43 protein-coding genes and 2 tRNA genes (1 of these 45 running past the window's edge) are annotated in these 57,671 nt (G+C 70.2%); 9 read left to right on the top strand and 36 right to left on the bottom strand.

Going from position 1 to position 57,671, the window contains the following annotated elements:
- Nucleotides 1–630 carry the 3' portion of an MBL fold metallo-hydrolase gene (locus tag PV734_RS43240; protein ID WP_319294796.1) on the top strand. 165 nt of this gene lie to the left of the window's left edge, so 630 of the gene's 795 nt are visible here — the last part of the coding sequence; the start codon falls outside the window, past its left edge; its stop codon occupies nt 628–630.
- Nucleotides 631–661: 31 nt separating this feature from the next.
- Nucleotides 662–1,483 carry a DUF3097 domain-containing protein gene (locus PV734_RS43235; RefSeq protein ID WP_319093431.1) on the top strand — a complete coding sequence of 274 codons (822 nt, stop codon included), beginning with the start codon at nt 662–664 and terminating at the stop codon, nt 1,481–1,483.
- 196 nt (nt 1,484–1,679) lie between these two features.
- On the opposite strand, the gene hemW is transcribed toward PV734_RS43235, so the two are convergent.
- The 4 genes from hemW to lepA all read right to left on the bottom strand — a co-directional run bounded on the left by hemW (nt 1,680) and on the right by lepA (nt 9,901).
- Complete coding sequence (gene hemW / locus PV734_RS43230) at nt 1,680–2,912, bottom strand: radical SAM family heme chaperone HemW (RefSeq protein WP_319294794.1); 1,233 nt, start codon at nt 2,910–2,912, stop codon at nt 1,680–1,682.
- Between the two features lie 141 nt (nt 2,913–3,053).
- Nucleotides 3,054–5,207 carry a SpoIIE family protein phosphatase gene (locus tag PV734_RS43225; protein ID WP_319294792.1) on the bottom strand — a complete coding sequence of 718 codons (2,154 nt, stop codon included), beginning with the start codon at nt 5,205–5,207 and terminating at the stop codon, nt 3,054–3,056.
- Nucleotides 5,208–5,800: 593 nt separating this feature from the next.
- Nucleotides 5,801–7,675 (bottom strand): AMP-dependent synthetase/ligase, encoded by a 1,875-nt coding sequence (locus PV734_RS43220; RefSeq protein WP_319294790.1) that lies wholly within the window; start codon nt 7,673–7,675, stop codon nt 5,801–5,803.
- A 345-nt stretch (nt 7,676–8,020) separates the two neighbouring features.
- Nucleotides 8,021–9,901 carry a translation elongation factor 4 gene (lepA, locus tag PV734_RS43215; protein WP_319093438.1) on the bottom strand — a complete coding sequence of 627 codons (1,881 nt, stop codon included), beginning with the start codon at nt 9,899–9,901 and terminating at the stop codon, nt 8,021–8,023.
- 276 nt (nt 9,902–10,177) lie between these two features.
- Here lepA and rpsT point away from each other — a divergent pair, with 276 nt between their 5' ends.
- On the top strand, nt 10,178–10,444 hold the full coding sequence (rpsT, locus tag PV734_RS43210; RefSeq protein ID WP_006377997.1) for a 30S ribosomal protein S20: 267 nt from the start codon (nt 10,178–10,180) through the stop codon (nt 10,442–10,444).
- A 474-nt stretch (nt 10,445–10,918) separates the two neighbouring features.
- Here the strand turns inward: rpsT and holA are convergent, their stop codons facing one another.
- From holA to leuS, 8 genes are all read right to left on the bottom strand, one after another.
- Nucleotides 10,919–11,911, bottom strand: a complete 993-nt coding sequence (holA, locus tag PV734_RS43205) for a DNA polymerase III subunit delta (RefSeq protein WP_319093439.1) — start codon at nt 11,909–11,911, stop codon at nt 10,919–10,921.
- 92 nt (nt 11,912–12,003) lie between these two features.
- A complete protein-coding gene (locus PV734_RS43200) occupies nt 12,004–12,249 on the bottom strand; it encodes a hypothetical protein (protein ID WP_319093440.1) in 246 nt (81 codons plus the stop codon).
- A gap of 69 nt (nt 12,250–12,318) precedes the next feature.
- Entirely contained in the window at nt 12,319–13,179 is an 861-nt protein-coding gene (locus PV734_RS43195; protein ID WP_319093441.1) for an arylamine N-acetyltransferase, read from the bottom strand.
- 4 nt (nt 13,180–13,183) lie between these two features.
- Nucleotides 13,184–15,883 carry a ComEC/Rec2 family competence protein gene (locus PV734_RS43190; protein WP_415924369.1) on the bottom strand — a complete coding sequence of 900 codons (2,700 nt, stop codon included), beginning with the start codon at nt 15,881–15,883 and terminating at the stop codon, nt 13,184–13,186.
- Nucleotides 15,880–17,133 carry a helix-hairpin-helix domain-containing protein gene (locus PV734_RS45985; RefSeq protein ID WP_415924368.1) on the bottom strand — a complete coding sequence of 418 codons (1,254 nt, stop codon included), beginning with the start codon at nt 17,131–17,133 and terminating at the stop codon, nt 15,880–15,882. Before PV734_RS45985 ends, PV734_RS43190 begins: the two co-directional genes overlap by 4 nt.
- 140 nt (nt 17,134–17,273) lie before the next feature.
- Complete coding sequence (locus PV734_RS43180) at nt 17,274–18,119, bottom strand: DegV family protein (protein ID WP_319093443.1); 846 nt, start codon at nt 18,117–18,119, stop codon at nt 17,274–17,276.
- 81 nt (nt 18,120–18,200) lie between these two features.
- Nucleotides 18,201–18,971: a hypothetical protein gene (locus tag PV734_RS43175; RefSeq protein ID WP_319294788.1), complete on the bottom strand. Its 771-nt coding sequence runs from the start codon at nt 18,969–18,971 to the stop codon at nt 18,201–18,203.
- Between the two features lie 203 nt (nt 18,972–19,174).
- A complete protein-coding gene (gene leuS / locus PV734_RS43170; protein ID WP_319294787.1) occupies nt 19,175–22,054 on the bottom strand; it encodes a leucine--tRNA ligase in 2,880 nt (959 codons plus the stop codon).
- Nucleotides 22,055–22,533: 479 nt separating this feature from the next.
- On the opposite strand from leuS, the gene PV734_RS43165 reads away from it, so the two are divergent.
- Nucleotides 22,534–23,832 carry a ferric reductase-like transmembrane domain-containing protein gene (locus PV734_RS43165; protein WP_319093446.1) on the top strand — a complete coding sequence of 433 codons (1,299 nt, stop codon included), beginning with the start codon at nt 22,534–22,536 and terminating at the stop codon, nt 23,830–23,832.
- Nucleotides 23,829–25,448 (top strand): NADH-ubiquinone oxidoreductase-F iron-sulfur binding region domain-containing protein, encoded by a 1,620-nt coding sequence (locus PV734_RS43160; protein ID WP_319093447.1) that lies wholly within the window; start codon nt 23,829–23,831, stop codon nt 25,446–25,448. Before PV734_RS43165 ends, PV734_RS43160 begins: the two co-directional genes overlap by 4 nt.
- 143 nt (nt 25,449–25,591) lie before the next feature.
- On the opposite strand, the gene PV734_RS43155 is transcribed toward PV734_RS43160, so the two are convergent.
- The 9 genes from PV734_RS43155 to PV734_RS43115 form a co-directional block, all read right to left on the bottom strand.
- Nucleotides 25,592–25,664 (bottom strand) — tRNA-Ala (locus PV734_RS43155).
- A 102-nt stretch (nt 25,665–25,766) separates the two neighbouring features.
- On the bottom strand, nt 25,767–26,000 hold the full coding sequence (locus PV734_RS43150; RefSeq protein ID WP_044472114.1) for a hypothetical protein: 234 nt from the start codon (nt 25,998–26,000) through the stop codon (nt 25,767–25,769).
- A 433-nt stretch (nt 26,001–26,433) separates the two neighbouring features.
- Nucleotides 26,434–26,506, bottom strand: a tRNA-Ala gene (locus tag PV734_RS43145).
- 73 nt (nt 26,507–26,579) lie between these two features.
- Nucleotides 26,580–27,242 carry a histidine phosphatase family protein gene (locus PV734_RS43140; RefSeq protein WP_319093483.1) on the bottom strand — a complete coding sequence of 221 codons (663 nt, stop codon included), beginning with the start codon at nt 27,240–27,242 and terminating at the stop codon, nt 26,580–26,582.
- A gap of 8 nt (nt 27,243–27,250) precedes the next feature.
- Complete coding sequence (gene rsfS, locus PV734_RS43135) at nt 27,251–27,694, bottom strand: ribosome silencing factor (protein WP_006376171.1); 444 nt, start codon at nt 27,692–27,694, stop codon at nt 27,251–27,253.
- 128 nt (nt 27,695–27,822) lie between these two features.
- A complete protein-coding gene (locus tag PV734_RS43130; protein WP_319294786.1) occupies nt 27,823–29,568 on the bottom strand; it encodes a LytR C-terminal domain-containing protein in 1,746 nt (581 codons plus the stop codon).
- 16 nt (nt 29,569–29,584) lie between these two features.
- On the bottom strand, nt 29,585–30,289 hold the full coding sequence (gene nadD / locus PV734_RS43125; protein ID WP_319093449.1) for a nicotinate-nucleotide adenylyltransferase: 705 nt from the start codon (nt 30,287–30,289) through the stop codon (nt 29,585–29,587).
- Between the two features lie 66 nt (nt 30,290–30,355).
- Nucleotides 30,356–30,520 (bottom strand): hypothetical protein, encoded by a 165-nt coding sequence (locus PV734_RS43120; protein WP_003990192.1) that lies wholly within the window; start codon nt 30,518–30,520, stop codon nt 30,356–30,358.
- Nucleotides 30,521–30,651: 131 nt separating this feature from the next.
- The gene (locus PV734_RS43115) at nt 30,652–30,813 is read right to left on the bottom strand and encodes a hypothetical protein (RefSeq protein ID WP_006376179.1); all 162 of its coding nucleotides are present in this window, start codon (nt 30,811–30,813) and stop codon (nt 30,652–30,654) included.
- A gap of 101 nt (nt 30,814–30,914) precedes the next feature.
- On the opposite strand from PV734_RS43115, the gene PV734_RS43110 reads away from it, so the two are divergent.
- A complete protein-coding gene (locus PV734_RS43110) occupies nt 30,915–32,000 on the top strand; it encodes a M48 family metallopeptidase (protein ID WP_319093450.1) in 1,086 nt (361 codons plus the stop codon).
- Between the two features lie 68 nt (nt 32,001–32,068).
- On the opposite strand, the gene PV734_RS43105 is transcribed toward PV734_RS43110, so the two are convergent.
- The 14 genes from PV734_RS43105 to PV734_RS43040 all read right to left on the bottom strand — a co-directional run bounded on the left by PV734_RS43105 (nt 32,069) and on the right by PV734_RS43040 (nt 52,138).
- Nucleotides 32,069–33,139 (bottom strand): hypothetical protein, encoded by a 1,071-nt coding sequence (locus PV734_RS43105; protein ID WP_319093451.1) that lies wholly within the window; start codon nt 33,137–33,139, stop codon nt 32,069–32,071.
- Between the two features lie 100 nt (nt 33,140–33,239).
- Nucleotides 33,240–33,857, bottom strand: a complete 618-nt coding sequence (locus tag PV734_RS43100; RefSeq protein WP_319294785.1) for a hypothetical protein — start codon at nt 33,855–33,857, stop codon at nt 33,240–33,242.
- A gap of 162 nt (nt 33,858–34,019) precedes the next feature.
- Entirely contained in the window at nt 34,020–35,306 is a 1,287-nt protein-coding gene (locus tag PV734_RS43095; protein ID WP_319294784.1) for a glutamate-5-semialdehyde dehydrogenase, read from the bottom strand.
- A gap of 93 nt (nt 35,307–35,399) precedes the next feature.
- Complete coding sequence (locus tag PV734_RS43090) at nt 35,400–35,864, bottom strand: hypothetical protein (RefSeq protein ID WP_319098854.1); 465 nt, start codon at nt 35,862–35,864, stop codon at nt 35,400–35,402.
- Between the two features lie 195 nt (nt 35,865–36,059).
- Nucleotides 36,060–37,187 (bottom strand): glutamate 5-kinase, encoded by a 1,128-nt coding sequence (gene proB / locus PV734_RS43085; RefSeq protein WP_319294783.1) that lies wholly within the window; start codon nt 37,185–37,187, stop codon nt 36,060–36,062.
- Between the two features lie 252 nt (nt 37,188–37,439).
- On the bottom strand, nt 37,440–39,473 hold the full coding sequence (locus PV734_RS43080) for a hypothetical protein (RefSeq protein WP_319294782.1): 2,034 nt from the start codon (nt 39,471–39,473) through the stop codon (nt 37,440–37,442).
- Nucleotides 39,474–39,582: 109 nt separating this feature from the next.
- Nucleotides 39,583–41,085, bottom strand: a complete 1,503-nt coding sequence (locus PV734_RS43075; protein ID WP_319098850.1) for a bifunctional cytidylyltransferase/SDR family oxidoreductase — start codon at nt 41,083–41,085, stop codon at nt 39,583–39,585.
- A 180-nt stretch (nt 41,086–41,265) separates the two neighbouring features.
- Nucleotides 41,266–42,816 (bottom strand): alkaline phosphatase D family protein, encoded by a 1,551-nt coding sequence (locus tag PV734_RS43070; RefSeq protein WP_319098851.1) that lies wholly within the window; start codon nt 42,814–42,816, stop codon nt 41,266–41,268.
- Between the two features lie 288 nt (nt 42,817–43,104).
- On the bottom strand, nt 43,105–44,541 hold the full coding sequence (gene obgE, locus PV734_RS43065) for a GTPase ObgE (protein ID WP_319098852.1): 1,437 nt from the start codon (nt 44,539–44,541) through the stop codon (nt 43,105–43,107).
- A 120-nt stretch (nt 44,542–44,661) separates the two neighbouring features.
- Nucleotides 44,662–44,916 carry a 50S ribosomal protein L27 gene (gene rpmA / locus PV734_RS43060; protein WP_006374707.1) on the bottom strand — a complete coding sequence of 85 codons (255 nt, stop codon included), beginning with the start codon at nt 44,914–44,916 and terminating at the stop codon, nt 44,662–44,664.
- Between the two features lie 16 nt (nt 44,917–44,932).
- The gene (rplU, locus tag PV734_RS43055) at nt 44,933–45,253 is read right to left on the bottom strand and encodes a 50S ribosomal protein L21 (protein WP_006374708.1); all 321 of its coding nucleotides are present in this window, start codon (nt 45,251–45,253) and stop codon (nt 44,933–44,935) included.
- A gap of 670 nt (nt 45,254–45,923) precedes the next feature.
- On the bottom strand, nt 45,924–49,799 hold the full coding sequence (locus PV734_RS43050; RefSeq protein ID WP_319294781.1) for an Rne/Rng family ribonuclease: 3,876 nt from the start codon (nt 49,797–49,799) through the stop codon (nt 45,924–45,926).
- 263 nt (nt 49,800–50,062) lie between these two features.
- Nucleotides 50,063–50,875, bottom strand: coding sequence for a TIGR03936 family radical SAM-associated protein (locus tag PV734_RS43045; RefSeq protein ID WP_319098855.1), 813 nt, complete (start codon nt 50,873–50,875; stop codon nt 50,063–50,065).
- 48 nt (nt 50,876–50,923) lie between these two features.
- Nucleotides 50,924–52,138: a hypothetical protein gene (locus PV734_RS43040; protein ID WP_319090667.1), complete on the bottom strand. Its 1,215-nt coding sequence runs from the start codon at nt 52,136–52,138 to the stop codon at nt 50,924–50,926.
- Nucleotides 52,139–52,248: 110 nt separating this feature from the next.
- On the opposite strand from PV734_RS43040, the gene PV734_RS43035 reads away from it, so the two are divergent.
- Nucleotides 52,249–53,658: a serine hydrolase domain-containing protein gene (locus PV734_RS43035; protein WP_319089958.1), complete on the top strand. Its 1,410-nt coding sequence runs from the start codon at nt 52,249–52,251 to the stop codon at nt 53,656–53,658.
- A 243-nt stretch (nt 53,659–53,901) separates the two neighbouring features.
- Nucleotides 53,902–54,747: a hypothetical protein gene (locus tag PV734_RS43030; protein WP_319089959.1), complete on the top strand. Its 846-nt coding sequence runs from the start codon at nt 53,902–53,904 to the stop codon at nt 54,745–54,747.
- A 58-nt stretch (nt 54,748–54,805) separates the two neighbouring features.
- Here PV734_RS43030 and PV734_RS43025 read toward each other — a convergent pair whose 3' ends face one another.
- A complete protein-coding gene (locus PV734_RS43025) occupies nt 54,806–56,170 on the bottom strand; it encodes a glycosyltransferase family 39 protein (protein ID WP_319294780.1) in 1,365 nt (454 codons plus the stop codon).
- Nucleotides 56,171–56,392: 222 nt separating this feature from the next.
- Between PV734_RS43025 and PV734_RS43020 the strand changes: the two genes are divergently transcribed.
- Complete coding sequence (locus PV734_RS43020; RefSeq protein WP_319294779.1) at nt 56,393–57,523, top strand: glycosyltransferase; 1,131 nt, start codon at nt 56,393–56,395, stop codon at nt 57,521–57,523.
- Nucleotides 57,524–57,671 lie beyond the last annotated feature (148 nt).

Genomic DNA, 57,671 nt, shown 5'->3' with positions numbered 1-57,671 from the left:
GCGAGGCTGCGCCTGGAAGCCCAGTCGCTGGCCGGGCGCCGAGTGGACTTTCTCGCACTCACGCACCCCCATTTCGATCATGTTTTCGGGGCGGCGGCGTTCGCGGGTGCGCATGTCCTGACGGCCGGGGGTGCGGACGGCTCAGGAAGCGAATTCGGGCAACTGGGGCGCGAGGCGTTGTGCGCGGACGCGGTACGCAACGGCCTGGACGTCCGCGCGGCCGAGGAGGCGGCGGACACACTGATCGTCCCGCATCAGGAGATCCGCAGAAGCCTCACCGTCGAACTGGGCGCCGGCAGGGAAGCCACCCTCTGGAACGTGGGCCCGGGCCACACCCGCAACGACCTGGCGGTAGTAGTACGCACCAAGGCCGCCACCGCCACCCCCACCAGCAACAACTCAACCACCGTCTTCTGCGGCGACCTGGTCGAGGAGTCGGGCGAACCCCAGGCGGGCCCCGACGCCGTACCGTCGCACTGGCCGGCGGCCCTCGACCGCCTCCTCGCCCTGGGCGGCGAGGACGCACTGTACGTACCCGGCCACGGCGCGGTGGTGGACGCGGCGTTCGTACGGGCCCAACGGGACGCCCTGGCACGGCGTTTCGGCGTGTCGCGGGAGCCGGTGACCTGACGGCACGACCGCTTCTCCTATCGTCATCCGAATGCGCCAGTACTCTCCGGACCTGACCCCACCGTGGAAGAAGCCCAAGCCCGTGCCGCAGGTCCCGGCGGACCCCGGCCTGGTGGTCGAGGAGCCGGGTACGGGCTTCTGCGGCGCGGTGATCCGCTGCGAGGCGGGCACGGTCACCCTGGAGGACCGCTTCGGCAGACACCGGGTGTTCCCGCTGGAGCCGAGCGGCTTCCTGCTGGAGGGCAAGGTGGTGACCCTGGTCCGCCCGACCGGGTCACCGGCCGCGTCTTCGGTACGTCCGTCCCGTACCGCTTCCGGTTCGATGGCGGTTCCCGGTGCCCGCGCACGGGTGGCCCGGGCGGGGCGGATCTACGTGGAGGGCCGGCACGACGCCGAACTGGTCGAGAAGGTGTGGGGAGACGACCTGCGGGTCGAGGGCGTGGTCGTCGAGTACCTGGAGGGCATCAACGACCTCCCCGCGATCGTGTCCGAGTTCGCCCCCGGCCCGGACGCCCGCCTGGGCATTCTGGTGGACCACCTGGTCCCGGGCACCAAGGAGTTCCGGATCGCGCGGTCGGTGACGAGCGAACACGCGCTGGTGGTCGGGCACCCGTACATCGACGTGTGGGAGGCGGTGAAGCCCACGTCACTGGGCATCCCCGGCTGGCCCCGCATCCCACACGGACAGGACTGGAAGACGGGCGTGTGCCGGGAACTGGGCTGGCCGCAGAACACGGGTGCGGTGTGGCAGGCGATCCTGGCGAGGGTGAGTTCCTACAGGGACCTGGAACCGGAGCTCCTGGGCCGCGTGGAGGAACTGATCGACTTCGTGACAGCACCACCAGAAGCGTGACTGCGCGAAGCGCGAGCTCCCTTCCCACCCACCCACACCCCCCAGCCCCGGCCCGCATTTCCAGCTCCGGCCCGCATTTCCAGCCCGTCCGGCGTTTGAGGACAAGGCCCGTTCAGGGCCGGAGCGGGGGTCTGGGGGCGCAGCCCCCAGGAACGGGATGGGACGGGTAGGGGCGGCGGGGGCGAATCCCAGCCCGTCAGTCCACCAGGTCCCGAACCACCGCGTCCGCCAACAACCGCCCCCGCAACGTCAACACCGCCCGCCCCTCCCCATAGGGCCCCGCCTCCAGCAACCCCTCCCGCAACGCCCGCCCCGCAGCCCCCAGCCCCGCCTCCCGCAACAGCGCCAACGGCACCCCCTCCCGCAACCTCAGCTCAAGCAGAATCCGCTCGACCCGCCGGTCCTCCTCCGACAGCACCTCACGCCCCGCCCCGGGCGACCGCCCCGCCGCCAGCGCCCCCGCGTACGCCCCCGGATGCTTCACGTTCCACCACCGCACGCCCCCCACATGGCTGTGCGCCCCGGGCCCCGCGCCCCACCAGTCGGCGCCACGCCAGTACAGCTCGTTGTGCAGGCACCGGGCAGCCTCCGAGGTCGCCCAGTTGGACACCTCGTACCAGTCGTAGCCCGCAGCCCCCAGCACCTCGTCGGCGATCAGATACCGGTCGGCGTGCACATCGTCGTCGGTCATCGGAACCTCGCCCCGGCGGATACGCCGAGCCAGCTGCGTACCCTCCTCCACGATCAGCGCGTAGGCGCTCACGTGATCGGGCCCCGCACCGAGCACGGCCTCCAGCGAGGCCCGCCAGTCGTCGTCCGACTCGCCGGGCGTGCCGTAGATCAGATCGAGGTTCACATGGTCGAACCCCACCGCCCGCGCCTCCGCGACACACGCCTCGGGCCGCCCGGGCGTGTGCGTACGGTCCAGCACCTTCAGCACGTGCTGCTTCGCGCTCTGCATCCCGAAGGAGATCCGGTTGAAGCCGCCCTCGCGCAGGGTGGCCAGATACCGCTCGTCCACGGACTCCGGGTTCGCCTCCGTCGTCACCTCCGCGTCCGCCGCGAGGCCGAACTCGTCGCGGATCGAGCGCAGCATCCGTACGAGATCCTCGGCGGCCAGGAGTGTGGGCGTACCGCCTCCCACGAAGACCGTGCGAACCTCGCGGGGGTCGTCGCCCAGCACCTTCCGCGCGAGCCGGACCTCGTCGATGAGCGTGTCGGCGTAGTTGTCGCGGGAGGCGAGGACACCGCCCGTGCCGCGCAGCTCGGTCGCCGTGTAGGTGTTGAAGTCGCAGTAGCCGCAGCGGGTCGCGCAGTACGGGACGTGGAGGTAGAACCCGAGGGGACGGTCCGCGGCCCCGGCGAGTGCGGGGGCGGGCAGAGCGCCGTCGTCGGGGACGGGTTCGCCGTCGGGGAGTGCGGAGGGCATGCCTTCCATTGTCCAGCACCGCCGCGACGACCCGCCCCACCAGATGGCCTGGGCATCACCGGGACGCGATCCGGGCGTCAGGGCACGCGCCATCCGGACGCGTAAGTCGCACACATCCGCCGGACACATCAGCCGGACGCGTCAGCCGGTCTGCAGCACCAGCAGCGCCAGATCGTCCTCGGGCGGCTTCTCCCCGAACTCGTGGACGAGTCGGCGGATACGTTCCGCGATCAGCTGCGCGTCCAGCCCGGCGCAGCCGGCGAGGGCGCTCGCCAGCCCGTCGCCGTCGTCGAACTGACGGGGCCCGCAGCGCCGCTCGGTGACCCCGTCGGTGACGCACAGCAGGCTGTCGCCCGGCCACAGCTCGAAACTTCCGCTCGTGTACGTCTCGTCCTCGACGACCCCGAGCAGGGTCTGCGGTTCGGCGGCCGTAAGGACCTCACCGCTCGCCCGGAGCACCAGCGGCAGCGGATGCCCGGCCGAGGCGAGAGTGCAGCGCACGCCTCCGTCGAAGGGTACGAGCTCGCCGTAGAGGAGGGATAGGAACCGGGTCTGCGGCCCCTCGCCCTGCCGTCCCACGGCCTGCGCGGTGGGATCGGCGAAGCCCACCGATCCCACCGAGCCCCCTGATCCCACCGGTGGCGCGGGCCGCCCGTCCGCCGCGACCAGCGCGCGGGCCGCCGCGTCCGCCGTCTCGGTGGCGTCGTCGAGGAGCAGCTGGTTGAGCCGGTCGAGGACATCGGCGACCCGGTACCCCTCACGGGCGAGCAGCCGCAGCCACGGCCGTGCCAGCCCGATCACCACGGCCGCCTCCGGCCCCTTCCCCTGGACGTCGCCGACGGCGAAGCACCAGCGGCCGTCGCCGGCCGGGAAGAGGTCGTAGAAGTCGCCGCTGGGGCCACCCTTGTCGCAGGGTTCGTAGACGAGGGCGCTGCTGACGCCGGGGATCTCGGCGACGGCGCCGGGCAGCAGTCCGCGCTGGAGGATACGGCTGATGGTGGCCTGGCGGGCGTACTGTCGGGCGGCGCCGATGGCGAGGGCCACGCGGCGGCTGAGATCCTCGACCAGGCCGGTGACCTCGTCGAGGAAGCGGATCGTCCCGGCCCGCCCGATGACCAGCGTGCCCAGCGGCCGACCGCCCGCGACCAGCCGGTAGGCGAGCGCGGAGCCGGTGTCCCCGTGCCCGCCGAGCACCTCGCCGGGCCACGGCACCGTGACCGGCCCGGTTCTGGTGGTGTCGGGCGGGCGCGGCGGGTCCTTCTCCAGGGCGCGGCGCAGTTCCTCGACAGAGTCCTCGCTGCCGTGCCAGACCCCGACGAGCCGTGGCCCGGGCCCGGTGTACCCACCGTCCCCGTCGCCGCCTCCGCCTCCGCCTCCGTCGCCCCAGCTCCCGCGCCCCATGGACTCGTCCTCCAGCCACACCGCGCACCAGTCGGCGAGGCGCGGCACGAGGAGCTGTCCGGCGAGCGCGGCGACGAGGTCCTCGTCGAGCTGCCCGGCGAGCAGGTCGGAGGCCTCGGCGAGGAAGGAGAGGGCCCCGTGGTTGAGCCACTCCTGGTCGTGCGCGTCGCGCGGGTCGCGCTGCGGCTCGGGGGCGAGGATCCCGGCGACCCGTAACCCCTGGCCGAGTGTCTGGGTCCCGGCGCACGGGTCGAGGTCGTCGTCGATCATCATGCCGTCGGCGGGGATACGCGCCCAGACGGTCTTGATGCCGGTTCGGTAGGTGACCCCCCATGCCTCGGAAAGCACGGAGACGAGACGCAGTCCACGCCCGTACTCCGGTATGTCGTACGGCAGTTCGGCACCGCCGTCCCGAGGTGCGCGGGAGGGATGGTGATCGGACACCTCGACGACAAGCGCGACGCCGTCCACCCCCTCCCCTTCCCTCTCCCCTTCTTCGCACCCGTCACCCTCCGACTGACCCAGCCCACCCAGCCCACCCAGCTCACCCGGTTCCTCCCACTCTCCCGGGGTCTCCAGGCGGCACTGCAGTTCCACGTCAGTCCCCGCGTGGACGACGGCGTTGGTGACGAGTTCGCTGACGACCACCATGGCGTCGTCGATGAGCCGGTCGGGCAGTGACGCGGCGCCTGGCAGGCCGAGTTGAGCCCATTCGGCCAGAGCGGCGCGGACGAGCCCACGTGCGGCGCCGGGCGCGAGAGGACTGCCGCCGAGCGTGGCATGGGCCACCGCACGCCGGTCCGCGCGCTGATCCGCACCCCGGTACGCGGGCGCGCCCGGCGCACGAGACGGCGCACGGGGGACGGTCTCCCGTTGCGTCGGAATGGCCCCCATCAGCGGCTCCCCGGGCAGATCGTACGAATACACCTCAGTGGACGCGGACAGAGTGACAGACCGACCACGCCCATAAGCGCCGAGTTACCGAAGTGAGCAACCATGGGTGCGAACAGTGCTACGCAAGTGCTCAAAGTCAGACAGCTTCGGGCATCCGATCTACGTCTGTCCGAACTGCCTCTGTCCGAACTACGTCCGCTGCTCGCCACGATGACAGCGGCCCGGGACGGTGACTTCGCGAAGGTTCCGGAGGCCGGCCATGGCCTCGGGGCCGAGCTGAACGGGCTATACCTTCCGCGGACACGCCAAGGACAGCCAGGTCGGCGTCCAACTGGCAGAGCCGGCCGAGCCGGCAGATCAGTTGTCAGGCGGCGAAAGCCCTCCGCGCGCCGAGGGGCTGCTGAGGCGTAACCGAGGACTTCGCCAAACCGCTGATGAACAAGGGCCGCGAGTTCTGACGGAGGAGCGCGGGGACCGTGTCCATCTGCGGCTCCTCCGCGCGGGCGCACGACAAGCCACAACGCACCCGCACCCGCACCGGTATCCGCACCGGTATCCGCCGTCAGTCCCCCGCGGCCCCCTCCGCTCCCGCGCTACGCCTCCCGGGACCCCGCGTACATCTCGTCGATCAAGTGCTTGTACTCCCGCTCGACAACCGGCCGCTTCAACTTCAGACTCGGCGTGATCTCCCCGTGCTCAACATCGAGATCCCGCGGCAGCAGGCGGAACTTCTTGATGGTCTGCCACCGCTGAAGCCCCCCGTTGAGCTCCTTGACGTACCCCTCGATGAGAGCCACCGTCGCCGGCGCGGCCACCACCTCCGCGTACGACTTCCCGTCGAGCCCGTTGTCCTTCGCCCAGCCCAGGATCGACGGTTCGTCGAGCGCGATGAGGGCCGTGCAGAAGTTCCGGTCGGCGCCGTGCACCAGGATGTTGGAGACGTACGGGCAGACCGCCTTGAACTGTCCCTCGACCTCGGCGGGCGCGATGTACTTGCCGCCGGACGTCTTGATGAGGTCCTTCTTGCGGTCGGTGATGCGCAGATACCCGTCGGGCGACAGCTCACCGATGTCGCCGGTGTGGAACCAGCCGTCGGACTCCAGCACCTCGGCGGTCTTCTCGGGCAGCCCGTGGTACCCCTCCATGATCCCGGGGCCGCGCAGCAGGATCTCGCCGTCGTCCGCGATACGCACCTCCGTGCCGGGCAGCGGCTTGCCGACCGTGCCGGTGCGGTAGGCCTCGCCGGGGTTGACGAAGGAGGCGGCGGAGGACTCGGTGAGGCCGTAGCCCTCCAGGATGTGGATGCCGACGCCGGAGAAGAAGAAGCCGATCTCGGGGGCGAGGGCGGCCGATCCGGAGACACAGGCGCGCAGGTTGCCGCCGAAGGCCTCGCGGATCTTCGAGAAGACGAGCGCGTCGGCGACCTTGTGCTTCGCGGCGAGACCGAAGGGCACGGAGGCGGTACCGGTGCGCCGGAAGTTGTCCTGGCTGACCTTGGCGTACTCGCGGGCGACCTCGGAGGCCCACTGGAAGATCTTGTACTTGGCTCCGCCACCGGCCCGCGCCTTGGCCGCGACCCCGTTGTAGACCTTCTCGAAGATGCGCGGCACGGCGGCCATGTACGTCGGCTCGACGACCGGCAGATTCTCGATGATCTTGTCGACCCGGCCGTCGACGGCTGTGACGTGCCCGACCTCGATCTGGCCGGAGGTGAGCACCTTGCCGAAGACATGGGCGAGCGGCAGCCACAGGTACTGGACGTCGTCGGCGCTGATCAGCCCGGTCGCGGCGGTCGCCTTCGCCATGTACGCCCAGTTGTCGTGCGGCAGTCGGACCCCCTTGGGGCGGCCCGTCGTACCGGACGTGTAGATGAGGGTCGCGAGCTGGTCCTTCGTGATGGCCCCGACCCGCTCCTTGATCAGGTTCGGGTGCTCCTCCAGGTACGCGGCACCGCGCCGCTCCAGCTCGGCGAAGGTGAGCACCCCCTCGCCGCTCTCGACGCCGGCCGGGTCGATGACCACGACATGGGTGAGTTCGGGGAGGTCGGCGCGCTTCTCCTGCACCTTGGCGAGCTGGGTCGCGTCCTCGGCGATCAGCACCTTGCTGGCGGAGTCGGCGAGGATGAAGGCCGACTCGTCGGCGTTGGTCTGCGGGTACACCGTGGTCGTGGCGGCGCCGGCGCACATGATGCCCAGGTCACCGAGGATCCACTCGACGCGGGTGGCGGAGGCGAGCGCGACGCGCTGCTCCGGCTGTACGCCCAGTTCGATGAGGCCGGCCGCGATGGCGTAGACCCGCTCGGCGGCCTGTGCCCAGGTCAGTGACTTCCAGTCGTCGGGGCCCTCACCGGCAGCCGGGGGCACCGGGTAGCGGTAGGCCTCCGCGTCCGGCGTGGCGGCCACGCGATCCAGGAACAGACCGGCGACGGACGGCGGACGGTTCTCGATCAAGGTCTGTGTGTCGCTCACGACATCCTCCGGGGCCCGCGGCAGTGCGGCGGCTGGCTCATTTGCGGCTGTTGTTACTTGCGTCTTCCCGGGGGACGGCCCCCGGACCCCCAGCAGACAAGCTGGTCAGCAGGGTGTGACCGGCCTGCACATCACGAGGCGAAACCTGAGTGACTCGCGAGTAACTACCGAGCAGAGATCAGAGTAAGGCGCGACCGCCCGGCGCGTAAGGGGCGACGGCCTGTCACTTCCCGTGGAGAGCGACTGTTCGCTTCCTACAGGCCCGACGGTACACACGCGAAGGGGGCCCACCGCGTTCTTACGCGACGAGCCCCCGTTCTCCCGATTTCCACGGGTCGATGTCGGCTACTTCTTGCCCTTGCCCGACCCCGCGTTGTCGTCGCTCGACAAGACGGCGATGAAGGCCTCCTGCGGAACCTCCACAGAGCCCACCATCTTCATCCGCTTCTTGCCCTCCTTCTGCTTCTCCAGCAGCTTCCGCTTACGCGAGATGTCACCGCCGTAGCACTTGGCGAGAACGTCCTTGCGAATCGCGCGGATGGTCTCGCGGGCGATGACCCGCGACCCGATGGCGGCCTGGATGGGGATCTCGAAGGCCTGGCGCGGGATCAGCTCACGCAGCTTGGCGACGAGCCGTACGCCGTACGCGTAGGCCGCGTCCTTGTGGGTGACGGCGGAGAAGGCGTCGACGCGGTCGCCGTGCAGCAGGATGTCGACCTTGACCAGCTGGGCGTCCTGCTCTCCGGTGGGCTCGTAGTCCAGGGAGGCGTAGCCGCGGGTCTTGGACTTCAGGTTGTCGAAGAAGTCGAAGACGATCTCGGCGAGGGGAAGCGTGTAACGGATCTCCACACGGTCCTCGGAGAGGTAGTCCATGCCGAGAAGGGTGCCGCGGCGGGTCTGGCAGAGCTCCATGATCGAGCCGATGAACTCGCTGGGAGCGAGGATCGTGGCCCGGACGACCGGCTCGAAGACCTTGTCGATCTTGCCCTCGGGGAACTCGCTCGGGTTGGTGACCGTGTGCTCCTTCCCGTCCTCCATGATCACGCGGTAGACCACGTTGGGCGCGGTGGCGATGAGTTCGAGGTTGAACTCGCGCTCCAGGCGCTCACGGATGACGTCGAGGTGCAGCAGGCCCAGGAAGCCGACACGGAAGCCGAAACCGAGGGCCGCGGAGGTCTCCGGCTCGTAGACCAGGGCGGCATCGTTGAGCTGGAGCTTGTCCAGTGCCTCGCGGAGGTCGGGGTAGTCCGATCCGTCCAGGGGGTAGAGGCCGGAGAAGACCATCGGCTTGGGGTCCTTGTACCCGCCGAGGGCCTCGGTGGCGCCCTTCTCCTTGCTGGTGATGGTGTCACCGACCTTGGACTGACGGACGTCCTTCACGCCGGTGATGATGTATCCCACCTCACCGACGCCGATGCCGTCGGCCGGTGTCATCTCAGGAGAGGAGACGCCGATCTCAAGGAGCTCGTGGGTGGCGCCGGTCGACATCATCTTGATGCGCTCGCGCTTGTTGAGCTGGCCGTCGATGACACGGACGTACGTGACCACGCCCCGGTAGGAGTCGTAGACCGAGTCGAAGATCATCGCGCGGGCGGGGGCGTCCTTGACGCCGACCGGGGCCGGAACGTCGCGGACGACCCGGTCCAGGAGCGCGTCCACACCGACGCCGGTCTTCGCCGAGACCTTGAGCACGTCCTCGGGCTGGCAGCCGATGAGGTTGGCGAGTTCCTCGGAGAACTTCTCCGGCTGTGCGGCCGGCAGGTCGATCTTGTTCAGCACCGGGACGATGGTCAGCTCGTTCTCCATCGCCAGGTACAGGTTGGCGAGGGTCTGGGCCTCGATGCCCTGGGCGGCGTCGACGAGGAGGACGGTCCCCTCACAGGCCGCGAGCGACCGCGAGACCTCGTACGTGAAGTCGACGTGTCCCGGGGTGTCGATCATGTTCAGGATGTGAGTCCTGGCCTGACCGCTCCCGTCACCGTCGGTCGGGGCCCAGGGCAGACGCACCGCCTGGGACTTGATCGTGATGCCGCGCTCGCGCTCGATGTCCATGCGGTCGAGGTACTGGGCGCGCATCTGCCGCTGGTCGACCACTCCGGTCAGCTGGAGCATCCGGTCGGCGAGCGTGGACTTGCCGTGGTCGATGTGCGCGATGATGCAGAAGTTGCGGATCAGAGCCGGGTCGGTACGGCTCGGCTCGGGCACATGGCTAGGGATCGCGGGCACGCAGGGTCCTGATTCTTGAGGCGTCCGCAGTGTCTGCGGTCTCGGGTCGGATCGATACGTAGGCTTCATGGTCCCACGGGCGGGAAGCGGGGACCGGTTTGGGCGGGTTCGTCGGACCCCGGCCACCGGATTGGGCTGTCCTGAGGGTGACTGGTAGCCTGGGCCGTTGTGTCTCATGCCCTCTCAGCAGGAGACACGCGTGCAGTGAAAACCAAGAAGCAATCAAACGGCGCGTGAGGCATGCCCTCGTGCGCCTGAACCTGAAAAGGCTCATTCGTGGCGAACATCAAGTCCCAGATCAAGCGGATCAAGACCAACGAGAAGGCCCGGCTGCGCAACAAGGCCGTCAAGTCCTCCCTGAAGACCGCGATCCGCAAGGCCCGCGAGGCAGCTGCCGCGGGTGACGTCGCGAAGGCGACCGAGGCTCAGCGCGCTGCCGCGCGCCAGCTCGACAAGGCCGTCTCGAAGGGCGTCATCCACAAGAACCAGGCCGCCAACAAGAAGTCGGCGCTTGCTTCCAAGGTCGCCACCCTCAAGGGCTGAACCTCTCTTTCCTTGATCTGATCCAACCGCCGGAGGACCAGAGCGGGCCCTCTCTCCCGCTCCCACCCGGCACCCCGGCCCCACGCACGATCTGCGTTCGCCACGCGGGCGTGAGGCCACCAGCAACACCAGAAGACTCTCGACCCGAAGGCCCCGTTCACCGCCCTCCCCAGGACAGCGACCGGGGCCTTCGGCATGAACGAAGACGCTTCAACAGCGCGGTCGGTACCTGTCCACTGCGAGCGGACGCACTTCCAGCGCGGTCGGTACCTCTCCAGCGCTGGCAGCCACCCCTCCGGCCCGGTCGGCACCTCTCCACCGCGAGCGGTCACCTCTCCAGCCCCGGCCCGCTTTTCCAGCCCGTCCGGCGATTGAGGACAAGGCCCGTTCAGGGCCGAAAGCGGGGGTCTGGGGCGCAGCCCCCAGGAACGGGATGGGACGGGTAGGGGCGGCGGGGGCGAAAACCCCCACCCCCTACCCCCGCCCCCGAGACCGAGCAGCCCGAGCAATCACCACAACCGCCTTCTCCAACGCATACTCGGGATCATCCCCACCCCCCTTCACCCCCGCATCAGCCTCAGCCACCGCCCGCAACGCCTCAGCGACCCCATCCGGAGTCCACCCCCGCATCTGCTGCCGAACCCGGTCGATCTTCCACGGCGGCATTCCCAGCTCCCGCGCGAGATCCGCCGACCGACCCCCACCCCGCGCGGAGGACAGCTTCCCGATCGCCCGCACCCCCTGCGCCAACGCACTGGTGATCAGCACCGGCGCCACCCCGGTGGACAACGACCACCGCAACGCCTCCAGCGCCTCGGCCGCCCGCCCCTCCACGGCCCGGTCGGCGACCTCGAAGCTCGACGCCTCGGCCCGCCCCGTGTAGTACCGCCCGACCACCGCCCCGTCGATCGTCCCCTCGACATCCGCGACGAGCTGAGTCACCGCGGACGCCAGCTCCCGCAGATCACTGCCGATCGAGTCGACGAGCGCCTGACACGCCTCCGGTGTGGCCGATCTCCCCGTCACCCGGAACTCCGACCGCACGAACGCCAGCCGATCCGCCGGCTTCGTCATCTTGGGACACGCCACCTCCCGCGCCCCCGCCTTGCGCGCCGCGTCGAGCAGCCCCTTGCCCTTGACTCCCCCCGCGTGCAGCAGCACGAGGGTGATCTCCTCCGCGGGCGCCCCGAAGTACGCCTTCACGTCCTTGACCGTGTCGGCCGACAGATCCTGCGCGTTGCGTACGACCACGACCTTGCGCTCGGAGAAGAGCGACGGACTGGTCAGCTCAGCCAGCGTGCCCGGCTGCAACTGGTCCGAGGTCAGGTCTCGTACGTCCGTGTCGGCGTCGGCGGCCCGAGCTGCGGCCACCACCTCCTGCACGGCACGGTCGAGCAGGAGGTCCTCCTGGCCCACGGCAAGCGTGACGGGGGCGAGAGGGTCGTCATGTGCGGTCTTCTTGGCCATCGGGGAAAGCATCCCACGAGCCACTGACAACGCGGCCCGACCACAGCCCTGCCCACCACCTCGACCACGGCCCCGCCCGCCCGCTCACCCGGCTACGGCTCCTCCCGCCACCCCTCCCACTCCCCCACGAACTCGTCCAGCTCCTGCGGATCCAGCCGCCCCGCCTCGTCCCGCAACACCACGAGCCACTGCGCGTCCTCGGCGTCGTCCTCACCGGCCAGGGCATCCCGTACGAGCTGGGGCTCCTCACGGATACCGAACCGGTCACGCAGCGCCTCCACCACGTCCTCGGCGGCATCACGGTCGGGCAGCACCAGCACATGTCTCACATCGTCCACGGAAACATTTTCCGCCACCCCGCCGCCCCGATCCCCTCGCTCCACCCCGGCCGCCCCGGTCACCTCCAGTCACCCAGCTCCCCCGGTGGCCTCAGCCGCCCCACCGGTTCCCCGTACCGTCGGCACGCCCGTCACCTCGATCCCGAACCGCTCCCGGTACACGGAGAGCACCTCGCTGTCCGCCTCCAGCTCCCTCACCTCCCGTTCCCCGCCCGGCGCCGTCACCGTGAGACTCCGGCCGCTGAGCGTGATCCTCCCTCCGTCCTCCGTGACCCGCGAACAGACCAGGGACCGCGTGAAATGCGACTCCGGCGAGGTGCTGTGCCACCAGGCCCCGGCGACGAAGTCCCCGAGCACACGGGGCCGCAGCTCCAGCCGGTACTGGCGCACACCGTCCCGGACCACGTCCAGGTCACCCGGGCCGTCGTCCGCCCCGTCACCTCGTGCTCCCGCCGCGTCCGGCCCCGCCTCGACGACCCGGAACGTACCGCCCGGATCCTCCTGCTCCTGGCGCTGCCCTATCGCCACCGGCCGGTGACTGTGCGCCCCGAAGCCCACGTCGACCAGCCAGTCCCCGTCGTCGGCCGTCCGCACCCGGAGCGCGAGATGGTCGTAGGGAATGCCGAGCCGGTCCTCGTCGCCGTACACCCGCGCCGCGAGCAATGTGACATCGAAGCCCAGTGCCGTGAGCAACGCTCCGAAGACACCGTTGAGTTCGTAGCAGAACCCGCCCCGACGGGCGTTCACCACCTTGTCGAACAGCCGGTCCTCGTCCAGCACGATGTCCTCGCCCAGATGGATCGAGAGGTTCTCGAAGGGCACCGACACCAGGTGCCGCAGTTGCAGCTCGCGCAACACGTCGAAGCTGGGCGACGCGGGACGCTCGGCACCCAACCGGCGCAGGTAGGCATCAGCCTGTTCGGAGTTCATGGTCTCAGTTTCCCGCCACCCGCAGATCCCGGCCCGCCCCGACGACCGCCAGGGCCCCGTCCTCGTCCGTCCGCAGCACCACAGCACCCCCGTCCCTGAGCGCCGCCACCGTGCTGGGAGCCGGATGCCCGTACGTGTTGTCCGCGCCGCACGAGATGAGCGCCAGCCGCGGAGCAGCCGCCCGTATGAGGTCCGGGTCCTGGTAGGCCGACCCGTGATGGGCCACCTTGAGGACGTCCACGCCACGCACCTGAGCGGCGGCCGGTGAACTCAACAGCGCGCGCTGCGCCGGAGGTTCGAGGTCCCCGAGGAGCAGCAGGCGCAGCCCGGCCGACCGTACGAGCAGGGTGACACTGGCGTCGTTGGCGCCCTCCGGTTCAGGGGCCGGCGCCGGTCTCGGCCACAGCACCTCCCAGTCGAGGTCACCCGTCCGCCGCCGCTCACCGGCGACGGCACGCGTCACCGGGACGCCCCGGGCCGCCGCCTCTCTGAGCACGAACTCGGCCTGGTCCTCGGGCTCTTCGAACCCTGTCGTCTCGATCGCGCCCACCGAGCGCCCGCGCAGTACGCCGGGCAGCCCCGCGACATGGTCCGCGTGGAAGTGGGTGAGGATGACGAGGGGCACCTTGGTGATGCCGAGTTCGCGCAGACAGTGGTCGACCAGGGCTGGGTCGGGGCCGGCGTCCACGACCACACCGGTGCCCTCCCCCGCCGCGAGCACGGTCGCGTCGCCCTGTCCCACGTCGCACATGACGAACCGCCACCCCGGCGGCGGCCACCCCGTGATCACCCTGGTCAGCGGCGCCGGCCGGACCACGACCAGGAGCAACAGCACACCGCAGGCCGCGCACCACCAGGGATGCCTGAGCAGTCGCGCGCCGGCGAACACCACGAGCACCATGCACAGCCCCAGCAGCAGCGCGCCCGTCCAGCTCCCCGGCCAGTCCACTCCCCCGCCGGGCAGGGCCGCTCCCGTACGGGCGATGTCCACGATCCATCCCGCGGGCCAACTCGCGACCCAGGCCAGCATCCTGGCCACCGGCATCGCCACCTGCGCCGAGGCCAGTGCCGCGAACCCCAGCACGGTGGCCGGGGCAACGGCGAACTCCGCGAGCAGGTTGCACGGCACCGCCACCAGGCTCACCCTTGCCGACAGCACAGCCACGACCGGCGCGCACACGGCCTGTGCCGCACCGGCCGCGGCCAGCGCCTCCGCCAGCCGCGGCGGCACCCCACGCCTGCGCAACGCCGGGCTCCAGCGGGGCGCGAGGGTGAGGAGCGCGCCGGTGGCCAGGACGGAGAGCAGGAAGCCGTAACTCCGCGCCAGCCAGGGGTCGTACAGCACCAGGAGCAGAACCGCCGTCGCCAGCGCCGGGATCAGTGACCGGCGTCGCCCGGTCGCGAGGGCGAGCAGTGCGACAGATCCGCAGGCCGCGGCCCGCAGCACACTCGGGTCGGGTCGGCACACGACGACGAACCCCAGGGTGAGCGCGCCACCGACCAGTGCGGTCGTCCGGAGGGAGAGGCCCAGGCGCGGTGCGAGACCCCGCCGTTCGACCTGCTGGGCAAGGGCGGGCGGGCCGATGAGCAGGGCGAGCAGAATCGTGAAGTTCGCCCCGCTTACAGCCAAAAGATGAGTGAGGTCGGTCTCCTTGAACGCCTGGTCCAGCTCGGGTGTGACGCGGGAGGTGTCTCCGACCACCAGCCCGGGCAGCAGCGCCCGCGCGTCCCCCGGCAGGTCCTCGGTGGCGTCCCGCAGCCCCGCACGCAGCCGCCCCGCGAACCGCTGCGCCGCCGAGGGCTGCCCCACCACCTCCGGAGCGGCACTGTCCCGTACCCGCAGCACGGCCGCGACCCGGTCGCCGCCCGTCAACGCGGGCACGAGCCGCCCGGTCACCCGCAACCGTGTGGACGGCAACAGCCCGAGCCAGGGCGAACTCTCAGGCCCGTCCGCCGACATACCCGCGTCCACCGAATCCGCCGCGTTCGACGCCCGGTGGAACGGTCCGGTCTTCCTCGGCTTCACGCCCATGTCGACGGTCACCAGCACCGGCGTGCGCGTCGCCATCACACTCCCGTCCGCCTTCTCGACTCGCCGGACATCGGCCTCGATCAGTACGGCGGTCGGCAGGGCATGGGCGCCCTGGACACGGGGCCGGGTGAGTCGCGGATCCGAGGTGACCTCCAACTCGGCCGTCACCCGCGCATACCGCTGAGCCAATTCCGGCACCGGTCCCCGCCGCAGATCGGCCCCGTGCAATCCGGCGGAGACCGCGGCGGCGGCGACACAGAGCAGCACGGCGGCCACGGAAACCCGCGACCAGCTTCCCCGCCGGGACTGTCCGGCCGACGCGAGACCGGGCTCCCCGGAAGTTCGTCGGGCCAGCAGGAGCAGCCCCGCCACGCCCGCACACACGACCGCACCGCCGGTGGCCCAGCCGGGCGGGACGTCCAGCGCCAGTGCCGCCGTCGCCCAGGCCGCCAGTGCGGGCGGCACCAACCGCAAATCCGTCGGCCCTTCCTGCCGGGGATTGGCTGCCCCCAGGCGTTTTCCCGAGGCAGCGTGCACGGACCCGCGTGCGCGGGGCACTCGCTGAGCGGGGGCGACCTGGTCATCGTGTGTGCCGGGCTCCTCGTGCGCGGCCCCGGCCACCACACGACCGGGTGGCCCCTCGGGCTCCGAGGCGGGCGGTACCCGGTTCATGGCCGCACGAGATTTCGCAGGTCGGCGAAGCGCCGGTCACCGATGCCGTTCACCTCGCGCAGTTCGTCCACCGACCGGTATCCGCCGTGCTGGGTGCGGTAGTCGATGATGTGCTGGGCCAGCACAGGACCGACCCCCGGCAAGGTGTCGAGCTGATCCACCGTGGCCGTGTTCAACGGTACGGGCGCCATCGGTCCAGCCGCCGGACCGCCCATGGAGCCGCCCGTTCCCCCGCCACCCGAGCCGCCCGTACCGCTCAGGACGGCGCCCGGTGCGGGCACGGCCCCGCCGACCACCACCTGTTCGCCGTCCACCAGGAAGCGCGCGCGGTTGAGTCCGTCCGTCTTCGTACCTGGACGCACCCCACCTGCGGCTCGCAGGGCGTCGGTGACCCTGGACCCGGCCGGCAGACGATGCACTCCCGGTGCACGCACCTTGCCGCTGACGTCCACCACGATCTGGGCCCCGGCCGCTCCCGCGACACCCCGGGGGACGGCCGCACCATCCGCACGCGCCGCCCCCACCGGCGCCGCCGCCCGCACGACCTCCGGCGCCCGAACGGACTGGGCACGCCCCGTCCAGAAGTGCTGTGTGGCGAGCAACGCGGCAGCGACCAGCACCACCGTGAGCGCCAGCACGCTCCGCCGCTCCAGACCGCACCGCACCTGCAACCAGACAGGCATCCGCTCCCGCACCGCGAACCCGGCCCGCTCCTGCCAAGCTCCAGCAACCCGACCGCCCACAGCACGGGCACCGACACCGGCACCACTGCCCACCGCCACCGGAATTTCCACGGCTTCCACAGTCTCCGCGGACTCCACGGACTCCGGCACTTGCGCCACACGAGGCGCGTCTCTGCTGACGCCCGCCCATCCACGAAGAAGCGCGACCGGGACATCAACCGCCGAAACTGCGACCGGAACATCACCTGAGGCGTGAACCGGGGTATCGAGACGCACCGTCGGAGTGACGACCCGCGTCCCCTCCCCGCAGTCCCCCGTCTCCCCGTGGTCCCCCGCCTCCGCGTCCCGCTCACCACCCGGCGGCCCGTTCCCCGACTCCCTTCGTCGCAGCGCCTGTTCGCCGAAGAGCGTCTCCGCCCGGCGGCGGATCTCGTCGGCAGACGCCTGTCGCTGTCGGGCCCGGCCGTGCGGGCGTCGATGGCTGTGCCGGACGCGGCCGTCGGACATCGGGCCGCGGCCCGGGCCACTGGTCGGAGTGGTTGCGTGTGAACGTGATCGAAGTGCCATGCGCCGAGGATGGAGGAATCCTCCAGCTCGCGATGATCTTGCTCAATTCCGGTGGATTACCCGCCGGTTGTGGATAACTCCGTCACCCACACGAGTCACGCGCCCAGGCGAAACCCTGCCGTCAGAGCCTGCGGCACCCCTCACCGAGGCGAGACGACGACTCCCAGCAGCCCGGGCCCCGTGTGCGCCCCGATCACCGCCCCGACCTCGCTCACATGCAACTCGGCCAGCCCCGGCACCCGTAGCCGCAGTCGGTCCGCGAGGGCGGCTGCCCGGTCGGGGGCGGCCAGATGGTGAACGGCGATGTCGACCTGCGCGCCACCCGCCTGATCGGCGACGATCTCCTCCAGACGGGCGATCGCCTTGGACGCCGTCCGTACCTTCTCCCGCAGCTCGATCCGGCCCCCGTCCAGCTGCAGCAGCGGCTTCACGGCGAGGGCGGAGCCGAGGAGCGCCTGCGCGGCGCCTATCCGACCGCCGCGACGCAGATAGTCGAGCGTGTCGACGTAGAAGTACGCGGACGTGCCGGCGGCCCGCTTCTCCGCGGCGGTGACCGCCTCGTCCACCGTGCCGCCCGCTTCCGCCGCCTCGGCCGCCGAAAGGGCGCAGAACCCGAGGGCCATCGCGACCACGCCGGTGTCCACCACCCGCACGGGCACCGGCGCCTCACGGGCCGCCAGCACCGCGGCGTCGTACGTGCCCGAGAACTCGGCGGAGAGATGCAGCGAGACGATGCCGGTGGCGCCGGACTCGGCGAGCTTGCGATAGGTCTCCGCGAAGAGCTGGGGGCTCGGGCGGGAGGTGGTGACGGGCCGGCGCTTCTGGAGTGCCTGGGCCAGGGAACGGGCCGAGATCTCGGTGCCCTCTTCGAGTGCCTGGTCACCGAGGACCACGGTCAGCGGCACCGCGATGATGCCGTGGCGCTCCATCATCAGCGGCGGCAGGTAGGCCGTTGAATCGGTGACGATCGCGACATGGCGGGACATGATCTGGAGATTACCTGCCGTAGGTGGTGGGCGGCAGCCCGCCCCTTTCACCCGCGGCGGGGCCGGAGTCGTGCCGCGGGATCAAGTCGTGCTCTCGGGACGGGGTTTCTTCTGCCAGGGGTAGACGGGCTGCTGGACAGGCGGGGTGATCGCCGGCCGGGTCGGCTCGGCGGCCCGGCGCGCGTCGGGGTTGTCCGGCCAGGTCTGCTGCGCCGTCGCGCCGTCGGGGGCCGGGGCCTCGGGCCACGGCGCCGGAGCGGAGGCAGGGGTGGGGGTCTGCACAGGGGTCGCGGCAGGCGTGGGCTCCGCGGTCGTCCAGTGCCGCAGGGCGCCCGCCTCGACGTCTATCTGGGTCCTCAGGGCGTCCAGGTCGTCGTCCGCGAAACGCGTCGCCCGGTCCCGGGCCGCCCAGCGCAGCGAGTCGGCCGCGTGCGTGATCTGACCGGTGCGCTCGCGCAGGGCGGGCAGCCGCGCGACGAGCGTCGCCCGGTCGGGCTCGGACTCCAGCCTCTTGAGTTCCGCGTCCAGCTCGTGGCCGTGCGAGCTGAGCCGCTCGAAGAGGCCGAGCGACTCCTTGAGGGACTCGTCCTCGCCGACTCCGGCGTGCAGCGCGTCCTGCGTGGCCCGCATCGATGTGCGCAGCTTGAGCCTGAGCTGGGCCAGCTCGCCGGCCGGGCCGGGCTGGGCGTAGGTCTTGGCGCGCAGCGTGGTGTCCTCGACCGTGCGGCGAGCCTGCGAGATCGTCCGGTCCACGCCTCTCTTGGCCGCGCCGACCACCTTCACGGTCGCGTACACGCCCAGCACCACGAACAGCAGGAAGAGCAGGGCGACAACTGCGACAGCGGCTTCCACGACGCTCCTCCTCCTACCGGTCGCGGCCTTCGAGCCGCTCTTCAACGGTAAACGCAAAGAGCAGGCCCGGAGTTCCAAAAGAACCCCGAACCTGCCCGTAGGGGACTACCCGGAGCAGCCGGACGAGCCACCCACGCTCACGCCCGTGTCAGCGTCCGCATCCGCATCCGCGTCGATGCCCGCGCCGACACCCGCGCCTACGCCTACGCCGTGACGATGTTGACCAGCTTCGGCGCCCGCACGATCACCTTGCGGATCTCCGCTCCGGCCAGCGCCTCCACGACCTTGTCGTCGCTCAGCGCCACCTTCTCCAGCTCGTCGTCGGAGATCGACGGCGAGACCTCCAGGCGGGCCCTGACCTTGCCCTTGATCTGCACGACGCAGGTCACGCTCTCGTCCACGACGTACGCGGGGTCCGCGACCGGGAAGTCCTGGTGGACGACCGAGTCGTGGTGGCCCAGCCTGCGCCACAGTTCCTCGGCGATGTGCGGGGCCAGCGGCGCGACCAGCAGCACCAGGGCCTCGGCGACGGGGCGCGCGACCGGACCGCCCACCTTGGTCAGGTGGTTGTTCAGCTCGGTGACCTTGGCGATCGCGGTGTTGAACCGCAGGCCCTCCAGGTCCTGGCGGACGCCGTCGATCGCCTTGTGCAGGGCACGCAGGGTCGTCTCGTCGGCCTCGGTGTCGACGACGGTGACCTCGCCGCTCTCCTCGTCGACGACGTTGCGCCACAGCCGCTGCAGCAGCCGGTACTGGCCCACCACCGCGCGCGTGTCCCACGGCCGCGACACGTCCAGGGGACCCATCGCCATCTCGTACAGGCGCAGCGTGTCGGCCCCGTACTCGGCGCTGACCTCGTCCGGAGTGACGGCGTTCTTCAGGGACTTGCCCATCTTGCCCAGCAGCCGGGAGACCTTCTCGCCGTTGTGGAAGAAGGCGCCGTCGCGCTCCTCCACCTCGGCGGCCGGGACGGCGATGCCGCGGCTGTCGCGGTACACGAAGGCCTGGATCATGCCCTGGTTGAACAGCCGGTGGAACGGCTCGACCGAGGAGACGTGGCCCAGGTCGAACAGGACCTTGGACCAGAAGCGCGCGTACAGCAGATGCAGCACGGCGTGCTCGGCGCCGCCGACATACAGGTCGACGCCGCCGTGGGGCTGCCCTTCGCGGGGGCCCATCCAGTACTGCTCGATGGCCGGGTCGACCAGCTTCTCGCTGTTGTGCGGATCCAGGTAACGCAGCTCGTACCAGCAGGAACCGGCCCAGTTGGGCATGGTGTTGGTCTCGCGGCGGTACTTCTGCGGGCCGCGCCCGTCACCCAGGTCCAGGGTGACGTTGACCCAGTCCGCGTTGCGGGACAGCGGGGTCTCCGGGGAGGTGTTCGCGTCGTCCGCGTCGAAGGTGCGCGGCGAGTAGTCCTCGACCTCGGGCAGCTCCAGGGGCAGCATCGCCTCGGGCAGCGAGTGGGCGACGCCGTCCTCGTCGTAGACGATGGGGAAAGGCTCGCCCCAGTAGCGCTGGCGGCTGAACAGCCAGTCGCGCAGCCGGAAGTTGACGGTCCCGCGGCCGATGCCCTTGCCCTCCAGCCACTCGGTGATGCGCGCCTTGGCGTCGGCGACGGCCAGTCCGTCCAGCGAGATGTCGTCGTTGGCCGAGTTGATGATCTTCGCGTCGTACGCCCCGAAGGCGTTGTCCCACGTCGAGGTGTCGGTGCCGCGTCCGTCGGTCGGTTCGACGATGCAGGGGATGGGCAGCTCGAAGGCGCGTGCGAACTCGAAGTCGCGCTGGTCGCCCGCCGGGACGGCCATGATCGCGCCGGTGCCGTACCCCATCAGGACGTAGTCGGCGATGAAGACGGGGACCTTCTCGCCGTTGACCGGGTTGGTCGCGTACGAGCCGATGAAGACACCGGTCTTGTCCTTGGCCTCGGCCTGTCGCTCGACGTCCGACTTCGAGGCGGCCTGGGCGCGGTAGGCGGCGACGGCCTCGGCGGGCGTGGCGTGGCCGCCCGTCCAGACGTCGTGGGTGCCCTCCGGCCAGGCGGCCGGGGTCAGCTTCTCGACCAGCGGGTGCTCGGGCGCCAGGACCATGTAGCTGGCGCCGAACAGGGTGTCCGGGCGGGTGGTGAAGACCGTGATGGCCTCGCCGCCCGCGGGGAAGTCGACGCGGGCGCCCTCGGAGCGGCCGATCCAGTTGCGCTGCTGCAGCTTGATGGCCTCGGGCCAGTCCAGCGCGTCCAGGTCGTTCAGCAGCCGGTCGGCGTAGGCGGTGATGCGCATGTTCCACTGGCGCAGCTTGGCCTTGAAGACGGGGAAGTTGCCGCGCTCGGAACGGCCGTCGGCGGTGACCTCCTCGTTCGCCAGTACGGTGCCCAGTCCCGGACACCAGTTGACGGGGGCCTCCGAGGCGTACGCCAGGCGGTACTCGCTCAGGACGTCGGCGCGCTCGGCTGCGGTCAGGTCGTTCCACGCGCGCGCGTGGTCACCCGGTACGGCGCGCTCGCCGCTCTCGAACTGGGCGATCAGGGTGGCGATCGGGCGAGCCTTGTCCGCCTCCTCGTCATACCAGGAGTTGAAGATCTGCAGGAAGATCCACTGGGTCCACTTGTAGTAGTCCGGGTCGATCGTGGCGAAGGACCGGCGCTTGTCGTGGCCCAGACCCAGCCGGCGCAGCTGGACCTTCATGTTCTCGATGTTGGCCTCGGTGGACACCCGGGGGTGCGTGCCGGTCTGTACGGCGTACTGCTCGGCGGGCAGGCCGAAGGCGTCGAAGCCCAGGGTGTGCAGGACGTTGTGGCCGGTCATGCGCTGGAAGCGGGCGTACACGTCGGTCGCGATGTAGCCCAGCGGATGGCCGACGTGCAGACCCGCACCGGAGGGGTACGGGAACATGTCCATGATGAACTTCTTGGGCCTGGCGGCCAGCTCCGGGTCGTCCGCCAGATCGCCGCTCGGGTTCGGGGCGGAGTACGTACCCTCGGCGTCCCAGAAGTCCTGCCAGCGTGCCTCGATGTCGGCCGCCATGGCAGCCGTGTAGCGGTGCGGCGCTGCGACCTCGGCGGCAGCGGGGTTCGTCTCGCTCATGGTCCTCAAAGCTCCATCGATCGTCTCTGCCAGCGGCTGGAAATGAAAAATCCCCTCGCACAGGAGGGGACGCCGCGCCGATGCCGACCACGATTCCTCAGTGGTCGGGACTGATCAGCGCGGCTCACTAAGCAGAAGGCGTACGGCACGCATGGCGTCAGGGTACCGCAGCCGTCACGCGTGCCGCGACGGAGTTCACCGGGCGCGTGGCACCGGGTGCCATGCCCGGAACGAGTCCCGAAAGTCCCCACAGGACCCCCACACCTCACCCGCGCACCTCAGTGGGAAACGTGAATCGCCACACAGCAAAACCTGAACCAGGTTCAAAAATTACTTCGCGTAACAACCCCTATGGGACATCACAACGGCCTCGCAGCCCTTTGGTAACAGCGCAATAACTCAAACCTCGTACTCCTCGGTATGTCTCGACTTAGAGTTCGACGCGGGACCGCCTTCCCGAACCGCTCGGAGTTGCCCCCATGAACCCTCGTAGTAACAGTTCGCTTCCCGGTACCGGCCGTTCGGCCTCCGGGATGGCGACGGCTGCCATGCTGCTGCTCATACCGGTGATCGTGCTGGTCGGCGGTGACTCGGTCCAGGACTTCCTGAACTTCGGTGCCGGCGTCCTGTCACTGGTCGCCCTCTCCTGCTCGGTGATCTGGGGCCTGGTCGCGACCGACCGGGTCTTTTTGAACACCCGTCAGCGACTGATCGCACAGGCCGTGCACCGGACGACCGCCGTCTCCTCGGTCGCCTTCCTGCTGCTGCACGTCTCGGTCAAGCTGGCACTCGACCACGTCGACCTGATCGCCGCGCTGATCCCCTTCAGCCTCGGCGTGACCGGCACCTCGGGTCTCATCGGCATGGGCTCCATGGCCGGCCTGCTCATGATCTTCACGGCCGTCACCGGTGCCCTGCGCAGCCGGTTCGCCTCCCCGGCGCCGGTCGCGGCACGCTGGCGCGCGATGCACATGCTGGCCTACCCGGCCTGGTGCTTCGCGCTGGTCCACGGGCTGTACGCGGGACGCCAGGCGAAGCCGATCTTCACGATCCTCTACGGCCTGTGCCTGCTGGCGGTCATCGCGGCCCTGGGACTGCGCTCGGCACCCCGCCCGTTCAAGCGCAGGGTGGCCGCCCAGATCATGGCGGTCCTGGGTTCCCAGGAGCGACCGGGCCGCGAGGGCCTGGACGCGAGCCGGGCGCGCCTCGGGGAGTCCACCCTGCCGGGCTACGAGAGCCAGTCCGCGGGCAGGCCCGCGCGTGGGGACTCGGGGGTGCCCTCGCAGCGTGGCGGGCCCGCCCCGTCGCCGCTCTACGACGCTCCGGCCAGCCGAACCATGACCCCCGAACCGTCGAACGACGGCTTCGCGGCCGCCTACCGGGCCGTGACGCCCCCGGGCGCGCAGGCCCCGTACATGGACCAGACCGCGCGCATGGACATCCAGGCCACCGAGGCGATGCCGCGGATGGACGGCAGCACGTCGGGCAGTTGGCCGATCCCGTCCCCGCCGCCCGTCGGCGAGGCTCCCGTGTCGGCGTACGACCCCATGGCCGACACCGGATACAACATCCCGACCTATGGCAATCCGGGCACGGCCGCGTACGGCACGAGTGATATGTACAACACCGGTGAGTCGAATGCCGCCTATGGCACGTACAACGCGAACGACACGTACAACAGCGGTCCCGCCACTGATACAAACCCCGGTGCTCCGTACGACTTCGACGCACCGGGTTCGGGCGAACCTTGGAACGCGCCTTCCGGAGGCTTTAAGTGAACGAGGCTCTGCCCGACGTCCCCGAGGTCCGCGTAGTCGGGCTTCCCCAGCTCACGTCGGGTTTCGACCTTGTCGAACGACTGGATCTGCCCATGCACCTCAAGGTGCACGGGCCGCTCGAACCGATGGGCGGCGAGCAGCTCGCACAGCTCGCCGAACGTATCTCCCTGAAGGGCCGCGGCGGCGCGGGTTTCCCCTTCCACAAGAAGCTGCGGTCGGTCGCCGAGACGGCGATCCGCCGCGGTGTGCGGCCGGTCGTCGTCGTCAACGCGAGCGAGGACGAGCCCGCCTGCCGCAAGGACACGGTGCTGGTCAACCGTGCCCCGCACCTGATCCTGGACGGCGCCCTGCTGTGCGCGGAGGCCATGGGCGCCCGCACCCTCGTCATCGGGGTGACACGTGAATCCACCCAGCGTTCCATGGAGGCCGCGCTCGCCGAGCGCGGCCTCAACAACGGCCGCAGATCGGCCCTCCGCGCGCGCGTGCAGCGCAATCCGATCCGGATGGTCACCGGCGCCGCCGCCTCACTGATCCGTTCCATCGACGGCGGCCCGGCGATCCCGCCCGGCCGCAAGATCAGCGCCTCGCAGAGCGGCGTCGGCGGCGCACCCACCCTGCTGTCCAACGCCGAGACGTACGCCCAGCTGGCGATCGCCGCCCGCATCGGGGCCGAGCGCTACTGCAACACCGGCCTGTACGACGAGCCGGGCACGGTCATGCTCACGGTCTCCGGAGCGGTCGCCCGCCCCATGGTGATCGAGGTACCGACGGGCGTCCCGCTGCGCTACGTCCTCCAGCTCGCCGGCGCCCCGCCGGTCCCGCAGGGGGTGCTGACCGGCGGCTACCACGGCAAGTGGATCGACGCGGCGACGGTCAACGAGGCGATCGTCTCGCGCAACTCCCTGGACGCGGTGGGCGGCGCGCTCGGCGCCGGCGCGATCCTGCCGATCAGCCAGGACACCTGCCCGCTGGGCGAGTCGCTGCGCGTGGCCCAGTGGCTGGCCGAGGAGAGCGCCGGTCAGTGCGGCCCCTGCTACCTCGGTCTGCCCGCCGCGGCGCGCGGTATGGCGGACATCCTCAACGGCGGCGGGCCGGCCGCCCTGGAGGCCGTCAAGCAGGTCGCCAAGTCCGTGAAGCGGCGCGGCGCGTGCTCGCATCCGGACGGCTCGGCGATGTTCCTGGAATCGACCATCAAGGCGTTCACGGACGACCTCGCCGCCCATGTCCTCGGAAACGGCTGCGGAAGGCCCGTAGAAGGCGTTCTGCCGCTCTTCGAGGGCGGTCAGACACCCACGGGCATCCCGGGCGGCCAGGCGGAGGAGGAGAGCGGCCCCAGCCGTCAGAAGATCTACGTCGACTGGACCCTCTGCCGGGGCCACGGCCTGTGCGCCGACATCCTCCCGGAGGTCTTCGAACTGGGCGCCGACGGCTTCCCGACCGTCGCGCAGGCGAAGGTGCCCCGGTACGCGGAGGCGAAGGCGCTGCGCGCGGTGCGCCGCTGCCCGGCGCTGGCGCTGCGTCTCGAGGAGGACACCAGGGCCTCCGCCCCCGACCGTCTGCCGGTCCTGTCCCAGCGCGGCGGCCGAGGCCGCCGCGCCCTCGGCAGCGGTCGCTGAGACACCCGAAAGCAACCACGGCGGGCCACTCGGATCGGTCGAGTCGCCCGCCGTTCGCGTTCCTCCCGCACCCCCGTGCGCCCCGCGCACGCACAACGACGAAGGCGGGTCATCCTGTTCGGATGACCCGCCTTCAACTTCTGTGGAGCTAAGGAGAATTGAACTCCTGACCTCCTGCATGCCATGCAGGCGCTCTACCAACTGAGCTATAGCCCCTTGCGGCGTTCCAGCGGGTTTCCCCGGCTGCGACGCCAACATTACCGGTCCCCCGGTGCAGCACCAAATCGTTTCCACGGCCCCCGGCAGGGGTACCGGGGCTCAGGCCGTGACGAACGAGTAGAACCGTTTGAGGGTGCAGTGCTCCTCAAGGAGCCGCCCGTAGATCGGCTCGCCCTCCAGCTCACGGTAGGTCTCGATCGGGTCGCCTTTTATGATCAGCGCCCGCGCGCATTCCTCGCACCAGTACTGGTAGTCGTGGTTCACCGGCTCCATGTCACGGACGATGGGCGTACCACTGCCGCACCAGTCGCATTTCCTCCTGTGTGCACCCATCGATCAGCTCCAGCTGTGGCCGCAGGCCGTGCACACGTAGGAAACGCCACCGTTGTCACCGAGCACCTGGGCGACATGGCCGGAACCGCAGGAAGGACAGCTGAGACGGGTTCTTCTGCCTCGTATGACCGCCGCTTCAGGGAGGTGACCGACCTCCCTGAGGATGCTCGCAGGCATCGCAACTCCCTCCCGTCGGGCCGCGCCCCCTTCCGGCCGTTTGATTCTGCCACGGCCGGGCCAATACGGTCAGCGACGCCTTCGTACCAGTCCGGACACGGCACCCACCGAGGCCGTCGGAGCCGGCGCGAACGCGCGCTCAAGCAGAGCTTCCGGAGAGGTATACGCCTCCGGGCCCCCAAGTGACTCAAGCAGGGCGAACGAAAAATCCCGCCCCCCGGAGGGGGCGGGACCTTGATCAACCGAACATCTACTGTGGAGCTAAGGAGAATTGAACTCCTGACCTCCTGCATGCCATGCAGGCGCTCTACCAACTGAGCTATAGCCCCGTCTGTTCTTCCCGCCCGGCGGGGCGAACAAGAAGAACTTTAGCCTGCGGCCTGCCGGAAAGTGAAATCCGGGTCAGTCGTCGTCGCCGAGCACCGGCTCGGGCAGTGTGCCGGCGTTGTGCTCGAGCAGGCGCCAGCCTCGGGCGCCCTCGCCGAGGACGGACCAGCAGCAGTTGGAGAGACCGCCGAGGCTCTCCCAATGGCGGGATTCCAGGCCGAGCAGGCGCCCAATGGTGGTCCGGATGGTGCCACCGTGACTGACGACCACAAGGGTGCCGTTTTCGGGGAGCTTCTCGGCGTGCCTCAGCACCACGGGGGCGGCACGGTCGGCGACCTCGGTCTCCAGTTCACCGCCGCCTCGGCGGATGGGCTCACCGCGCTTCCAGGCGGCGTACTCGTCGCCGTGGCGGCCGATGATCTCCTCGTGCGTCAGCCCCTGCCAGACGCCCGCGTACGTCTCCCGCAGGCCCTCGTCGTGCGTCACCGTGAGGTCGGTGAGCTCGGCGAGTTCGCGCGCCGTGTGCGCCGCGCGCCGGAGGTCCGAGGCGACGATCGCGTCGGGCTTCAGGGACGCGAGCAACCGGGCGGCGCGACGGGCCTGACCGATGCCGGTCTCGGTGAGCTCGACGTCGGTGGTGCCCTGGAAACGCCGCTCCAGGTTCCACGACGTCTGGCCGTGGCGCCACAGGATGAGGCGGCGGCCCTGGCCCGGCTCGCGGCCGGTTTCGGCGGACAAGGGTGCGGTCACCGCAGGCCTCCGAAGTCGGCGGGGTCCTCCTCGGCCTGGAGCTTGGCGTGCTCGGCGGCCTTGCCGCGGGTGGCCTTGGCGTCGGCGGGCAGTTCCAGCTCGGGGCAGTCCTTCCAGAGCCGCTCCAGGGCGTAGAAGACGCGCTCCTCGCTGTGCTGGACGTGGACGACGATGTCGACGTAGTCCAGGAGCACCCAGCGGGCCTCACGGTCACCCTCGCGGCGGACCGGCTTGATGCCGAGTTCCTTGCCGAGCCGCTCCTCGATCTCGTCGACGATCGACTTGACCTGGCGGTCGTTGGGTGCGGAGGCCAGCAGGAAAGCGTCCGTGATCGACAGCACGTCGCTGACGTCGTAGGCGATGATGTCGTGCGCGAGCTTGTCGGCAGCCGCCTGCGCGGCGGCGGAGATGAGCTCGATGGAACGGTCAGTGGCGGTCACTACAAGGCTTTCGGTCGGCGGTCGGGAACCCGTACGGGTTACCCAAGGGTCTCACGGACCGCCGACACCACCCCACGCCATTACGGGATCACACCCCGGGCGCCCACTGGGGCCCGGGGTGTGCGCGGTCACGAGGCCGGCTTGTAGTCCTGGCCGAGGATCACGGAGACGTCCGCGTTCGAGAAGACGGTCCCCTTCTTCACGGCGCTCGTGGGCAGCCCCAGCGTCTTGGCGGTCTCGACGGCGTTCTCCTTGTCGGCCGCGTCGCCGTAGGTGACCAGGGAGGTGGCGCGCGCGGTGTCGGCCGTGCCGGCCTCCAGGAAGGTGAAGCCGCCGTTCAGGAGGACGACGCGGGCCTTCTCGGTGTCGCCCTTGTCGCCGGTGGCGTTCTGGACGGAGACCCGGACCGCGGCGTCCTTGTCGGGGCTCTTGGCGGTGCCACCGAGCACGGTCTTGACCACCGTCGAGCCGGCCTGGGCGCTCAGGGTGCCGTCGCCCTGGACCGGCAGCAGCGCTGTCCTGTAGTCGCCGCCCTTGGCGAGGTCTGCGAGCCTGGCGAGGAAGCTGCCGAGGTCCTTGTCGGTCAGCGAGGGGTCGAGGATCTGCGCCAGTGTCTGCACGGTGACCGTCGCCGCCTGGGGGTCGGACGACAGTTTGCGCAGCACTCCCTGCATGACCTGCCCGAACCGCTCCAGTTGGGCGTCCTGGGTCTCGCCGGAGGCGAGGTAGGTGGCGTAGGCGACGGCCATCTTGCCGCTGAGGGTCTGGTCCTCGCCCTTCTTCACCAGGGGCGCCGTGCCCTTCTTGGCGGCCGGGTCGGGTACGTCGGCGTTGGTGTCGATGTCGATGTTGCCGACCAGCTCGACGAGGTTCTGCAGATAGGGGGTGTCGAGCCGCCAGGTGCCCTCGATGTCGGTGCCGAGGACGGTGTCGAGCGCGTCGCGTGTCCCGGAGGAGCCGTCGTCGTCGACGGACTTGGCGAGCGTGGTCGTGGAACCGTCGTCGTCGGTCAGGGCGAGGGAGTTGGGCAGCAGGACCGTGGTGCCCTGCTTGCTGGTGGCGTTGTCGACGAGCAGCACCGTGGAGGTGCCGCCCTTCTTGGTGTTGTGCAGGTGGACGACGACGACGTCCCGTTTCTGGGCCCCCGCGGTGGTGGCCCCGCCGGTCCCGCTGTCCGCGGACGATGCCCCCGGCAGCTTCCCCGCGTACCAGAGATAGCCGACCCCGCCCACCGCCACCAGGGCGAGGACGACGATCAGGGCGATGGCTCGCCCGCGGGCGCGGCGCTTGGCCTCCTCGCGGCGCTCGCTGCGGTTCTCGGTGAAGTCCAGCCAGTCGATGACGTCCTCGGAGTCACCGGTGGGCTCCTCGACGAAGGCGAACTGCTGGGTGCTGTAGGCGCGTTCACCCCGGTCCTGCGCGGCGTCCTGGGCCCCCTGGACCCGCGGAAGGTCGCCCTCGGCCGGACCGCCCTGCTGCGGCACGTAGGCGGCCGGTGCCGCCTGCGCGGTCCGGGCCGTCGGCACCGACGGCGGTGCCTGCTCGGCGACCCGGGGCTGCTGGCCGCTGTTCGCCGGCTGCCCGTAGGGGTCGTACCCGGTGGCCGGGTTCCCGGCACCGTACGGGTCGTAGGAGGGGGTGGGCTGCTGCTGCCCGGTCGCGTACGGGTCGTAGCCGTACCCCTCGTAGCCCTGCTGCTGCGGGGTCTGCGCGTACGGGTCGTACTGCTGCGGGTTCGGCTGTGCCTGCTGCTGTTGCTGGTACTGCTGCTGGGGTGGCGGCACCTGCTGGTACACAGGCCGGCCGTAGTCGTCGTAGCCGGCGAGCTCGTACTGCTGGTCGCCGTCGTACCCCGAGTCGTGTCGGTCGTTCACCGGTGCCCCTCTCGGCTCACTCGCCGCGGTACAGCTCGCGCTTGTCGATGTAGCGCACCACACCGTCCGGAACCAGATACCAGACCGGGTCGCCCTTGGCGACCCTCGCACGGCAGTCTGTGGACGAGATGGCCAGGGCGGGAACCTCGACGAGCGAGACACCGCCCTCCGGGAGTCCCGGGTCGGTCAGGGTGTGGCCGGGCCGGGTGACTCCGATGAAGTGCGCGAGGGAGAACAGTTCGTCGGCGTCGCGCCAGGTGAGGATCTGGCCGAGCGCGTCGGCGCCCGTGATGAAGAACAGGTCCGTCTCGGGGTTGAGCGCGCGCAGGTCGCGCAGGGTGTCCGTGGTGTACGTCGGCCCACCGCGGTCGAGGTCGATGCGGCTGACCGAGAACTGCGGGTTCTCGACGGTCGCGACGACCGTCATCAGATAGCGGTCCTCGGCCGGCGACACACTGCGGTCGGTCTTCTGCCACGGCTGTCCGGTCGGTACGAACACCACCTCGTCGAGGTGGAACTGCGCGGCGACCTCGCTGGCCGCCACGAGGTGCCCGTGGTGGATCGGGTCGAATGTCCCGCCCATGACACCGAGGCGGCGCTTGCCGGGGTTCGACGGACCGTTGCCGAGCACGCGCCGGAGCCCCTGACGGCTCTTCGCGTCGCGTGCCGGGCGGTCGCCGGCGTTGTCCGCCGGACCGGTAGGCATGTCCTGCTCTCCCATGCGGCAGACCCTACCGGCCCGGCCCGAGGGCACCGGCCGCGGTGTCCGAAGCCTCCCGGATCCGACTCAGCGGTCGCGGTTGAAGCGGGTGGTGATCCACAGCAGGAGCAGCAGGATGAAGAGGGCGCCGCCACCGGTGAGGTAGGGGCTGAGACTCTCGTGGTTGCCGCCGTGCTCCTCGCCCTCGGCTGCGAGGGTGACCAACTGGGCTGCGGTGCTGTGGAAGCTCATCTTCGGCAGGACCTATCCGGTGAGGGCGGGATAAAGACGTCGGCCCATCGTAAGCGTGCCCTGCGACGAGGATCACGCCGACTCCGCCGACAGACCCGGGAAGGGGGCGGCGGGGGAACTTCCGGCCCGTCTCAGTCGTCCTTCTGCCTGTACCCCCGCAGCAGGAACCACGCGGTCAGGATGCAGCCGAAGAACATCACGATCAGCACGACCCGAAGCAGATCGCCGGATCCCTGCTTCTCGGCGGCGCTCGCGGCCTCGGTGATCCAGTCGGTTACGGGGGTGTGGTCCATCGGATCGCTCCTTAGGGTGTGCTGCCCCGCCACGGTATCTCCGCCTAGGCTGGGCTCCGCTTCGGGGGGCACATAGGGCAATCAGACGCATGGGGGAACACATGTCCGACGACAGCCGTGACAGCAACGGGCAGGGACCCGAGGGCCACGAGAACGTGCCCGACAGACAGCGCACCCGCTTCCCTGGAATCTCCTCGCGGGCGTACGAGCACCCGGCCGACCGCTCCGCCCTGGTCGCCCTGCGCAAGCTCAGCGGGTTCGACACCGTCTTCAAGGCGCTCAGCGGACTGCTTCCCGAGCGCAGTCTGCGGCTGCTGTTCCTGTCCGACTCCGTGCGCGTCTCGGACCAGCAGTTCGCCCACCTCCACGCCATGCTGCGCGACGCCTGTCACATCCTGGACCTGGAGAAGGTCCCGCCGATGTACGTCAACCAGGACCCGCAGCCCAACGCGATGTGCATCGGCCTGGACGAGCCGATCATCGTCGTCACCACGGGCCTCGTCGAACTGCTCGACGAGGAGGAGATGCGGGCCGTCGTCGGGCACGAGGTCGGACACGCCCTGTCCGGGCACTCCGTCTACCGGACGATCCTGCTGTTCCTGACCAATCTGGCCCTCCGCGTCGCCTGGATCCCGCTCGGCAACATCGCGATCATGGCGATCGTCACCGCCCTGCGCGAGTGGTTCCGCAAGTCGGAGCTGTCCGCCGACCGCGCGGGACTGCTCGTCGGCCAGGACCTCAGGGCATCCATGCGCGGCCTGATGAAGATCGCCGGCGGCAACCACCTGCACGAGATGAACGTGGACGCGTTCCTCGCCCAGGCGGAGGAGTACGAGGCGGGGGGCGACCTGCGCGACTCCGTGCTGAAGATCCTGAACGTGCTGCCCCGCACCCACCCCTTCACCACCGTGCGCGCCGCCGAGCTGAAGAAGTGGGCCGAGTCCCGGGACTACCAGCGGGTCATGGACGGCCACTACCCGCGCCGCACGGAGGACAAGGACACCTCGGTGTCCGGCTCCTTCCGTGAGTCGGCGGCTAGCTACGCGAGCAACGTCAAGAACTCGAAGGACCCGCTGATGAAGCTGGTCTCCGACATCGCCGGCGGGGCGGGCGACCTCGGCGGGCGGGTGCGGCGCGGCTTCGGCGGTTCGACACCACCGCAGGACAACACATCTCCGGACGCCTGACCCCACCTAGGGGCGCGAGGAACTGCGCGACAAGCCTCATCGGACCCGCACCCGCCCACGCCCGTCCCTCACACCTTCGGCTGCGCCCCCGGCGCCAGCGACCCGCACAACGCGGTAGCACTGCCCGTCGCAAAGGGATCCGTCCCGGCGGGGCCACCCGCCTTCGCGGTCTGGCCGGCCAGCAGCGGCCTCAGGTAGCCGACGGAGTCCTCCGCACAGGACAGCGGTCCGGCCTGGACGTAGGAGACGACCAGCCGGACCTGGTGCATGCGCAGGTCGTCGCGGTCGAAGCTGAAGTGCAGCTCGCGCCGGACGGTGAACAGGGACGCCTTCGCCCGCTCGCCGGCGCCGGTCGGCCGCAGCGCGTACACGAAGGTGTGGTCCGCCACGACCTCCAGGGTCGCCGAGTCGGTCTCGGTGGCCCGCAGGGTGCCCCGTACGCGGATCCGGTCGTCGGCCAGCTGGGCGCGGGAGGGGTCGAAGCGGACCAGCCATCCGGTGGGCGCGTGCCTGCCGTCGGCGGTCGGTTGTTCGAAGCTCTGGTCGAACTGGTCGAGTTGGTCGGGATCGAGCATCACCCGCACGGCTCGGACCTCGCCGCCGGTGAGCACCTCCGGATAGAGCGAGGACTCGACCAGGTAGTCCTTGGCGGCGGTCAGGGCGGTGACGACCTGGCTGTCCGAGAAGTGCTCGGTGCGTCGCGTGGCGGGCAGTGCGATGCCCTCGGCGCCTATGCCGAACTGGGCTGCCGGACTGTGCGCGAACAGTTGTTCGGGGTCGGTGGCGCCGGGCACGGCACCCTGGGGCGCGAGAGGGATGACGGTCATCCGCAGCGGCTCCGGGGCCGGCTCGGCGACCGGGCTCTGGTAGGGATTCCGTACGCCCATGTAGATCGCGGTGCCGAAGGCGACGGCGATCAGCAGCACAAGGATCAGCGCCTGCCGGGACAGCCCCCGGTGCCGGGGCTGGCGACGGCGTACGGCCGGCGCATGGTCGTCCAGGCGCTCCTGCGCGGAGAACTCCTGGAGCCGGGCAGCGCGGACGAACGACTCGTCGAAGACGACGGATCGGTACTCGTCCTCGCCGCCACCAGGGGCAGCCTCGGGTGTCCCCTCAGGTGGGTCTCCTGGTCCGCCCATACCTTCAGAGTAGGTCTCCGGAAGCCTCGGTAAACGCGCCGCCGCCTGACAGTTCTGACAGGTTCTCACCAGGAAGGGACAGGGCGCGGGCGCGTTCGGGTCAGGGAGTGCGGGGGAACGCGGAGACGGCCGGCCGGGAGTAGTCGGCCGAAGCCGAAGGGGTCGTCTTTCCCCCCTGCTCGACATTGGTCGAGGCGGGCGGCGGCACCTGCTCCTCACGACTGGAGGACGCCCCCCGGTAGACCGCCGTGAAGGCCAGCGCGACCATGCCGATCCCCATCACGAGGGCGAGCATCCAGGCGACGGGGCGGTGCCAGCGGGAGACCTGCTTGCCGTGCGTGCCCGGAGCGCCGTAGCGGCCCTCCAGGATGCCGGCGTCGTCCAGGCCGTCGAGATGCCGGCCGTGGCCGTAGTAGGCGGGGTCGTCGGGCCCGAAGGCGTCGTCGCGGCGCTCGTCTCTGAGGCCTCTGGCGTGCGCCCGGCGCGCCTCGGCCTCGGAGGCCTCCGCTCTCGCCTGCGCCGCGGCAAGGAGGCGTTCGACAGCGGTCGGCTCGTGCACCACGGCCGCCAGTACAAAGGCCTCGTCGAAGACCACGGAGGCGAACTCTTCGTCCGACACCCCGCGGTCGTGGTCGTCTTCGGGTTCCCAGCCGTCAGGGAAGAACGGCGTGCCCCCCACGTCCTCCGGCACGGATCCAGAGTAGACCGGGGGTGTCAATTTGGGCAGACGGTAAGGAAATTCAGCTACTGGATGAGACGCGTTTCATGCGTCGCCACCCGCCGTCGCCCGCGCCGTCCCGCCGGGGGTACAGCGCCCGGCGTACGCCCGCCGTCCGCCGTCCGCCGGGCGCCCCGGCGGACGGACCCGCGATCACGCCCCTCAGCGGCGGATGTGCCCGTCGCCGGTGACGATGTACTTCGTGCTGGTCAGCTCCGGCAGCCCCATCGGCCCGCGCGCGTGCAGCTTCTGCGTCGAGATGCCGATCTCGGCGCCGAAACCGAACTGACCGCCGTCGGTGAAGCGCGTCGAGGCGTTGACGGCGACCGTCGTCGAGTCGACGAGCTGGGTGAAGCGGCGGGCGGCCTGCTGCGAGGTCGTCACGATCGCCTCCGTGTGCCCTGAGGTCCACAGCCGGATGTGGTCGACGGCCCGCTCCAGCGAGTCGACGACGGCGGCGGCGATGTCGTACGACAGGTACTCGGTCTCCCAGTCCTCCAGGGTCGCCTCGACCACCGTGGCCTTCGAGTCCTTCGCGTACGCCAGCACCCGCTCGTCGGCGTGCACGGTGACCCCGGCCTCCGCCAGCGCGTCCAGGGCACGCGGCAGGAACTCGGGGGCGATGTCCTGGTGGACGAGGAGGGTCTCGGCGGAGTTGCAGACGCTCGGGCGCTGGGCCTTGGAGTTGATCAGGATCTCGATCGCCATGTCGATGTCGGCCTGCGCGTCCACGTACACATGGCAGTTGCCCGTGCCGGTCTCGATGACGGGAACCGTCGACTCCTGGACGACGGTCCGGATGAGCGAGGCGCCGCCACGCGGGATCAGTACGTCGACCAGGCCGCGGGCGCGCATCAGTTCCCGTACGGAATCGCGGCTCTCGCCCGGTACGAGCTGCACGGCGTCGGCGGGCAGGCCGGCTCCGCCGACGGCGTCGCGCAGCACCCGGACCAGGGCGGTGTTCGACTCGTGCGCCGAGGACGAGCCGCGCAGCAGCACCGCGTTGCCGGACTTGAGGCAGAGGGCGGCGGCGTCGACCGTCACGTTCGGGCGGGCCTCGTAGATGATGCCGACGACACCCAGCGGGACGCGGACCTGGCGCAGGTCGATGCCGTTGGGGAGCGTGGACCCGCGGACGACCTCGCCGACCGGGTCGGGCAGCGCCACCACGTCCCGGACGTCGGAGGCGATCGCGCGCACCCGCTCCGGGGTGAGCGTCAGCCGGTCGATGACCGTCTCGCTGGTGCCGGCCTCCCGCGCGCGGGCGATGTCCTTGGCGTTGGCCTCGACGATTTCGCTCGTACGGACCTCCAACGCGTCCGCGACGGCGAGGAGCGCGTCGTCCTTCTCGACCCGCGGAAGGGGGGCGAGGTCGGCGGCGGCGGCCTTGGCGCGGTAGGCGGCCTGTGTGACCGGGGACATCGAGTCGTACGGCGAAAGCGTGGGCATGAGGAAAGCGTAGTGCGCCGGGCGGAACCGTCCACCGGCTATCCCAAACCCCGAGACAGGCCCCCGAGACCCCGCAAATCCGCCGGAGAGACCCTAGAAGGGGTGGACGCCCACGGGGGTCGCCGGCAGCGGACCGAAGCCCTCGGCGATGCGGTAGTGGTAGGTCTCACGGTCGATGACCTCCAGGCCGACGATCTCCCAGGGCGGCAGCTTCGCGGTCTGGCGGTGCTCGCCCCACAGACGCAGGGCGACGGCCGCGGCGTCGTGCAGATCGCGGGCCTCCTCCCAGTAGCGGATCTCCGCGTGGTCGTTGGCGTATCTGCTGGTCAGCAGGAAGGGGTGGTCGTGGGCGAGCTGTTCCAGACCGCGCCGGACCTCCTTCAGCGGAGCCTCGGCGCCGGAGACGCTGAGCGTCACATGCCACAGGCGCGGCATGTCCTTCGGCTCCTCGAACGCCTCCTCGAAGTGGACGCCCGCGGCGACGCTGGTCAGGGCACGCTCCTCGCCCACCTTGCGGGAGGCGCTTCCACCGCGGGACGTCGCCGCCCCAGGGCGCACTCGTCTCACGGCGGCCTCCTTTACCCGATGGTCGTGCGGAATCTCCCTGAAACAGAGAGAAGCAGGTGCGCACGCTTCATGGGGCACTTTTGCGGAACGTCCACCTCACGGCGGGCGGATTTGCGGGGCGTTCCCCCTGTTTTCGGCCTTTGCGGGACTGAAGTCAAAGGAGAGGGTCGACGCGCCTAATGGGGTTCACGGGTTCAGGATGACCATGTCGTCCCGGTGCACGACCTCGCGCTCGTACGCGGGGCCCAGTTCACGGGCCAGTTCGCGCGTCGAGCGGCCGATCAGTTGGGGGATCTCCTTGGCGTCGAAGTTGACGAGCCCGCGTGCGACGGCGCGGCCCGCGCTGTCGCACAGTTCGACCGGGTCACCGGCGACGAACTCGCCCTCGACCGCGGTGATCCCGGCCGGCAGCAGCGACTTCCGCCCCTGGACGACCGCGCGTACGGCGCCGTCGTCGAGGCTGAGCGAGCCCTGCGGGGTGGAGGCGTGCTGGAGCCAGAGCAGACGGTCGGCGGAGCGCCTGCCGGTGGAGTGGAAGTAGGTGCCCGTGTCCCGGCCGGCGAGGGCGTCGGCGGCGTGCACCGCGCTGGTCAGGACCACCGGGATACCGGCGGCGGCGGCGATCCGGGCGGCCTCCACCTTGGTGACCATGCCGCCGGTGCCGACGCCGGCCTTGCCCGCGCTGCCGATGTCGACGTGGGCGAGGTCCGCCGGGCCGCGCACCTCGGCGATCCGTGACGTACCGGGTTTGCCGGGGTCGCCGTCGTACACGCCGTCGATGTCGGACAGCAGCACGAGGAGGTCGGCCCGTACGAGGTGGGCGACGAGGGCGGCGAGGCGGTCGTTGTCGCCGAAGCGGATCTCGTCCGTGGCGACGGTGTCGTTCTCGTTGACGACCGGGAGGGCGCCCATCGCGAGGAGCTTGTCGAGGGTGCGCGAGGCGTTGCGGTGGTGGGCGCGGCGGCTGGTGTCGTCGGAGGTCAGGAGCACCTGGCCGACACGGATGCCGTGACGGGCGCAGGAGGCGGTGTAGCGGGCGATGAGGAGTCCCTGCCCGACGCTGGCGGCGGCCTGCTGACGGGCCAGGTCCTTGGGTCGCCGCCGCAGGCCCAGGGGGGCGAGGCCGGCGGCGATGGCACCGGAGGAGACGAGAACGATCTCCTTCTCACCGCCGCTGCGGCTGGTGGCGAGGACGTCGACGAGCGCGTCGACCCGGTCGGCGTCGAGGCCGCCGGCCGCCGTGGTCAACGACGAGGAACCCACCTTGACGACAATCCTGTGAGCCCCTGCGACGGCCTGCCTTGCCCCTGCCACCTGCGTTCTGTCCCCTCGGGTCGTCCGGCTGCGCTGACGCGCAATTTACGCGAACAGGAGCGAGGGTGTGCGTCGGTCCAGTGGGCGGACGGCGGATCTCACCGCCGTTCCGCACCTCCCGGCATCGCCCCCGGTGCCCCCAGCACCCGCGGGGACATCGGCGACACGAGCACGCACCGGAGCCCACCGACCCGATACGCCGCGCCCTTCCGGCCCGTGCACGCAGGGGCCGGGCCCCGCCGCTCGCCCCCCTCAGGTGCGCGCGGTCGCAGCCTGTCGCTTCTGCCCCGCGTTGCGTGTCTCGGCCTTCACCGCGAGGTCGGCCGTCGCGGTGTTGAACTGCTCGATGGACGGCGGCTCGTCGGGCCCGAGCAGATACCGCTTGAGTTCCGCCCGCTCACCGGCCAGCGGATCGGCCGCCGGGTCGCGCACCGCGGCCAGCAACTGCCCCAGTTCCGCGGCACTGTTGGAGAGGATCACGGCGGCTCGTACGGCGGTGTTCTGCCGCTTGAACTCCTCCGCGCCCAGCGCCGCCGAGTCCGACACGGCGTACGGCTTTCCGCTCGCGATGAAGTCCGAGACCACGCTGGAGATGTCGGAGACCATCGCGTCGGACACGTTGAAGCAGTCGTACAGCCGTGGCTCGGCGCCCGTGACGACCCGGTGCTCCCCGGCGCCGAACGAACGCCAGTACGCGTCGTTCCACTCGGTGCGCAGCTTCGCGATCTCCTCGTGCCGCTCCACGTCGACCACCCCGTCCCGGGTCGCCTCCGCCTCGTCGCCCTTCTCACCGGCGGGCCCGGCCAGCTCGGCGAGCCGCGCCTCGATCCGGGCCAGGTCGGCCTTTGCGCCCGTCTGTTCGCCGAGGTCGCCCAGGAAGCGCGGGTCGGCGGCCCGCTCCACGGCGGCCTTCTCGACGAGCGCGGTGATCCGCTCGTGCGCGGCCCTGGCCTCGTCGCTGCGGGTGCCGGTGAAGGGGTGTGGCTTGTACAGCACACGGACGGGCGGGTCGGCCGACACCAGCTCGCGCACGATGTTCTCACCGGCGAGCAGGAGGGAGGTGTTGCCGGGATCGTCGTCCCAGCCCTCCCAGGTGGGCGCGTACAGGACGGTCGGGACGCGGGCTCCCGGCGCCCCCAGCGACCCGCGGATGGGCGCCAGCTGGGGTCGCCCGACCTCGACGATGTCCTCGTCCCTGACCCCCACGTCGGCGATCGCGTACCGGTCGCGCCCGGCGCGCCCGGCGACCCACACCTCGTCGTAGGCCTTGCTGAACGGGTTCACGCTGGCGATCTTGTCGCTGTCGCCGTGCCCGATGAAGACGTGCTTCATGGTCGGTACGCGCAGCAGGTGGATGTTCTTGCCGACGTTCGCCGCGTAGAGCGCGACGTGGACCGTGCGCAGGTCGAGGTTCATCAGATGGATGCCGCCGGGCACACAGATGACGGGGACGGTCGTGGGCGCGAGGTTCTGCAGGATGACGCGTTCCCGCAGGACGATCAGCGGCCGGGTGTCCAGCTGCTCCATCGTCTCCAGCCACATGTTGACCTGGTACGCCGAGTCCTTGGAGCCGGAGAAGTACAGCACCGTCTGCGGCCGGTACTCGCGCAGCCACGCGTCCGTCGCCGCGAGGACCGTCTCCGCGACCGGCGGGATGCGGCGCCCACGGACGTAGGGCGCGAGGGCGACGACGTACAGGAACGCCAGTCCGAGGGTGACACCGACGCCGACCATGCCGAACACCGTCGAGCCGGTCTCGGTGGTGATGAGGATGCCGGTCAGCGCGGCCAGGTCGAGGTGGAGCATCTTCTCGGTGGAGCGGTCCAGCAGGAAGCGTGGTGGCGCGTCGGGGATGGGGATGCGCGAGGCCAGATCGACGTTGCGGGTGGCGACCGGCATCCGGCGGCGGTTGCGGATCAGGGTGATCAGGGCGCCGTGCGGGGCCTGGAAGCCGTAGAAGGCGATGAAGCAGGCGATCGCCGCGTAGAAGATCATGCTTCGGGAGAGGTCCGCGCGGGCCAGCAGCAACAGCACCAGCAGTTCCCGTACCAGGAACCGGATGGAGACTCCCGCCCGCACCTTGCTGAGGCGGTTGACCAGATAGCTGCCCCGGCGGTGGAGATAGTGGTCCGCCAGATAGGTCACTGCGGCGGCGACGGCGAAGGCGGGCACGCTCGGCAGGAGCGCGGCCAGCATGAGACAGGGGAAGCCCAGCATCATGAGGACCGCCGCGGCCAACTCGGCCGGGCTGCCCACCCGGGCGACGCGAATAGCAGTGGAGATCAAGGAGAACCTGTATCTGGGAAGGTCCCGGGAAAATCTGGGAATTGCTCGGGAAACACTCGGGAATTTGCTGGGTGACGGTCCGGCGGTTGTTGTGAATACGGTGTGGAATTTACGCCAGGTCGTCGTTCTGCCGGTCGAGGACGCCGGCGAGTGCCTGTTCGAATCCGGAAGCCCGGCCGGCCGCGGCTGTCGGGTCCTGCTGGCGGACGTCGATGACATGCCCGGTCAGCTCGGACAGCAGCACGTCCAGCGAGGTGCGGGCCACCGCCTCGGAGGACAGCAGCGAACCGGCGGGCTCCTGGCCGAAGGCCTTCGTGCGCATCGGCGTGGCCGTACGCTCCGGGTTGACGCAGTTGACGCGGACCCCGTCACCCGCCCATTCGTCCGACAGGGCCTGGGTGAGGTTCACCATCGCGGCCTTGGTGGAGGAGTAGAGGCTGTACTCGGCCCGGCCGCGCGTGTAGCTGCTGGAGGTGTAGAGCAGCAGCTGCCCCTTGGTCTCGGCGAGGTACTTGTAGGCCGAACGGGCGATCTGCACGGGGGCGAGGTAGTTGACCTTCAACGCTTCCTCGATGGTCGCGTTGTCGGTCTCGGCGAGCTTGCCGATGCGCAGCACGCCGGCCGTGTTGATGACGTAGTCGATGCGCCCGGTCTCGGAGTACGCCTTGGACAGCGCGTCGTCGACCTCCTCCGGGTTCTCGACGTGTGTGCCCGTGGTGGAGCGCCCGAGGGCGTACACCTTGGCGCCGTACCCCTCGGCCAGCTCGGCGATGTCCTTGCCGATGCCGTAGGACCCGCCGAAGACGACGAGCGTCCTGCCGGTGAGCAACTCCCGGTAGGCCTCCTCGCTCATCTGTTCCGGCGTGGCGGCGGAGGCGAGCTGGAAGAGCTTGTCGGCGATGAAGACGTCGACGGGCTGGGTGACCTTCATGTTGTACTCGTCGCCCGCGACGACATGGATCGGTACGTCCGGCAGATACCGGAGTACGACCGAACAGTCGTCCGTGGCCTGGAAGTTGGGGTCGCCGGCCGCGACCTCGTAGGCCCGGCGGATGGTCGACAGCTTGAACGCCTGGGGCGTCTGACCGCGCCGCAGCCGCGAGCGGTCGGGAATCTCGGTGATGAACTCACCGTCCTCGCCGTGCGTGCGCGTGACGATGATCGTGTCGGCGGAGGGAATGGCGACGTCGACGGCCTGGTAGCGCTCCAGGGCGATCACACAGTCGTCGATGACCCGCTGGGACAGCAGCGGCCGTACGGCGTCGTGGAACAGGACGTTGCGGTCCTCACCGTCGGCGAGCCCCTCCCCCAGGGCCTTGATGGCGGCCTCGGTGGTGTCGTTGCGCGTGGCACCGCCCTCGATGATCCGGGTGACCTTCTTGAATCCGGCCTTGGCGACGATCTTCTCGACGTCCGGCACATAGCCCGGGGCCATCAGGACGATGACGTCGTCGATCGAGTCCGCGTGCTCGAAGGTGCTGAGGGTGTGCTCGATGACCGCCTTGCCCGCGATCTTCAGCAACTGCTTCGGAATCGACAGACCCACCCGCTGACCGGTGCCGCCCGCGAGGACGACGGCGGTGGTGCGGGGCTTGGCTTTGTGCTGGGACACGGGCGACCTACCTCGGGGCAACAGAGAACCCTGAAATCGTCCCACCTGCCGTTACCGCAGTGCAAGGTGAGCGCCCTCCGTCGCATATCCGCGCGCAACCTGTCATTCACCGGAGATAATTTCGGTGATTCTGCTTACGGTCCGCCTACGGGCGACCGCAAGCCCTTTCACCAGCGCCGGTCAGACCTGCCGAACTCCCGGCTTTCCGGACTCCACACGCAGTTTGGCGAGAGTCCGGGAGGCAGAGGTGGGCTTGGTCACGGTGTCGACGACCCGGACCTGGGCGTCGATTCCGCCGCGCCGGATGTCGAAGAGGTGGTAGCCGCGGTGGTTGTCGATGACCTTCCAGTGCGGATTGTCACCCTTGAGCGGGTCCCACTGCTTATGGAAGGCGACCGGGTCCTGGTCCCCGGCGCTGGATATCGACGTACCGACGAACTCGGAGCCGACGACCGCCGAGCCGGGGTCGGCGAAGTCCCGCTTGAGATCGCTGATCATGGTGAGGTGCCGGTCGCCGGAGAGGACGACGGGGTTGCGCACGTTCGCGAACTCGGCGAGCAGGGCGTTGCGTTCGACCTGGTAGCCGTCCCAGGCGTCGTAGTACCAGAGCTTGCCGTCGCCGATCTTGAGGTCGGTCTCGGCCATCATGATCTGCGAGGCGATGAGATTCCACCGCGCCTGCGACCCGTGCAGGCTGTTGAGCAGCCACTGCTTCTGCGCGGCGCCGAGCATGGTCATCGCCGGGTCCTGGGCACCGGCCTGAGTGGTGGCCTGGTCGCTGCGGAACTGCCGGGTGTCGAGGATGTTGAGCCGCACGAGCCGCCCGAAGTCGAGCCGCCGGTGCATCCGTATGTGCGGCCCGTTGGGCACGGCTGTGGCGCGCACGGGCATGTGCTCGTAGTAGGCCTGGTAGGCCGCGGTGAGCCGCGCGGCGAACGCCTCGGGGGACTGCTTGTCGGGGTCCTGCGGCACGTCACCGGCGAAGTCGTTGTCCACCTCGTGGTCGTCGAAGGTGACGACGAAGGGCGCGGCGGCGTGCATCGCCTTGAGGTGCGGGTCGCTGTGGTACTGGGCGTACCGGTTGCGGTACTGGACGAGGCTGGTCGGCTCCCCGGTGCCCTCGTGCTGGCGTACGCCGGTGATCGCGGATGTGGACTCGTAGATGTAGTCGCCGACGAACACGACGACGTCCGGGTCCTGGGCGAGCATGTCGGCGTACGGAGTGAAGTAGCCGTGCTGCCAGTTCTGGCAGGAGGCGAGCGCGAGCCGCAGATGGCTGCCGGAGACGAGCGGCCGGGGAGCGGTACGGGTGCGCCCGACCGGAGAGAGCTGCCCACTGGTCCGGAACCGGTACCAGTAGTGGCGGTCCGGGAGCAGTCCCCGTACATCGGCGTGCACGCTGTGCCCCAACTCGGGCCGCGCCCAGGCGTATCCGCGCTTCACCTTGCGCCGGAACCGGGAGTCCTCGGAGATCTGCCACTCCACGACCACGGCCCGGTCGGGCATGCCGCCACCGTTGAGCGGGTCGGGAGCGAGCCGGGTCCACAGCACGACACCATCGGGCAGGGGATCCCCGGAGGCAACCCCGAGGCTGAACACCCCGGCGGGCAACGGGGTCTGCGCGGCCCGAGCGGTCCCGGCCAGCAGCAACTGCCCGGACGCGGCGGCCCCGACAGCGGCGGCCCCGACGGTCAGAAACCGGCGTCTACCGGGCGAAACGACACCGCTCATCGCTGAACTCCGTTGCGTGGGGGGCCCGTTGGACCTACGGAAGCTCCCACAACAGGATGAACAGGAGACCCCCGAGAAATGAATCAGGGGAGATCATAAGAAACCCCGCCCGCGCTACCGCAGGCGGGGTCGCCCCCACAGCCCGGCCGGCACCTTCAGCCCGTCCGGCGTTTGAGGACAAGGCCCGTTCAGGGCCGGAGGGGGGTCTGGGGGCACAGCCCCCAGGAACAGGATGGGACGGGTAGGGGCGGCGGGGGCGAAAACACCCCGCCCACCCCACCGCACCCTTTAGAACGGCTCGAAGTCGTCGAACTCCTTCTGCGCCTCGTCCCGCTCCGCCTGCTGATCCCGCCGCCGCTGCGCAGCAGGCCTCGGCACGTCAAGCCGGTGATCCTCCCCACGCCGCCCCAGCATCTCCGCCCCCGCCATGACCGTCGGCTCCCAGTCGAACACCACGGCGTTGTCCTCGGGACCGATGGCAACGCCGTCCCCGGCGCGGGCACCCGCCTTCATCAGCTTGTCCTCGACGCCCAGCCGGTTGAGCCGGTCCGCGAGATAACCGACCGCCTCGTCGTTGTTGAAGTCGGTCTGGCGCACCCAGCGCTCGGGCTTCTCGCCCCGCACGCGGAAGAGTCCGTCCTCCTCCTGGACGACGGTGAAGCCCGCGTCGTCGACGGCCTTCGGCCGGATGACGATCCGGGTCTCCTCCTCCTTGGGCTTGGCGGCCCGCGCCTGTCCGACGACCTCGGCGAGCGCGAACGACAGCTCCTTCAGCCCGATGTGGGCGACGGCGGACACCTCGTACACCCGGTATCCACGGGCCTCGAGCTCGGGCCGCACCATCTCGGCGAGGTCCAGACCGTCCGGCACGTCGATCTTGTTGAGGACCACGATGCGCGGCCGGTCCCCCAGCCCCCCGTACTGCTTCAGCTCCTCCTCGATCATGTCGAGGTCGGAGACGGGATCACGCTCGGACTCCAGCGTCGCCGTGTCCAGCACATGCACGAGCACACTGCACCGCTCCACGTGCCGCAGGAACTCCAGCCCGAGCCCCTTGCCCTGGCTGGCACCGGGAATGAGTCCAGGCACGTCAGCGATGGTGTAGACGGTGGCCCCAGCCGTAACGACACCCAGGTTGGGCACAAGCGTCGTGAACGGATAGTCGGCGATCTTCGGCTTGGCCGCGCTCAGCACCGAGATCAGCGAGGACTTGCCGGCACTCGGGTATCCCACCAGCGCCACGTCGGCGACGGTCTTCAGCTCCAGGACGATGTCCCGCAGCCCCCCGGGCACCCCGAGCAGCGCGAAGCCGGGCGCCTTGCGCCGGGCCGAGGACAGCGCGGCGTTGCCGAGCCCCCCGCGACCGCCCTCGGCGGCGACGTACGAGGTCCCGTGCCCGACCATGTCGGCGAGCACGTTGCCCTCCTTGTCGAGGACGACGGTCCCGTCCGGCACCGCCAGCACCAGGTCCTGCCCGTCCTTGCCCGACCGGTTGCCGCCCTCGCCGGGCTTGCCGCTGGTGGCCTTGCGGTGCGGGGAGTGGTGGTAGTCGAGCAGCGTGGTGACGGACTGGTCGACGGTGAGGATCACGTCACCGCCGTGTCCGCCGTTGCCGCCGTCGGGCCCGCCGAGCGGCTTGAACTTCTCACGGTGGACGGAGGCACAGCCGTGACCTCCGCTACCCGCGGCGACATGCAGCTCGACGCGGTCCACGAAGGTGGTCATGGGATGTGCCTCCAGTTACGTACGAAATTCTTCCGGCAGAAATCTCTGCACAGGTAAAACACGCGAAAGGCGGACCCGCTTCCCGAACGGGAAGTGAGGTCCGCCTCGCGAAAGAACCGATCAGGCGACCGGAACGATGTTCACGACCTTGCGTCCACGGTGGGTACCGAACTCCACCGCACCGGCGGCCAGCGCGAACAGCGTGTCGTCCTTGCCACGGCCGACGCTCGCGCCGGGGTGGAAGTGGGTGCCACGCTGGCGGACCAGGATCTCACCGGCGTTGACGACCTGACCGCCGAAGCGCTTCACGCCGAGCCGCTGAGCGTTGGAGTCGCGACCGTTCCGAGTGGACGATGCGCCCTTCTTGTGTGCCATGTCTCAGTCCCTACCCTTACTTCGCAGCCGCGGGGATCTCAGTGACCTTGATCGCCGTGTACTGCTGGCGGTGGCCCTGACGACGGCGGTAACCGGTCTTGTTCTTGTAGCGAAGGATGTCGATCTTGACGCCCTTGTGGTGGTCCACGATCTCGGCCTGAACCTTGATCCCGGCCAGCACCCAGGGGTCGCTGGTCACGGCGTCGCCGTCGACAACGAGCAGGGTCGAGAGCTCGACCGTGTCGCCAACCTTGGCAGTGGAAATCTTGTCAACCTCAACGATGTCGCCGACAGCAACCTTGTGCTGGCGACCACCGCTGCGCACGATGGCGTACACGCGGATCTCACTCTCTCACTCGGGACGGCACCCCCGCAGTCCAGCCGCCCGACAGAGGCGAACGGCCTCTCCCACCGCACCGAAATGCCCGGTGCTCAGGAGGATGAAGGTTTACGGGGATGTAGCGCGCCACGGACAAACTATGGACACGCCGACGCTCAAGATTACGGGCCCGACCTGAACGGGTCAAACCGAGCCCTGATCCCCCGCTCACGCGGTTCGCAAACCGTTCCTGTGGACTGAGCGGGAGTGGGTCCGTTCAGCCGCGCGCCCCGAACGGTCTTGGGCGAGCTGGTCCCCGGCGTACTCGACCCCGGGTGGCGACACGCATCGTGTGCGTGGTCCTTGCCCGGGAGGCCAGTTCCCTATGCGGCCTGGCCAGGTGGGTACGGCCAGGGGGCGGCGGGGAGGCCCTGAACCATCCTCTGGTGGAGCAGGGGCCCCGCACGCTGACGCCGTACCCGGTGTCCCAGGTCGCACGATCACGTTAACCCGAACAGCCCAGACCACCACAAGCCCGCACGCGAACGATCACACGATCGAGCTAATCCGGCCTTATATGCACTCCTTGGCGAGCAGCTCCAACCCCCCGACAACGACGGCGGCCCGCCCGGAGAAACCCGAACGGACCGCCGTACCACTGCGCTCGCACTACCGCCGACTCAGGACGTCAGTCCTCCGTGGCCGCCGAGACGGACGCCTCGGCCGACTGCTCGGTCGCGGCAGCCGTCCTCTTCGACACCGTCTTCTTCGCCGTGACCTTCTTGGCGGCCGTCGTCGTCTTCTTGGCGGCCGTCTTCTTCACCGCCGCGGTCTTCTTCACAGCAGCCTTCTTGGCCGTGGTCGCCTTCTTGGCAGCGGTCTTGCGCGCCGTCTTCTTTGCGGGAACCACGTCCTCGGCCGCGGCCTCGTCAGCGGGCGACGAAGGCTCGGTGACCGCCGCCGGGACGACCATGACGGCCGCCTCCGCGGAGGAGGTGGGCGCGGTGGCCTTGCGCACGGCACGTCGCCGCGGCCGGGCCGGAGCGGCGCTGTCGGTCACCGGGGCCACGGAGGTGTCCACGGCCACGGGAGCCTCGACCGGAGCCGGAGCCGCCACGGGCTCCGCGACCGTCTCGACGACGGCCGTCACCACGGTCGCGGCAGCGGCCTCGTCGGCCGCCTTGGGCGAACCGGCCGGCGCCGACACCTTGCGGGTGGCCCGCCGACGCGTACGGCCCTTGGGAGCCGCGTCGTCCTGCACCGCGACCGGCGTCTCGGCGACCGGCACCTCGACCACCGGGTCCTCGACAGCCACGGGCTCGGCGTGAGCCACAGCCTCGGGAACCACGACCGGCGCCGCCTCCGGCACCAGGTCCGCTTCCACCGGAGCCTCGGCCACGAGGGACTCGGCCGTTACCGCATCCGAGCCACGCCCCTGCGACGAACGCCCGTCACGGCGGGCCTCCGCCCGCGGCGCCCCGGCCGGAGCCGAGGCCCGCCTGCCGGCCCGTCGCCTCGAACGGCCACCGCGGCCTGCCGCGGCCTCCGCCTCGGCGGCGCTGCTGTACAGCTCCTCGTCGGGCACGAAGACGGGCGCCGACAGCGCGACCGGCGCCGCGACCTCGGCGGCGACCTCCGCCTCGGTCTCCTCGAAGGCGTCAGTCTCGTCCTCGGCCCCGTCGACCAGCACGTCGTGCTCGTGGGTGTGCTCGCTGTCGGCGCCGCCACGGCCGCGCTTCCTGCGCTTGCCGCCGCCTCCGGCGGAGGTCGGCTGCTCCATGTGCACGATGACACCGCGGCCGTTGCAGTGGACGCAGGTCTCGGAGAACGACTCCAGGAGACCCTGGCCGACCCGCTTACGGGTCATCTGCACGAGCCCCAGCGACGTGACCTCGGCCACCTGGTGCTTCGTACGGTCACGGCCCAGGCACTCCAGCAGACGCCGCAGCACCAGATCCCGGTTCGACTCCAGGACCATGTCGATGAAGTCGATGACGACGATGCCGCCGAGGTCGCGCAGCCGCAGCTGGCGCACGATCTCCTCGGCCGCCTCCAGGTTGTTCCTGGTGACCGTCTCCTCCAGGTTGCCGCCCTGGCCGGTGAACTTGCCGGTGTTGACGTCGACGACGATCATCGCCTCGGTCTTGTCGATCACCAGCGAACCGCCACTGGGCAGCCACACCTTGCGGTCGAGCGCCTTGGCGAGCTGCTCGTCGATGCGGTACGTCGCGAAGACGTCGACCTCGGAGGTCCACTTCGACAGCCGGTCCGTCAGGTCCGGGGCCACGTGGGAGACGTACCCGTGGATGGTCTGCCAGGCCTCGTCACCGCTGACGATGACCTTGGTGAAGTCCTCGTTGAAGATGTCGCGCACGACGCGGACGGTCATGTCCGGCTCGCCGTACAGCAGGGTCGGCGCGTTGCCGCCCTTCGACTTCTTCTCGATGTCCTCCCACTGCGCCTGGAGCCGCTCCACGTCACGGCGCAGCTCGTCCTCGCTCGCGCCCTCGGCGGCGGTGCGCACGATGACGCCCGCGTCCTCGGGGACGATCTTCTTGAGGATGGTCTTCAGACGCGCGCGCTCGGTGTCGGGCAGCTTGCGGCTGATGCCGGTCATCGACCCCTCGGGGACGTAGACCAGGTAGCGGCCCGGGAGCGAGACCTGGCTCGTCAGACGGGCGCCCTTGTGGCCGATCGGGTCCTTCGTGACCTGCACGAGCACCGACTGGCCGGACTTCAGCGCGCTCTCGATGCGCCGCGGCCCGTGGGCCATCCCCAGCGCCTCGAAGTTGACCTCACCGGCGTACAGGACGGCGTTGCGCCCCTTGCCGATGTCGATGAACGCGGCCTCCATGGAGGGCAGCACGTTCTGGACCTTGCCCAGGTAGACGTTGCCGACGTACGAGGTCGACTGCTCCTTGTTGACGTAGTGCTCGACGAGCACGTTGTCCTCAAGGACACCGATCTGCGTACGGTCGCCGTACTGGCGTACGACCATCACGCGTTCGACGGCCTCGCGGCGGGCCAGGAACTCGGCCTCGGTGATGATCGGAACGCGTCGGCGTCCCTGCTCACGGCCTTCCCGGCGGCGCTGCTTCTTGGCCTCCAGGCGCGTCGAGCCCTTGATGGACTGCACCTCGTCGCTCGGGTGCTCGTCCCTCTTGGGGCGCGGCTCACGGACCTTGACGATCGTGCGCTCGGGATCGCTGTCACCCAGCACCGGCTCGCTCTCGCCGGAGGAGTCACCGGCACGACGACGCCGACGGCGCCGACGACGGCTGCTGGCGGAACCGGAACCGCCCGGCTCGTCGCGCTCGTCCTCCTCGGCGTCCTCGTCCACCTGGTCGGCGGTGTCCGCAGCGTCCTCGTCGCCCCGCGCGGCCTGCTCGGCGGCGTAGTCGTCGTCACCGGACTCGCCCTCGGAGTCGGCGGACTCACCACGGCGCCTACGACGGCCACCGCGGCGGCGGCGCCGACGCGAACCGGGGCCTTCCTCGTCGCCGTCGTCGTCCGGGTCGACGCCGTCCTCGGCGGACTCGTCGACCTCGTCGACACTCTCCGTGTACTCCGGGTACACCGGCTCCTCGACCACGACGGGCGCGGCGGCCACGGGCTCCTCGTCGCCACCGCGACGACGGCGCCGACGGCGCGGGGCGTGCTCCTCGACGGCCTCGGCGATCGGAGCGGCCTCGACGACCTCTTCCTCGACCGCGATTTCCTCAACGTCTTCGACCGCCTCGGCGGCAGCCGCCGCGGCGGCCCGCTCGGGCGTCTGGAACATCGGCTCGGTGAAGACGGGCGCCTGGAACACGGCGACCGCGGGACGCGCGGGACGCCGTCCACCCTCGCTCTCGCCGTTCGTGACGGCGGGCGCGGGCGCGGAGAACCCGACAGCGGCCTTGCGGGCGACGCGACGACGCCCACGACGCGGCGCGGCGTCCTCAGCGGCGGGCTCGGCCTCGGGCTGGGCCTCCACCTCGGCCGGGGCCTCGGCGACTGCTGCGGGCGCCTCCACTACGGGCGCCTCTGCCACGGGAGCTTCCGGGGCTGCCGCCTCGGTCTCGACGGCGGCGGGCGCGGAGACGCGCCGGGTGGCCCGACGACGGGCACGCGGAGCGGGCGCTGCCTCCTCCACGACGGAGGGCGCCTCGACGGCCGCGCTCTCCTCGTCATTCTTCTCGCCCTGCTCGCCGCTCTCCTCGGCAGTCGGGGCGGATACGGCGGTCACGGCCGGTTCGTCGACGGCGGCCTTGGCGGGCGCACCGGCGGGCGCGGACGCGCGCCGGGTGGCACGTCGACGCGCACGAGGAGCGGGCGCGGCCTCTTCCTCGGCGGCTCGCTCGGTCTCGGCGGCCGGATCGGCCACGGCGACCTGGTCGACCTCTGCGGCCGGTATGGCCGGCGCGGTGGTCTCGGCCGCGACGGCGGCCTCGGTTCCGGCGACAGGCGGTCCCGCGGGGCGGGACGCGGCGCGGCGCCGACGGCGCGGCGGCAGTGTGTCGCTGGGGGTGTCGTGTGCGGAACCCTCGGTGGGCTCCGAAGCGGGTTCGGTCGGTTCGAGCATGCGGGCAGTTCTCCCGTCAGGCTCCCGGGCGCCGCACCTGGTCCGGCTTGGGTGCCGGTGACGTCCGCGGCTCGCGCAGTGCGCGGTGCCGCCGTCCGGGGCGCGGGCGCCGCACGGGAGCTCTCTGTGTCCTGTCTCGCCGGTTCCGTACGCCATGTTGCGTACGGCCTGGCGAAAGTCTTGTGGTCGGTGCGCTGCCCGACCCAGGTGGCTCCCGAGTCCGAGGGCGACGCTACGACGTTCGTCCCTTCGCGGGACCTTCCTTACGCCGGTGCCTGCGACGCGGCGGCAGTCGAAGTGGCCTTGGAGAGGGCCACCGCTGCCTCGCGGTCGGGCGCGAGCGGGTCGGTCACCGTGCCGGTCTCTTCATCGAACAGCCCCTGCGCCAGCCTGGTCACCTCAGCGGGGACCGGCGGCGCGAGGTCGGCCACGGCGCGAAGACCGGACAGGACGTCGTCGGGTCGAACAGCAGGCGTCACGTGCCGAACAACCAGCCGCAGTATCGCACAGGGCTGGTCGGTCGGCCTATCAGCCTGTGGACTGTTCGTCTCAAAATGAGTTTCGACACGTGCCGCAACGCCTGCTTCGCGTACCTCGAGGTGCGCGACCGACCCTCGGGCGTCGAAGGTCCGCATGCCGTTCTTGGCGAGGCGCTGGACCTCGACGGTCTCGGCGGCGTTGAAGGTGTCGACGGCGCGGCGCGCGTCGTCGGGCGCCACACCCTCCAGTCGCAGCTCCCATACGGAAGCCGTGAGCCGGTCGGCGAGCCCGGAGGTCCGGGCCTCGACCGCGTCGACGATGTCGAGGCCGGTGGGCAGCGACTCGTCGAGCAGCTCAAGCAGCTTGCCGGGATCGCGCGCTTCGGTGAGCGCGATCTCCAGGTACTCCGCCTCACTGCCCGTGCCGGTGGGTGCGGCATTGGCGTACGACACCTTCGGATGCGGCGTGAACCCCGCCGAGTAGGCCATCGGCACCTCGGCACGGCGCAGCGCACGCTCGAAAGCGCGCTGGAAGTCACGGTGGCTGGTGAACCGGAGGCGGCCACGCTTGGTGTAGCGCAGTCGGATGCGCTGCACCGCGAGTGCGGGCGGCGGGCCTTCGGGCTGTCGCTTGCCCAGTGTCGTTCAGTCCTTCGTGAGTGCGGTCGTACTGCTACCTAGAGTACGTCCGTCGGCGCTTCCTGGTTCCCGCCGGGGCGCGGGGACCTCCTGCGGGCGTTCCTCCCTCGACTCCCCGAAGAGCATCCGCCGGAAGTCTGCGCGCGCCTGCCGTGCCGAGTCGCGCGCCGTGGCCAGCGCCTGCCGGGTGACCCGGCCCACACCGCGCGCGGCCTCGGCGGCGGGCCGCAGCACGGCGTCCCGGACGAAATGGCCGACGGGCGTCAGCACCACCTGGTACGCCCAGCGCACGGGTTCCACGAAGATCCACCGAAGGAGGGTCCCCAGGAACCGTCCGACAACGAGCGAGATGTGGCCGGCGATGCGCCAGGCATGCCCGAGCGCGGTCCCGATCTCGCGCCCGACCACGACGAGGGCGCGCCCGAGAGGTGCCAGGACCCAGCGCCACAGGGCGAGCGCGGGCAGCACGAGGAGCAGCCGCAGCACCCAGCTGAGAACGAACCCGATCCCCATGAACCCCATGGCCACGAGCCACTGAAGCCCCCGGGCACACCAGGCGATCGCCCTGCCGACCGGCGTGAGGACCCACTCGTACAGCCACTTCGCGGGTACGACGACCAGATACCGCCCGAGCCACGCGACCACGGCGTACAGGCCGAGCCCGACGGCCGCGATGCCCGCCCCGATCCCCCTGAGCGCCCACAGCAGCCCGTGCCCGCCGGGCGTGAGCACGCGCGCGTACACCCACGCGAACCCTGCGCCGATCCCCCGGAACACCCACAGCACGCCGTGCCCCACAGGCGTGAGCACGCGCGCGTAGACCCACACGAACCCGGCGCCGATCCCCCGGAACACCCAGACGATCCCCTGCCCCAGAGGCGTCAGCACATGCCGGAAGAGCCACACCAGCGGCACGACGACGAGCACCTTCCCGAGCCACCCGAGCGCTGTACCCAGGGGCACTACGACGTACCGCCACAGCCCGACGAACGGCCAGATCAGGACGGCCCGCGCGACCCAGCCCAGCGCCCGCCCGAGGGGCCGCAGCACCGCGTCCGTGAGGAGACGCCCGCCGGCGACCAGCGCGTCCCACGCCATCCGTACCGGAACGACCAGCACAAGCACGACGATCCGCACAGGGAGGCGAATCGCAACGACGAGACACCCTTCGGGCTGCCGCTCGGGCCGCCGTGCCTCGGCGGCCGGTTTCTCCAGATCCATACCGAGGTAGACGCGCCAACCCCCCGTCCGGATGCGGCGTACCCGAAAAGTGACCAGGACGAGGGACATCGGCCGTAAACATACGACTTTGGCCCTGCCAGAATGCGTGGATGCCGAACGCACCGAGCGCGCTGAGCAGGTTGAACGGACTGAACGGGTTGAACGGGCTGGCCCAGTACTGCGCTTCGATCATCGAGGAGCACCAGTGCCCCTCGGTCTCGACGGCGGTCGTGGAGCATGGCGAAGTGGTCCTGGCCGAGGCACACGGCCTCGCGGACATCGCCTCGGACCGCCCGGCCATCCCCGATACGGCCTACGCCCTCGCCTCGATCACCAAGCCGATGACGGCGACGGCGATCTGCGTCGCGGCCGACCAGGGCCTGCTGGACCTGGACGCCCCCGTCTCCGCGTTCACAGCGCGCGATCAGGGATGGCCCGCCCCGACCGTCCGCCAACTCCTCCGGCACCGCGGCGGGTTCGGCGCCCACTACGACTTCCACTACGGCGACCCCGGGGACGCCGAACGGATCGACGCGGCCCCCTACGCGATCCCGCACCGCGCCCCGGACACCGCCTTCGAGTACGCCAACCTCGGCTACCGAGCCCTGGGTCATCTGCTGGAGGAGGCGACGGGCCAAGGCCTCGCGGACTTCGTACGGGAGCAGGTGTTCGAGCCGCTGGGTCTCTCCGCCCTCCACCTGGGCCCCGCCTACCCGGGTCCGGCTCCCTGGGCGACGCGCTACACGACCGACGGCCGCGCCTACCCGCCGTACTGCGACACCAGTCACCCTGGCGCGACCCTCGGCTGGGCCCCGGCCGCCCAACTGGCGCTCTTCGCCCAGTCGTACGACCGGCTGCTGAAACCGGAGACGGCCGCCGCCGTCCGCGAGGCCCGACCGGTCAATCCGGGCCTCGGATACGGGCTCGGGTGGTGCCTCTCACGCGGTGCCGGCCCGCTGGTGCAGAGCCACGGTGGCGGCATGGGCGGAGTGGCGGCGATCGTCGTGACCGTGCCCGAGCAGCGTCTTTCGGTGTCGGTACTGACCAACAGCACCGACAAGACGGCCCGCGACCGGATCACCCACCACATCCTCGAAACCCTCGTCCCCGGCTTCGCACCCGAGTCGATATCCCCCTTCACCGCCGACCCGGCGCGCCCTGCGAACCTCCCGGCAACCGACTGGCACGGCTCGATCAGCACCCCCGAGGGCGACATCCCGGTGTCGCTGACCCTCATCCCCGAGGACGACCGGGCCCGTCTGCACCTGAACGGCCAGAGCGCCGAATCCCCGGCGAGCGCGTCGCGGACCTATGCCCTCCAGGCGACCTTCCCTCTGCAACTCCCCACGGCGGACGCCCGGATCAACAGCCCGGCCCTGTCGCTCCACCTCCGCCTCCACCACGACGACGGCAGCCTCAGAGGCGTGGCACGGGCCCACAAGCCCGGTGGTGACACGCAAGGCCTGCTGGGCAACCTCCTCACGCACCCGTGCCAACTGAGCTCCCACCCGGAGGGGTGATCGGGGTGTACCGGGACCTGGCGATGCCGTCGACGGCCGTCGAGCACGGTCCCTTCTCTTTCTATGTAGCCCATCCGAATGTACGGATTAGTCCTATGCGTTGATAAACGCACGCCTTACCGAACTTATTACCGCTTCACGTATCGCACTCAGGTCAGGCTCGCGCTCAGGTTCGAGCCATCACCCGAACCGGTTGAAGCAGGTCAAGACAGGTCAAGGCAAGTCGACGCAAGGAGCACCTCCATGAGTCCTGAGTACAGGACGCGTTCGCTTCTCGGGCCACTGGCGCGGGACGGGTTCAAGAAGGCCGGAATGCTGGCCTCGCTCACCCTGGTCCTGGCGACCGGCGTGGTCGGCCCCGCCGCCGCGACAGCGCGCAGCGTGACCGATCACGAGGCCACGACAAGACTCTCCGGCGGAAACGACAAATGTAAGAAGCAGAGCAAACCCCACAAGTCGAACAAGAACGAGTGCAAGGGCGCCACAGGGGCGACCGGGCCGAAGGGCGCGACCGGCGCCACGGGCGCCACCGGGGCAACAGGCGCCACCGGGACGGGTGCGACCGGGGCAACGGGCTCGACCGGAGCCACGGGACCCTCCGGAGGCGAAGCGGGCGCCACCGGTGCTACTGGAGCTACGGGCGCCACCGGGGCAACGGGCGCCACGGGGGTGTGCGCCGACATCGACGCCTTCCACCCCCAGGGCAACCTGGAGTTCCGGGTCGCGCTGGCCGCAGGACGGACGTACGCGGGCATCCGCGACTACAGCGGGAACAACCCCAACCCCTCCTTCCTGTGGACCGATCTCACCGCCCACCCCGGCTACCCGGCGGGCGGCACAGACGCACAGGGACGCCCCATCGGCACCCCCTGCGGGGTCGCCATCGCCGAGCACCAGACCTCGCTCGGCGTCAGGTTCGACGTCATCACCGACACCGGGCGTGTCTACGAGACCAGGTGCAACGAGGTCAACTCCACCAACCCGGCCACGCTGAACTGCAACGACGCCAACGGCAATCCCTACCCCTGGAGCCAGGTGACACTGCAGCCCGTCACCGGCGCCTCCAACGGCGGTGCCCCGGCGGGATGACCGGCCCCCGGTGACGCCCGGCCCGAGCTCCCTCCCCGCCCGGAGGGAACTCGGGCCGTCAGCGTTCCCCCCTGCGTACGAGCAGGCTCACGGTCATCCCCGTCACCGACTCGCTCGTGGACACGTCGTACCGGCTCCGCAGCGCGTTCGCCTGCGCCTGATCGATCGCGTCGAAGGGGAGGTCGGGTCCCTGGGTCACCAGCCAGAGCCGCCGCTCCCGGTCGAGACAGAGATCCGGAACGGCACACTGCAGCGGGTAGAGGTCATCGATCCCGACGGGGTCCTCGGCCAGGAACACGTCCCGCATCCTCAGTGCGCGGGGCAGGTAGTACTGCACCCCGCCGTCCAGCTTCCACGTGTTCTCGCGGTCGTAGACGACGGCGTCTCCGGGCCGGTGGTGCTGTCTGATCACATCGGCCGCCGCCGCGTAGTCGAGGGGCACGGGCACGTCGTGCTCGAACGGCTGCCGCATCTGCTTCTGGTCGGGCAGCACGAGCACGACCAGCGTCGCCAGCAGCACGGCAGTGGCCTTCCGGGAACGGGAGACCGCGTCGAGGCCCGCGCCGGCCAGGAGAGCCCAGGCAGGCAGCGTGAACAGGACGTAGACGAGGCGGAAGTACGAGACCTCGCCGTGCGAGGCGAGCCAGACCAGGACGGGCGGCACAAGCGCCCAGACGCCGCACAGCAACAGGGGCACCCTGCGTGGCGAGCGGGCCAGCAGCGCGAGCGTCACCAACACCCCGGCGCACAGGGTGGAGGCGAACACGTCACGCACGAGGGACAGCAGCGCCCAGCCGTCGGGTTCCGGAACCCAGTACAGCTGCCGTCGGGCCTGTGAACGGCCGAGCAGGGCGACCGGTGTGACACAGGCGGCGGTGGCCAGGAAAGCGAGGGCGGACTTCCACCACAGGGAGCGGTTCTGCCGCGCATGGGCCACGAACACACAGACATGGGCGAGCACGACGGACAGCGCGATCAGGTGGAGAAGTCCGACGAAGGTCAGCGTGAGCGAGTACGCGGCCCATCGCCAGGGGCTGCGGGGATCGTCCAGCACCCGGAGCAGCAGCAGCGACGCGAGGGCGACGGCGAGCACCACCAGAGCGTAGCTGCGGGCTTCCTGGCCATAACGGCTCACCGCCGGCACCACCGCGAAGAGAATTCCGGCGCACATTCCCGCGCGGTATCCGAAGAGCCGGTTACCGATGAGGCTCACCACGGATGCCGCCCCAGCCATGGACAATACGGTGGGGAGTCGCAGGGAAAAAACGGAATCACCGAAGATCCCCACCCACGTGTGCATCAGCAGATAATACGCGCCGTGCACGGCGTCGACATTCTGGAGAGTGGCGAGGATCTGGCCGGTGCCACGGTTCACCATGTCCCAGGTGACCAGCTCGTCGCGGCCGAGCAGAGGGTCCGTCATACCGCAGCCGAGCAGGCCCACGGCGAGAACGAACGGCCACAGCCAGAGCCCCGGCCGACGGTTTCCGGGATCGGCCGGCTCAGCCGTCCGGGTTTCTTCGCGTGGAAGGGGAAGCGGCGCGGTGAATACCATGAAAATCTCCCATGCCGTGCAGCAGGACCGCCCACTTATACCGGTGGCGGTTCTTGCACGGGGTTCTGCAACTCACTAAATTCAAAAGTCATGAAAACGGTCTGCCTCAATATGATCGTCAAGAACGAGGCTCATGTGATTCGCCGCTGTCTCGAATCCGTGCGTCCCCTTGTCAACACATGGGTGATCCTCGATACGGGCTCTACCGACGGCACCCAGGACGTCATCCGTGAAACTCTCGCCGACCTGCCCGGCGTACTGCACGAGAGCCCCTGGAAGGGCTTCGACCTGAGCCGCACCGAGGCCATCGACCTGGCCCGGGACCGCGCGGACTACCTCCTCTTCATCGACGCGGACGACGTGATGGAGACCGGCCCCGGGTTCGCGATGCCGGAACCGACCCACGACTGCTACGACTTCGAGGTGCGCCACGGCCCCGTCGTCCACTGGCGCCCGACGATGGTGTCGACCCGCCTCCCCTGGCGGTACGTCGGAGTACTGCACGAGTACCTGGAGTGCGGCACGACCTTCAGCCGGGCGACCTTCGAGGGCGCGCGCATGGTCATCATGGGCGGCGGCGGACGCCTCCAGGGCAGCCAACGGAAGAAGTACCTGCGCGACGCCGCCGTCCTCAAGGAAGGGCTCGCCAAGGAACCGGGCAACGCCCGCTACGCCTTCTACCTGGCGCAGAGCTGGCGCGACGCCGACGAACCCGCGAAAGCACTCGCCGCGTACGACCGGCGTGCGGCCATGGGCGGCTTCGAGGAGGAGGCGTTCTGCGCGCGCCTGTACGCGGCGCGGCTCGCCTCGGCGACCAGACGCCGGATGCCCGAGGTCACGGCCCGGTTCCTGGACGCGCACGAGTACCGCCCCACCCGCGCCGAACCGCTGGGCGAGCTCGCACACCTGTACAGGGTGAACGGAGAGCGCTGGCCGCTCGCCTACATGTTCGCGCGACGCGCGGCGGAGATCCCGCGCCCGAGCGACATCCTGTTCGTCGAGGACGGCTGGTACGACTGGCGGGCGCTGGACGAGCTGGCCGTGTCGTCGTACTGGATGGGCGAGTACCGCGAATCACTGGAGTGCTGCGAAAAGCTGCTGGACGGAAAGGCGCTCCCCGAAGACCACCGCCAACGAACCCTCGCGAACAGGGACTTCGCCCGCGCCAAGCTGCGCAAGAACACCACCCCGGCCGCCAGGACCCACCACCTCACGACCTGACCCCCTGCCAGGCCCGGGGGCCTGGCAGGCAGCCGCTTCCGCCTCGCTGCCCCCGTTATCTTCTTCGCGGTCCTGCAAGAGGGCCGCTGGCCTCCGGGTCCGGCATGACTGTTCCCCCCTGTCGAACGAATGACCTGGGGGGTGGTGT

The sequence above is a fragment of the Streptomyces sp. AK08-02 genome, assembly GCF_033795085.1.
Lineage (GTDB): Bacteria > Actinomycetota > Actinomycetes > Streptomycetales > Streptomycetaceae > Streptomyces > Streptomyces echiniscabiei.
Note: the sequence above shows the minus strand (reverse complement) of the source record. Positions and strands in the feature narration are given on the sequence as shown.

Bases quoted from the DNA above. Each gene is read 5' to 3' on its own strand.
- PV734_RS43020 (WP_319294779.1), top strand. From the start codon at position 56,393: ATGAAAACGGTCTGCCTCAATATGATCGTCAAGAACGAGGCTCATGTG.
- PV734_RS43120 (WP_003990192.1), bottom strand. From the start codon at position 30,520: ATGAGCTTCCACAGCACCGCAGCCCAGTTGGTCACCCTCGCAGCCGAG.
- PV734_RS43035 (WP_319089958.1), top strand. From the start codon at position 52,249: ATGCCGAACGCACCGAGCGCGCTGAGCAGGTTGAACGGACTGAACGGG.
- holA (WP_319093439.1), bottom strand. From the start codon at position 11,911: ATGGCCAAGAAGACCGCACATGACGACCCTCTCGCCCCCGTCACGCTT.
- PV734_RS43040 (WP_319090667.1), bottom strand. From the start codon at position 52,138: ATGGATCTGGAGAAACCGGCCGCCGAGGCACGGCGGCCCGAGCGGCAG.
- hemW (WP_319294794.1), bottom strand. From the start codon at position 2,912: ATGCCCTCCGCACTCCCCGACGGCGAACCCGTCCCCGACGACGGCGCT.
- PV734_RS43110 (WP_319093450.1), top strand. From the start codon at position 30,915: ATGTCCGACGACAGCCGTGACAGCAACGGGCAGGGACCCGAGGGCCAC.
- PV734_RS43095 (WP_319294784.1), bottom strand. From the start codon at position 35,306: ATGCCCACGCTTTCGCCGTACGACTCGATGTCCCCGGTCACACAGGCC.
- PV734_RS43050 (WP_319294781.1), bottom strand. From the start codon at position 49,799: ATGCTCGAACCGACCGAACCCGCTTCGGAGCCCACCGAGGGTTCCGCA.
- obgE (WP_319098852.1), bottom strand. From the start codon at position 44,541: ATGACCACCTTCGTGGACCGCGTCGAGCTGCATGTCGCCGCGGGTAGC.
- PV734_RS43235 (WP_319093431.1), top strand. From the start codon at position 662: ATGCGCCAGTACTCTCCGGACCTGACCCCACCGTGGAAGAAGCCCAAG.
- PV734_RS43030 (WP_319089959.1), top strand. From the start codon at position 53,902: ATGAGTCCTGAGTACAGGACGCGTTCGCTTCTCGGGCCACTGGCGCGG.
- PV734_RS43025 (WP_319294780.1), bottom strand. From the start codon at position 56,170: ATGACGGACCCTCTGCTCGGCCGCGACGAGCTGGTCACCTGGGACATG.
- PV734_RS43190 (WP_415924369.1), bottom strand. From the start codon at position 15,883: ATGAACCGGGTACCGCCCGCCTCGGAGCCCGAGGGGCCACCCGGTCGT.
- PV734_RS43165 (WP_319093446.1), top strand. From the start codon at position 22,534: ATGAACCCTCGTAGTAACAGTTCGCTTCCCGGTACCGGCCGTTCGGCC.
- leuS (WP_319294787.1), bottom strand. From the start codon at position 22,054: ATGAGCGAGACGAACCCCGCTGCCGCCGAGGTCGCAGCGCCGCACCGC.
- nadD (WP_319093449.1), bottom strand. From the start codon at position 30,289: ATGGGAGAGCAGGACATGCCTACCGGTCCGGCGGACAACGCCGGCGAC.
- PV734_RS45985 (WP_415924368.1), bottom strand. From the start codon at position 17,133: ATGGCACTTCGATCACGTTCACACGCAACCACTCCGACCAGTGGCCCG.
- PV734_RS43070 (WP_319098851.1), bottom strand. From the start codon at position 42,816: ATGAGCGGTGTCGTTTCGCCCGGTAGACGCCGGTTTCTGACCGTCGGG.
- PV734_RS43180 (WP_319093443.1), bottom strand. From the start codon at position 18,119: ATGTCCCGCCATGTCGCGATCGTCACCGATTCAACGGCCTACCTGCCG.
- PV734_RS43115 (WP_006376179.1), bottom strand. From the start codon at position 30,813: ATGGACCACACCCCCGTAACCGACTGGATCACCGAGGCCGCGAGCGCC.
- PV734_RS43225 (WP_319294792.1), bottom strand. From the start codon at position 5,207: ATGGGGGCCATTCCGACGCAACGGGAGACCGTCCCCCGTGCGCCGTCT.
- PV734_RS43195 (WP_319093441.1), bottom strand. From the start codon at position 13,179: ATGAACTCCGAACAGGCTGATGCCTACCTGCGCCGGTTGGGTGCCGAG.
- PV734_RS43105 (WP_319093451.1), bottom strand. From the start codon at position 33,139: ATGGGCGGACCAGGAGACCCACCTGAGGGGACACCCGAGGCTGCCCCT.
- PV734_RS43150 (WP_044472114.1), bottom strand. From the start codon at position 26,000: ATGGGTGCACACAGGAGGAAATGCGACTGGTGCGGCAGTGGTACGCCC.
- rpmA (WP_006374707.1), bottom strand. From the start codon at position 44,916: ATGGCACACAAGAAGGGCGCATCGTCCACTCGGAACGGTCGCGACTCC.